This is a genomic window from Pedobacter polaris (assembly GCF_005116505.1).
In the GTDB taxonomy this organism is placed as follows: Bacteria; Bacteroidota; Bacteroidia; order Sphingobacteriales; family Sphingobacteriaceae; genus Pedobacter; species Pedobacter polaris.
Window position 1 is genome coordinate 1 of sequence record NZ_SWBR01000007.1, and the last position, 57671, is coordinate 57671.

At 32.8% G+C, this 57671-nt stretch carries 54 protein-coding genes and 1 rRNA gene (1 of these 55 running past the window's edge); 16 read left to right on the plus strand and 39 right to left on the minus strand.

The features are described from left to right. The first annotated feature begins 143 nt into the window (after positions 1–143). Positions 144–255 (plus strand): 5S ribosomal RNA (gene rrf, locus FA048_RS19130). A 158-nt stretch (positions 256–413) separates the two neighbouring features. After that, positions 414–1394 carry an acyl-ACP desaturase gene (locus tag FA048_RS19135; protein WP_136844184.1) on the plus strand — a complete coding sequence of 327 codons (981 nt, stop codon included), beginning with the start codon at positions 414–416 and terminating at the stop codon, positions 1392–1394. A 67-nt stretch (positions 1395–1461) separates the two neighbouring features. On the opposite strand, the gene FA048_RS19140 is transcribed toward FA048_RS19135, so the two are convergent. From FA048_RS19140 to FA048_RS19190, 11 genes are all read right to left on the minus strand, one after another. Beyond that, positions 1462–4827 (minus strand): methylmalonyl-CoA mutase family protein, encoded by a 3366-nt coding sequence (locus FA048_RS19140; RefSeq protein WP_136844186.1) that lies wholly within the window; start codon positions 4825–4827, stop codon positions 1462–1464. 216 nt (positions 4828–5043) lie between these two features. Next, on the minus strand, positions 5044–6717 hold the full coding sequence (pafA, locus tag FA048_RS19145) for an alkaline phosphatase PafA (protein WP_136844188.1): 1674 nt from the start codon (positions 6715–6717) through the stop codon (positions 5044–5046). Between the two features lie 59 nt (positions 6718–6776). Continuing rightward, positions 6777–8063: a bifunctional folylpolyglutamate synthase/dihydrofolate synthase gene (locus tag FA048_RS19150; protein ID WP_136844190.1), complete on the minus strand. Its 1287-nt coding sequence runs from the start codon at positions 8061–8063 to the stop codon at positions 6777–6779. Positions 8064–8095: 32 nt separating this feature from the next. Next, positions 8096–8599 carry a hypothetical protein gene (locus FA048_RS19155; protein WP_136844193.1) on the minus strand — a complete coding sequence of 168 codons (504 nt, stop codon included), beginning with the start codon at positions 8597–8599 and terminating at the stop codon, positions 8096–8098. After that, complete coding sequence (locus tag FA048_RS19160; protein ID WP_136844195.1) at positions 8599–9186, minus strand: class I SAM-dependent methyltransferase; 588 nt, start codon at positions 9184–9186, stop codon at positions 8599–8601. Before FA048_RS19160 ends, FA048_RS19155 begins: the two co-directional genes overlap by 1 nt. A 25-nt stretch (positions 9187–9211) precedes the next feature. Further along, positions 9212–10024 (minus strand): energy transducer TonB family protein, encoded by an 813-nt coding sequence (locus FA048_RS19165; protein ID WP_136844197.1) that lies wholly within the window; start codon positions 10022–10024, stop codon positions 9212–9214. Next, positions 10024–10428, minus strand: a complete 405-nt coding sequence (locus FA048_RS19170; RefSeq protein ID WP_136844199.1) for an ExbD/TolR family protein — start codon at positions 10426–10428, stop codon at positions 10024–10026. The genes FA048_RS19165 and FA048_RS19170 overlap by 1 nt, the downstream gene beginning before the upstream one ends. Then, positions 10428–11138: a MotA/TolQ/ExbB proton channel family protein gene (locus FA048_RS19175; RefSeq protein WP_136844201.1), complete on the minus strand. Its 711-nt coding sequence runs from the start codon at positions 11136–11138 to the stop codon at positions 10428–10430. Before FA048_RS19175 ends, FA048_RS19170 begins: the two co-directional genes overlap by 1 nt. A 2-nt stretch (positions 11139–11140) precedes the next feature. Continuing rightward, positions 11141–12376, minus strand: a complete 1236-nt coding sequence (locus FA048_RS19180; protein WP_136844203.1) for an SPOR domain-containing protein — start codon at positions 12374–12376, stop codon at positions 11141–11143. Between the two features lie 54 nt (positions 12377–12430). Continuing rightward, positions 12431–14128, minus strand: a complete 1698-nt coding sequence (locus tag FA048_RS19185; protein WP_136844205.1) for a TonB-dependent receptor — start codon at positions 14126–14128, stop codon at positions 12431–12433. Between the two features lie 6 nt (positions 14129–14134). Beyond that, positions 14135–17152 (minus strand): tetratricopeptide repeat protein, encoded by a 3018-nt coding sequence (locus FA048_RS19190; RefSeq protein ID WP_136844207.1) that lies wholly within the window; start codon positions 17150–17152, stop codon positions 14135–14137. Positions 17153–17463: 311 nt separating this feature from the next. Between FA048_RS19190 and FA048_RS19195 the strand changes: the two genes are divergently transcribed. Beyond that, complete coding sequence (locus tag FA048_RS19195; RefSeq protein ID WP_136844209.1) at positions 17464–18174, plus strand: hypothetical protein; 711 nt, start codon at positions 17464–17466, stop codon at positions 18172–18174. A 108-nt stretch (positions 18175–18282) separates the two neighbouring features. Here FA048_RS19195 and FA048_RS19200 read toward each other — a convergent pair whose 3' ends face one another. Together FA048_RS19200 and pyrR are read right to left on the minus strand one after the other, a co-directional pair. Then, positions 18283–19215 carry an aspartate carbamoyltransferase catalytic subunit gene (locus FA048_RS19200; protein WP_131554514.1) on the minus strand — a complete coding sequence of 311 codons (933 nt, stop codon included), beginning with the start codon at positions 19213–19215 and terminating at the stop codon, positions 18283–18285. Positions 19216–19287: 72 nt separating this feature from the next. Continuing rightward, complete coding sequence (gene pyrR / locus FA048_RS19205) at positions 19288–19842, minus strand: bifunctional pyr operon transcriptional regulator/uracil phosphoribosyltransferase PyrR (RefSeq protein ID WP_136844211.1); 555 nt, start codon at positions 19840–19842, stop codon at positions 19288–19290. Between the two features lie 263 nt (positions 19843–20105). Between pyrR and FA048_RS19210 the strand changes: the two genes are divergently transcribed. Then, positions 20106–20501 carry a thiol-disulfide oxidoreductase DCC family protein gene (locus FA048_RS19210; protein WP_136844213.1) on the plus strand — a complete coding sequence of 132 codons (396 nt, stop codon included), beginning with the start codon at positions 20106–20108 and terminating at the stop codon, positions 20499–20501. 4 nt (positions 20502–20505) lie between these two features. Here the strand turns inward: FA048_RS19210 and FA048_RS19215 are convergent, their stop codons facing one another. From FA048_RS19215 to cmk, 13 genes are all read right to left on the minus strand, one after another. Next, positions 20506–21156 carry a class I SAM-dependent methyltransferase gene (locus FA048_RS19215; protein WP_136844215.1) on the minus strand — a complete coding sequence of 217 codons (651 nt, stop codon included), beginning with the start codon at positions 21154–21156 and terminating at the stop codon, positions 20506–20508. A gap of 4 nt (positions 21157–21160) precedes the next feature. After that, the gene (locus FA048_RS19220) at positions 21161–21364 is read right to left on the minus strand and encodes a hypothetical protein (protein WP_136844216.1); all 204 of its coding nucleotides are present in this window, start codon (positions 21362–21364) and stop codon (positions 21161–21163) included. A gap of 14 nt (positions 21365–21378) precedes the next feature. Next, positions 21379–22146 (minus strand): CPBP family intramembrane glutamic endopeptidase, encoded by a 768-nt coding sequence (locus FA048_RS19225; RefSeq protein WP_136844218.1) that lies wholly within the window; start codon positions 22144–22146, stop codon positions 21379–21381. Beyond that, positions 22147–22671 (minus strand): hypothetical protein, encoded by a 525-nt coding sequence (locus FA048_RS19230; RefSeq protein WP_136844220.1) that lies wholly within the window; start codon positions 22669–22671, stop codon positions 22147–22149. A gap of 68 nt (positions 22672–22739) precedes the next feature. Beyond that, positions 22740–23357 (minus strand): hypothetical protein, encoded by a 618-nt coding sequence (locus tag FA048_RS19235; RefSeq protein WP_136844222.1) that lies wholly within the window; start codon positions 23355–23357, stop codon positions 22740–22742. Beyond that, a complete protein-coding gene (locus FA048_RS19240) occupies positions 23347–23823 on the minus strand; it encodes an RNA polymerase sigma factor (RefSeq protein WP_136844224.1) in 477 nt (158 codons plus the stop codon). Before FA048_RS19240 ends, FA048_RS19235 begins: the two co-directional genes overlap by 11 nt. After that, the gene (locus FA048_RS19245; protein ID WP_136844226.1) at positions 23823–24008 is read right to left on the minus strand and encodes a hypothetical protein; all 186 of its coding nucleotides are present in this window, start codon (positions 24006–24008) and stop codon (positions 23823–23825) included. The genes FA048_RS19240 and FA048_RS19245 overlap by 1 nt, the downstream gene beginning before the upstream one ends. 125 nt (positions 24009–24133) lie before the next feature. Next, complete coding sequence (locus FA048_RS19250; RefSeq protein WP_136844228.1) at positions 24134–25807, minus strand: beta-N-acetylhexosaminidase; 1674 nt, start codon at positions 25805–25807, stop codon at positions 24134–24136. A 344-nt stretch (positions 25808–26151) separates the two neighbouring features. Further along, entirely contained in the window at positions 26152–28083 is a 1932-nt protein-coding gene (gene rpsA, locus FA048_RS19255) for a 30S ribosomal protein S1 (RefSeq protein ID WP_136844230.1), read from the minus strand. Positions 28084–28447: 364 nt separating this feature from the next. After that, on the minus strand, positions 28448–29164 hold the full coding sequence (locus FA048_RS19260; RefSeq protein ID WP_136844231.1) for an SH3 domain-containing protein: 717 nt from the start codon (positions 29162–29164) through the stop codon (positions 28448–28450). Between the two features lie 143 nt (positions 29165–29307). Continuing rightward, entirely contained in the window at positions 29308–30870 is a 1563-nt protein-coding gene (locus FA048_RS19265) for a TPM domain-containing protein (protein WP_136844233.1), read from the minus strand. A 53-nt stretch (positions 30871–30923) separates the two neighbouring features. Next, positions 30924–31760: a 3-keto-disaccharide hydrolase gene (locus FA048_RS19270; protein WP_136844235.1), complete on the minus strand. Its 837-nt coding sequence runs from the start codon at positions 31758–31760 to the stop codon at positions 30924–30926. 51 nt (positions 31761–31811) lie between these two features. Further along, positions 31812–32495 (minus strand): (d)CMP kinase, encoded by a 684-nt coding sequence (gene cmk / locus FA048_RS19275; RefSeq protein WP_136844237.1) that lies wholly within the window; start codon positions 32493–32495, stop codon positions 31812–31814. A gap of 131 nt (positions 32496–32626) precedes the next feature. On the opposite strand from cmk, the gene FA048_RS19280 reads away from it, so the two are divergent. Together FA048_RS19280 and arfB are read left to right on the plus strand one after the other, a co-directional pair. Continuing rightward, a complete protein-coding gene (locus FA048_RS19280) occupies positions 32627–33157 on the plus strand; it encodes a ferritin (RefSeq protein WP_136844239.1) in 531 nt (176 codons plus the stop codon). 34 nt (positions 33158–33191) lie between these two features. Then, complete coding sequence (arfB, locus tag FA048_RS19285) at positions 33192–33605, plus strand: alternative ribosome rescue aminoacyl-tRNA hydrolase ArfB (RefSeq protein WP_317130528.1); 414 nt, start codon at positions 33192–33194, stop codon at positions 33603–33605. A gap of 25 nt (positions 33606–33630) precedes the next feature. Here the strand turns inward: arfB and FA048_RS19290 are convergent, their stop codons facing one another. Both FA048_RS19290 and lon read right to left on the minus strand, forming a co-directional pair. Beyond that, the gene (locus FA048_RS19290; protein WP_136844240.1) at positions 33631–34581 is read right to left on the minus strand and encodes a lipid A deacylase LpxR family protein; all 951 of its coding nucleotides are present in this window, start codon (positions 34579–34581) and stop codon (positions 33631–33633) included. A gap of 1 nt (position 34582) precedes the next feature. Further along, complete coding sequence (gene lon / locus FA048_RS19295; RefSeq protein ID WP_136844242.1) at positions 34583–37057, minus strand: endopeptidase La; 2475 nt, start codon at positions 37055–37057, stop codon at positions 34583–34585. A gap of 290 nt (positions 37058–37347) precedes the next feature. On the opposite strand from lon, the gene FA048_RS19300 reads away from it, so the two are divergent. Further along, positions 37348–37971 (plus strand): tetratricopeptide repeat protein, encoded by a 624-nt coding sequence (locus FA048_RS19300; RefSeq protein WP_136844244.1) that lies wholly within the window; start codon positions 37348–37350, stop codon positions 37969–37971. 52 nt (positions 37972–38023) lie between these two features. On the opposite strand, the gene FA048_RS19305 is transcribed toward FA048_RS19300, so the two are convergent. Next, the gene (locus FA048_RS19305) at positions 38024–38518 is read right to left on the minus strand and encodes a hypothetical protein (protein WP_136844246.1); all 495 of its coding nucleotides are present in this window, start codon (positions 38516–38518) and stop codon (positions 38024–38026) included. Between the two features lie 26 nt (positions 38519–38544). Continuing rightward, positions 38545–40065, minus strand: coding sequence for a 2,3-bisphosphoglycerate-independent phosphoglycerate mutase (gene gpmI / locus FA048_RS19310; RefSeq protein WP_136844248.1), 1521 nt, complete (start codon positions 40063–40065; stop codon positions 38545–38547). Positions 40066–40199: 134 nt separating this feature from the next. On the opposite strand from gpmI, the gene FA048_RS19315 reads away from it, so the two are divergent. The 4 genes from FA048_RS19315 to FA048_RS19330 all read left to right on the plus strand — a co-directional run bounded on the left by FA048_RS19315 (position 40200) and on the right by FA048_RS19330 (position 43097). Beyond that, positions 40200–40604, plus strand: coding sequence for a DUF4783 domain-containing protein (locus tag FA048_RS19315; RefSeq protein ID WP_225872584.1), 405 nt, complete (start codon positions 40200–40202; stop codon positions 40602–40604). A gap of 44 nt (positions 40605–40648) precedes the next feature. Continuing rightward, a complete protein-coding gene (gene nadC / locus FA048_RS19320) occupies positions 40649–41491 on the plus strand; it encodes a carboxylating nicotinate-nucleotide diphosphorylase (RefSeq protein ID WP_136844250.1) in 843 nt (280 codons plus the stop codon). Positions 41492–41544: 53 nt separating this feature from the next. Then, entirely contained in the window at positions 41545–42192 is a 648-nt protein-coding gene (plsY, locus tag FA048_RS19325) for a glycerol-3-phosphate 1-O-acyltransferase PlsY (protein WP_136844252.1), read from the plus strand. A 74-nt stretch (positions 42193–42266) separates the two neighbouring features. Beyond that, positions 42267–43097 carry a M48 family metallopeptidase gene (locus tag FA048_RS19330; RefSeq protein ID WP_136844254.1) on the plus strand — a complete coding sequence of 277 codons (831 nt, stop codon included), beginning with the start codon at positions 42267–42269 and terminating at the stop codon, positions 43095–43097. A gap of 50 nt (positions 43098–43147) precedes the next feature. Here FA048_RS19330 and FA048_RS19335 read toward each other — a convergent pair whose 3' ends face one another. The 5 genes from FA048_RS19335 to FA048_RS19355 form a co-directional block, all read right to left on the minus strand. Next, entirely contained in the window at positions 43148–44401 is a 1254-nt protein-coding gene (locus FA048_RS19335) for an anthranilate synthase component I family protein (RefSeq protein ID WP_136844256.1), read from the minus strand. Positions 44402–44513: 112 nt separating this feature from the next. Beyond that, the gene (locus tag FA048_RS19340) at positions 44514–46523 is read right to left on the minus strand and encodes a response regulator (RefSeq protein WP_169306910.1); all 2010 of its coding nucleotides are present in this window, start codon (positions 46521–46523) and stop codon (positions 44514–44516) included. 199 nt (positions 46524–46722) lie between these two features. Then, positions 46723–48000, minus strand: a complete 1278-nt coding sequence (locus FA048_RS19345) for an adenylosuccinate synthase (protein ID WP_136844260.1) — start codon at positions 47998–48000, stop codon at positions 46723–46725. A gap of 37 nt (positions 48001–48037) precedes the next feature. Continuing rightward, positions 48038–48532 carry a Fur family transcriptional regulator gene (locus FA048_RS19350; protein ID WP_136844262.1) on the minus strand — a complete coding sequence of 165 codons (495 nt, stop codon included), beginning with the start codon at positions 48530–48532 and terminating at the stop codon, positions 48038–48040. A gap of 159 nt (positions 48533–48691) precedes the next feature. Next, positions 48692–50905 (minus strand): RelA/SpoT family protein, encoded by a 2214-nt coding sequence (locus FA048_RS19355; RefSeq protein ID WP_136844264.1) that lies wholly within the window; start codon positions 50903–50905, stop codon positions 48692–48694. Positions 50906–51014: 109 nt separating this feature from the next. Between FA048_RS19355 and FA048_RS19360 the strand changes: the two genes are divergently transcribed. From FA048_RS19360 to bshB1, 3 genes are all read left to right on the plus strand, one after another. Further along, positions 51015–51632, plus strand: a complete 618-nt coding sequence (locus FA048_RS19360) for a DUF4294 domain-containing protein (RefSeq protein WP_136844266.1) — start codon at positions 51015–51017, stop codon at positions 51630–51632. Positions 51633–51639: 7 nt separating this feature from the next. Continuing rightward, entirely contained in the window at positions 51640–52146 is a 507-nt protein-coding gene (locus FA048_RS19365) for a glutathione peroxidase (protein ID WP_136844268.1), read from the plus strand. A 75-nt stretch (positions 52147–52221) separates the two neighbouring features. Further along, positions 52222–52938 (plus strand): bacillithiol biosynthesis deacetylase BshB1, encoded by a 717-nt coding sequence (bshB1, locus tag FA048_RS19370; RefSeq protein ID WP_136844270.1) that lies wholly within the window; start codon positions 52222–52224, stop codon positions 52936–52938. 170 nt (positions 52939–53108) lie between these two features. Here bshB1 and FA048_RS19375 read toward each other — a convergent pair whose 3' ends face one another. Together FA048_RS19375 and lat are read right to left on the minus strand one after the other, a co-directional pair. Then, entirely contained in the window at positions 53109–53513 is a 405-nt protein-coding gene (locus FA048_RS19375; protein ID WP_136844272.1) for a hypothetical protein, read from the minus strand. A 135-nt stretch (positions 53514–53648) separates the two neighbouring features. Further along, positions 53649–54980, minus strand: a complete 1332-nt coding sequence (gene lat / locus FA048_RS19380) for an L-lysine 6-transaminase (protein ID WP_136844274.1) — start codon at positions 54978–54980, stop codon at positions 53649–53651. Between the two features lie 258 nt (positions 54981–55238). Between lat and FA048_RS19385 the strand changes: the two genes are divergently transcribed. Continuing rightward, entirely contained in the window at positions 55239–55430 is a 192-nt protein-coding gene (locus FA048_RS19385) for a cold-shock protein (RefSeq protein WP_136844276.1), read from the plus strand. 14 nt (positions 55431–55444) lie between these two features. Here the strand turns inward: FA048_RS19385 and FA048_RS19390 are convergent, their stop codons facing one another. Both FA048_RS19390 and FA048_RS19395 read right to left on the minus strand, forming a co-directional pair. Next, a complete protein-coding gene (locus FA048_RS19390; RefSeq protein WP_136844278.1) occupies positions 55445–56161 on the minus strand; it encodes a LytR/AlgR family response regulator transcription factor in 717 nt (238 codons plus the stop codon). Beyond that, positions 56154–57197, minus strand: a complete 1044-nt coding sequence (locus FA048_RS19395; RefSeq protein ID WP_136844280.1) for a sensor histidine kinase — start codon at positions 57195–57197, stop codon at positions 56154–56156. Before FA048_RS19395 ends, FA048_RS19390 begins: the two co-directional genes overlap by 8 nt. A gap of 189 nt (positions 57198–57386) precedes the next feature. Here FA048_RS19395 and FA048_RS19400 point away from each other — a divergent pair, with 189 nt between their 5' ends. Beyond that, positions 57387–57671, plus strand: partial view of a S41 family peptidase gene (locus FA048_RS19400; RefSeq protein WP_136844282.1) — the 5' end (the start) only. 1512 nt of this gene lie beyond the right edge of the window; 285 of the gene's 1797 nt are visible here — the first part of the coding sequence; its start codon is at positions 57387–57389; the stop codon falls past the right edge of the window.

A 57671-nucleotide genomic window follows, 5' to 3' on the forward strand; every position in this document is an offset into this window, starting at 1 on the left:
TTTCAAGAGCAATAGACTGTTGTTTGTTCTTCAATATAACTTCTTTCAATAATATGTCATTTAGCAACTAGTGCCCAGTACCCGGTAGTCGGACCAATGTGTCCATGTACCATACACCGAACACTATATGCTATTAAAAATATTCAGGTGCCTATATCGGCGGTGTCCACCTCTTCCCATTCCGAACAGAGAAGTTAAGCCCGCCAGAGCCGATGGTACTGCAGTAACATGTGGGAGAGTAGGTCGGTGCCAGATCTTAAAAGAAGCCGTACAGCGAAACCTGTACGGCTTTCTTGTTTATGAGAAAAAAATCTAGTATATATAAACTATTCTCCTATTTCGTTGTTTTAATTACAAATAAACTAAGGTTAAATTATGCATTATGCTTATCTTTGTGCCTTAATTAATAAACGATGAATATCAATTTTGGATCAAGAAAGGAAGTATTATTACATGTTGAAAAATACATGCTTAAAATGATGCCTACCTATTTGAAACCTATAGATACTAACTGGCAACCATCTGACTTCTTGCCCGACTCTACTAGCGATTCTTTTTATCAAGATATTAAGATTCTAAGAGAGAATGCTAAAGATTTATCTTATGACTTAGTTGCAGTATTAATTGGTGATACAATAACAGAAGAGGCATTACCTACTTATGAATCATGGTTAACTATGGTTGATGATATTTCAAAAGACGAAGAAGGTGGTTGGATGAGATGGGTTCGTCATTGGACTGGAGAAGAAAATCGCCATGGTGATGTTTTGAACAAATACTTATATCTTTCTGGACGTGTTGATATGCGTCAGATGGAAATCTCTACTCAATATTTAATTGCTGATGGTTTCGATATAGGTACAGGTCATGATCCTTATCGCAATTTTATATATACAAGTTTCCAAGAATTGGCTACAAACATTTCACATAGAAGAGTAGCGTCTCTGGCAAAGAGAGATGGAGATACTTTGTTATCTAAAATGTGTGGCGTAATTGCTTCTGATGAAGCCCGTCATGCTAAAGCATATAAAGATTTCATGTCTAAAATCTTTGAGGTTGATCCAAGTGAAGCCATGATAGCTTTTGAAGATATGATGCGTAAAAAAATTGTAATGCCAGCTCATTTTTTACGTGAGATGGGATTGAAAATTGGACAAACTTTTGGGCACTTTACTGATGCAGCGCAACGATTAGGAGTGTATACTGCAGTTGATTATGTTGAAATTATGCAACAGTTAATTGAAGAATGGAAAATTGATAGCATGCAAGAATTAAATGAGGCTGGAGAAAAGGCAAGAGATTATGTAATGAATTTACCAGATAGATTATTACGTGTAGCTGATAGAATGAAAAACCCTACAATGGATTATAAGTTTAGCTGGATCAATGCTTAACTCTTTATAAAAGTATAATAAAAAAGGCTGAATTTAATTCAGCCTTTTTTATTATACCATATTTTGACTACATATTTCTACGGTATTGCCCACCGACTTGATAAAGTGCATTACTGATTTGACCTAAAGAACAGAATTTACATACTTCCATTAATTGCTCAAAAATATTATCTCCAGCAACTGCTGATTTTTGAAGTTCTTTTAAAGCATGCGCAGTTTTTTCTGAATTTCTGTCCTGAAAAGCTTTTAGTGCAGTTATCTGATATTGTTTTTCTTCTTCAGTGGCCCGAATTATTTCTCCCGGAACAATTGTAGGAGATCCATTTTTGTTTAAAAATGTATTTACGCCAACAATAGGGTATTCACCAGTATGTTTAAGAGTTTCATAATACAAACTTTCTTCTTGTATTTTTCCGCGTTGGTACATGGTTTCCATAGCTCCTAAAACACCACCACGATCATTAATTCGTTTAAACTCTGCTAACACTGCTTCTTCAACCAAATCTGTTAAATCTTCGATGATAAAGGCACCTTGTAAAGGATTTTCGTTCTTGGCCAACCCTAATTCTCTATTAATGATCAATTGGATAGCCATGGCTCTACGAACAGATTCTTCTGTGGGAGTTGTTATGGCTTCATCATAAGCATTGGTATGTAGAGAATTGCAATTATCATAAATTGCATAAAGTGCTTGTAAAGTGGTTCTGATATCGTTAAAATCAATCTCTTGAGCATGGAGAGATCGCCCAGAAGTTTGAATATGGTATTTTAATTTTTGGGAGCGATCGTTCCCTTTATATTTGTTTTTAATGGCTTTTGCCCAAATTCTTCTCGCAACACGGCCAATTACTGAATACTCCGGATCAATGCCATTGCTGAAAAAGAATGAAAGATTTGGAGCGAAATCATCTATATTCATTCCACGGCTTAAATAGTATTCTACAAAAGTGAAACCGTTACTTAAGGTAAATGATAATTGCGATATAGGGTTTGCACCAGCCTCTGCAATATGATAACCAGAGATAGAAACAGAATAGAAATTTCTAACCTTTTCATCAATAAAGTACTTTTGTATATCGCCCATCATTCTTAGTGCAAATTCTGTTGAGAAAATGCAAGTATTTTGCGCTTGATCTTCTTTCAAAATATCTGCTTGAACAGTACCACGTACAGAACTTATTGCATAGGCTCTAATTTTAGCATAAATATCAGCAGGTAAAACTTCATCGCCGGTTAAACCCAAAAGCATAAGTCCTAAACCACTATTGCCTTGTGGCAATTCTCCTTGATAGGTAGGACGTTCAATTCCTTTGGCTTTATATATATCTTTTATTTTTTCGTCTATTTCTTTTTCTAGACCATTTTCGATAATGTATTTCTCACATTGTTGATCTATAGCTGCATTCATGAAAAAACCCAATAACATTGGAGCAGGACCATTTATTGTCATCGAAACAGAAGTAGATGGTGCGCATAGATCAAAGCCTGAATATAACTTTTTTGCGTCATCAAGTGTAGCTATACTTACCCCAGAATTACCTATTTTACCGTAAATATCTGGACGAATATGCGGATCTTCTCCGTATAAAGTAACTGAATCAAAAGCTGTTGATAATCGGTGTGCAGGTTGCCCCAAAGAAACATAGTGAAAACGTTTATTGGTTCTTTCAGGTCCACCTTCGCCAGCAAACATACGAGTTGGATCTTCACCATCGCGTTTTAAAGGGAAAACTCCAGCTGCATAAGGAAACTCTCCAGGAACATTTTCTGTAAGTAACCAACGTAAAATATCGCCCCAATCTTCATACCTAGGTAGAGATACTTTTGGAATTTGAAGTTTCGAGAGAGATTCATAATATAAGGGTTGTTTAATCTCCTTATCGCGAACTTTATAGATAAAAAATTCTTCCTTATATTTTTGTTTAGTATCTGGCCATTGACGTAATAAACGCTTACATTCTCCATCAAGCTGCTCTTCTAAATAAGAATAAGCGTCTTTTAGTCCATCACCAAAATTTTCAAAATCATTTGAGAACTCGATTACTCCTTTAAGTTGATATAACTTTCTAGCAATTGTACATTGTTTATCTACCCATTCATTATAAGTTTCACTTGCTTCAGCTATTTCTGATAGGTACCTAATGCGATCTGGTGGAATAATATATATTTTTTCTGACTGACTTGGCGTCATTTCCATTTCAGATATGAAATCTACTTTGGTTTTATCTTTTATACCTTTTAGTAAAGCCACAAAAAGATTATTCATACCCGGATCATTAAATTGTGATGCCATAGTTCCATAAACCGGAATTTCATCATCTTTTGCATCGAAAAGATTATGATTACGTTTATACTGTTTACGAACATCACGAAGTGCATCTAAAGCTCCTCTTTTATCAAATTTATTAATAGCTACTAAGTCTGCAAAATCTAGCATGTCTATCTTTTCTAATTGTGTAGCGGCACCAAATTCTGGTGTCATTACATAAAGAGAAACGTCACAATGTTCTGTTATTTCTGTATCAGATTGACCAATGCCTGAAGTTTCCACGATAATTAAATCATAACCAGCTGCTTTGCAGATGTCTATGCTTTCTTGAACGTTTTTAGAAAGTGCTAAATTGGCCTGACGTGTTGCCAATGAACGCATATAAACTCTAGGGTTATTAATGGCATTCATACGTATTCTGTCGCCTAAAAGTGCACCCCCAGTTTTTCGTTTAGAAGGATCTACAGAAATGATGGCTAAAGTTTTGTCTTTTACTTCTACTAAAAATCTTCGTACCAACTCATCAACTAATGATGATTTACCCGAACCGCCGGTACCTGTAATACCCAAAACAGGAGCTTGGTTATTCAAGGTTAATTTTTTTAATTCATTAACAAATTTTTGAGCACCTTCTGGATCATTTTCTGCAACTGTGATTGCTGAAGCTATACTTTTAACTTCCTTTTTGGGAATATTCTCAAGCTCATTTGTAATGGCTTTTGTGGTAATAAAATCAGTTTGTTCTAACATGTTATTAATCATGCCTTGCAAACCCATTTTGCGACCATCGTCTGGAGAGTAAATTTTAGTAATCCCGTAAGCTTGTAATTCTTCTATTTCTGATGGCAGAATTACTCCACCTCCTCCTCCAAATATTTTGATGTGTTTTGCCCCTTTTTCTTGCAGCAAATCATACATATATTTAAAATATTCTATATGACCACCCTGGTAAGAGGTCATTGCAATGCCTTGGACATCTTCTTGAATGGCACAATTTACAACTTCATCTACAGAACGGTTATGACCTAAATGAATTACTTCTGCGCCTGATGACTGCAAAATTCTACGCATGATATTTATGGTAGCATCATGTCCATCAAAAAGGGCTGCAGCAGTTACAAAACGAATTTTATTTTGTGGTTTGTAAACTTGAATTTGTTCCATGTAGGTTTTTGTATTTGGTGTACAAAGTTAATAAAAACTAAGGACTGGCAATACTAATCACTTAATAGATACAATGCTATTTTGCTATCTGTAAAGTAAGTTAGTTAGTGTGTTTATATAAGCCTGATTGTGCGGATAGCCCACAATAAAGTAAACTATAAGCAAAAAGCAGGGCTAACAATAATGTTGCCCTGCTTTTGGTACTAAAAATATAATTTATTGGGTAAGTTCTATAATTGGAGAACCGATACAACCATTTGGCATTTGAATATGTAGCATTGCTGCTAAAGTTGCCGAAATATCTGTCATGTAATAGGTTTTATTTGTTTTACCTGGTTTTACATTCCATCCCATAAATACCAATGGAATATGAGAGTCGTAATTATACCATCCACCATGTCCAATGCCAGATGAAGAGCTAGAATTGTACCATGCCGCATTAGAAATAATTTGTATGTCTCCGCTTAGTTTAGGGTTGTAACCATTTGTTAACCTAGTCTTTAACTCGGTTGGTAAAGTTGTATTTTGTAGATTTCCTAGATCCACTGCATTGCTAATTCCTCTTTGTTTTCTTAAGTAATTAATGGTTACAGTTTTAACTGCATTGAAATCTATTTTATTATTTTCTATTACGTCACGATCAAAAATTACCTGATCATTCATGATATTAACAATTGCTTTTTTAAGTTGGAATTTTTGCGAAAGCAATGAATCTAAACCCTTAACCATTGCTCTGGTAGTATAGCGTTCTGCAGGAATATTATTTTTCTTTAAAAATTCTGGAGCATTAGCCACACCATGATCTGCAGAGATAAAAAACAAATAATTTCCTTTACCTACGGTCTTATCTAAATAATTAAACAACTCTTCTAAGTCTTTGTCTAATCTTAAGTAGGTATCCTCTATTTCAATAGAATTCGGACCATATTGATGACCAACATAATCTGTTGAGGAACAACTAATTGCCAAAAAATCTGTAATTGCATCTTTACCCAGGTTTTCATTTTGAACAGCTAATTTTGCGAAATCGATTGTCATTGTGTTCCCATAAGGCAAACTTTTAATCATTTCGTAGTTTTTGCCAATGTATTGTTTAGTTATGTGAGGGAAAGATGAGGAAGTCTCACCTTTAAATTTACCTTCATAACTTACATCATCAGAATCGCTATTAATGTAAGTGTTAGCTGGATAGAGTGTGTTCCAATCTTGTGCGAAAAATTGATCAGAAACTTTAAGGGCATTGTAATCATTTACCCAAGTAGGTAAATTTTGCATATAATGCGTGCTAGTTATCCAATTACCAGTTAAACCATCATGCCAATAAGCAGCATTAGCAGAGTGTCCGCCAGGTAAAATTGAACCACGATCTTTTAAGGAAATACTGACTACTTTACCTTGAAAATTTGTAGCAAGCCGAAGTTCATCAGTAATAGTGTTTACTTGCAGGTTTTTTGGAGACATTTGTCCGGCATTTGAAGTGCTACCAACTGTTTTTTCATCTTTATCTTCGGTACAATACATATCTCTTCCTATTGTAGGGTCATACCAAGAATTGGCTATTATACCATTTAATGCTGGAACAGAACCAGTATAAATTGATGAATGGCCGCAAGCTGTTTGGGTAGGAAGGTAAGGGATAAAAGTGTTTTCTACAGAGAAACCATCATTAATTAATCTTTTAAATCCTCCTTTTGAATAGCGATCATAAAAACGATATAAATAGTCCCAACGCATTTGATCTACAACAAAACCCACAACTAGTTTAGGTCTTTCTACTGATTTTGGATAAGATGTAGATGTATGAGTTGAATTTGATTTTACCCATTTTTGGGCTTGTAACTGAACGGATAACAACAGAAATAGTAATGATAAAAGTGTTCTTTGTTTCATTATTTTTGGTTTTGTAGCCTGTAAAAATAGTAATCTGATTGTGAAGTAATAGTGAATTATTATAATATTTCTGCTACGACAAAGGTGCTGCCACCAACAAAAATTAGGTCTTTTGGATTTGCATTTTCCTTTGAATGTTGAAAGGCTTCTTTAACACTTTTAAAAGTTTTTCCTTTTAAATTATGTTTTGCTGCTTTTTTTGCTAGTTCATTAGCAGGTAATGCTCTTTCTAGATTTGGTTGGCAGAAATAATAAGTTGCTTTTTTGGGAAGAAGGGCTAAAACACCATCAATATCTTTGTCTTTAACCATTCCTATTACAATATGCAAGTTTTGATATTTCGTGTTTTCAATATTTTTTAAAACCTCAATTATTCCTGCTTTATTATGACCCGTATCGCAAATAACAGTTGGATTTCTTGATAGTGTTTGCCATCTACCTTGTAAGCCTGTAATGGATTTTACATTTTTTAACCCCTTATAAATTGCTTCATCAGGAATAACAAAACCTAATTCCCTTAGTTTAAGAACAGATTGAATTACTGTAAGAATGTTTTTTTGTTGATACGTGCCAGATAAGTCTAAGGTAAGGTGGGGAAATAAGACTTTATCATTTTTATTAATGTCTAATACCAATGAAGAACCTTTTTTATTAGATTTTTTTACTTCTAATTCTTCTTCTGCAAAATAAATTGGAGCATTTTCAGCCTTCGCTTTGTCTTTAAAAACGTTTATAGTTTCTGCATGTTTTTCCCCGATGATCACAGGAATTTTCTTTTTAATTATCCCTGCTTTTTCAATCGCAATTTCTGGTAAAGTATCACCAAGTATGTTGGTATGATCTAAACTTATATTTGTGATTACCGAAAGTTCTGGTGTGATGATATTTGTAGAGTCTAATCTGCCGCCCAAGCCTACTTCAATTACAGCAATGTCTACTTTTTCTTTAGCAAAGTAATCAAAAGCCATTGCAACTGTAACTTCGAAAAATGAAGGTTCAATTGATGAAATGATAGCTTCTTGAGTTTTAACAAAATTCTTAACAAATGATTTAGAAACCATTTTACCATTGATTCGAATTCGTTCTCTAAAATCTTTTAAGTGAGGAGATGTATAAAGACCAGTTTTGTAACCCGCTTGTTGTAATATGGCTGCAAGCATGTGCGAAGTAGATCCTTTTCCATTTGTGCCGGCAACATGAATGCTCTTGAACTTGGTTTGTGGATTATCCAATACATTGCACATCTCAATTGTGTTATGCAAATCCTTTTTTAAAGCTACAGCACCAACACGAGTAAACATTGGTAGTTTGCTGTATAAAAAATCAAGTGTTTGTTGGTAAGTCATAATCTGCCTCAAATATAAGACGACTATTTCAGTTATTGCCAAACATGTGCTAAATAAACAATGGCATAACTTACTAGAAAAGCTATGCTTCTGTTATTAAATGACTTGAAAAAGTCTTGTTTTGAGAATTTGTAATCTATTACAAAGTAGGCGACGAACCAGAAAAATAAAGAAATAAGAACATCAAGTAAATCAAACCAACCATTGGTAATATGAAATAGTTGTAATAGTTCTAACCCAACTGAAAAGAGTAAGGGTAGAAAGGCCAGATCTATTTCCTTGTCTTTAAAAATGAAGTAGATATCATTAGAAGTTAATGTGATGCAAAAAACCCATAATCCTTCTGGTAAGGAAAAAATAATGTATTCATTTAAAGGTATTTTTTGAGTTATAAATTGTTTTAAAAAGATATAATTTTCTTTAGAGATAAGATTAATAAGTAAATCATTTACTACTGTTTTCTCTGTACGATAAAATAAATATATAAAAAGACTTATTAAAAGAGCTGGGAGTATATACAGGTAATGCTTTTTCACTATTTATTAAAAATTAATAGCTTAAAATACGAAAATCTTCCAAAACCAACTTCTTTAATCAAAGTAAATTTTTTGATAGCATTGAAAGATTCTATTTTAAATAAAGAATTGAAATGGAATAGGCCAGAAATTGAATTAAATGCGGTGTCGATATATCTTAACCAATTATTAGTGGTAAAGTGGTTTAGGATTAAAACTTTTCCATTAGGTTTTAAAACTCGATATACTTCTTCTAATAGTTTTTCTGGATTTGAAGCGACAGCTAAAACATGTGAAAGCACCACATAATCAAAATAATCATCTTCAAATTGTAGATCTTCTCCACTCATTTTAAGTAAAATGGTATCAGACTGTTTGTGTTTTTCTGCTTCATTTAGCATTGCTGAAGAAATATCTATTCCAGTAATTTGATGAGTTTGATACAAAGGTAGGTGAGTGCCACTACCAACGCCAACTTCTAACAGCTTTCCAGAAGCTAATGTGTTGATTTCTTCCATCAGTTTTACTTTCTGAGGTTTTAAGAAAACTTCAATTATTGGGTAGAAGAATGAAAAGCGGTTGTAGAAACTTGCTGCCTGATTACTCATTAATTATGAATTAGGCATGATTATATTAATTTAATCCGAAGTTAAAGACTACAATTCCTGTTTGATTATCTCCACCTTTCTCGTTGGCTTTCAAAGATGCGTTTCTAACTGCTTCTAGACATTTTTGCTGTAATACTTGATTGGTTGATGTAGAACCTTTTAGGTCTACTCTTGCATTTGTTATTTTGCCTGATTTATTAAAAAAAATTCTGATAGCAATTTTTCCACGTTCTTGACTATCATCAACTGGCTTTATCAAGTTGGTAAATTTATTTAATAAAATAGGTGTATTTCCATTACCAGAACCACCTTCACCATAATTTGGAGCTAAAGGATCTCCATTTATACTTCCTTGGTTCCCTGGTGTATTACCTGTTCCATCTCCTTGTCCAGAGCCATTGTTTTTCTTTCCCTTATAAAGTGCATTCTGATTTATAGTTTGCTCTGCAGGTTTAGTTTCTTTAGCACTAGTTGGTGGATTGTTGCTTTTTTTATCTTTTGTATTTATGCTAACAGCATCTTCATTATTCTGGGTTGCAATGTCCTTGTCACTCACTTGGGAAGAAACAGTTGGTGTAACTTGTTGTTCTGGAGTAATTTTGTCGGGCATTTTGTTATTGGCATTTTCATCTGTAGATGGCTCTTCAATGCTCGTATAATCTGTACCCATACCAGTTACAGAAGTTCCATAATTAACTACCATACCCCCCATACCAACATCTTCTGGCGGTTGAAAGGCACTAATTACCCAAATAAAACTCACAGCAATAAATAGGCCCATTAAGCCAACAGAAATTGCAATTGCTTTTGGATAATTATTTTCTTCTTGGGTTGTCATTATTTCTTTTTCTGTTCTACAGCTAAAACAACTTTTAATTTCAATTTGTTCGCTACATCAAAAACTTGCATTGTATTTTCGATAGATACACCTCTAGCAACATATAGAACTATGGTTACATCATTTGCAGCTTGTTGATATGTTTTTACCTTACCCTCAATTTCTTCTAAAGTTACTTTTTGTTTATCAACGAAATAATTTAAATTCTCGTCTATGGTAACTGTAACTGTTTTTTGAGAAGTAGATTGTTGTCCAGATTCTGATCTAGGCAATAAAAGTTTCACTACTTGAGGATTTACTACGGCAGATGCCAATAGGAAAAACAAAAGCAAGAAGAACATGATATCGTTTAATGCAGAAGTGTGAACTTCAACCGTACCTTTTTTTCTTTTGCGTAAATTCATTATTTGCCTGGCTCTTCTAGTAAATCTATAAATTCAATTGCATCAGTTTCCATTTTAAGGATGATTTTCTCTACCATCATATTTAAAATGTGATATAAAACATAAGCCACGATACCGATAATCAATCCTGTTGCAGATGTAATCATTTTGGTATATAAACCACCTGAAATAGTTCCAATCTCAATAGCTCCTTTTATAGATACATCATGGAAGATGGTAATTACACCGATAATTGTACCCACGAAACCAAGCATTGGTGCAATACCTGCAATAATTCCTAAAATGCCAATGTTTTTTTCCAATTTAGAAACCTCTAATTTACCAGTATTCTCAATTGCACCTTCAATATCCTTAATTGGTCTTCCAATTCTCTTAAGTCCTTTCTCTAACATTCTTCCCAAAGGTGATTTTGTGTTTTTGCATAAAGCAATTGCATTATCTAACCTTCCATCATGTATATTTTGTTTAATTTGGAACATTAAGTTTGATTCGTCTTTTGATGATTTGCGAATGGTTAAATAACGTTCGATAAAGATGACCAAACCTAAAAATGCCAATAGAGCTAAGGGTACCATTACCCATCCACCTTTAAATAATAAATCTATAAAGTGTAATTCTGGTTGAGCTGGTATTGTTGATGTAACAACTTGATTTGCTGAATCTATAACGTTTTTTGCTGTGTCTCCAGCCGCCATTAACAATGTAATCATATTTATTTTTTGTGTGTTTTGGGTTTAATTGCTTGTACGTATATTTCAGGATTTTTTAAAATTATCCTCAAACTATCTTTTGTTTTGTCTGCCAAATCTTTATCTAAAAAAGTTGCTGCACTAATTTTCATTAATCTACCAGGCATATTTGCAACTTTGGCCTTTAACCCTTTTTTTGTAAGTCTAGCAATTGTTGCATCAGCCTTTGCTTTCGAGTTTTCTGCGCTAACAATAACTTCATAAATGGTCACTTTACTACTATCTATAGCAACGGCACCCGTATCAATGCTTAATTTTACCAAGTCATTGTTTTTTGCAACGCTGTCTACTTGTGAAGTGTCAACTTTATTATTTAACGAATCATTTGGTAAGGTTTGTACACCTGTCTCTTGTTTACCCGTAGAGTTTTTGTTGAAATAGTTATTGAAAAACTGGGGGTTAACGAAATAGACTATTGCTCCTAAAGCCACAAAAATTAAAAAAGCAATTAAGAATTTCATGAAAAATGGCATTCCATTTTTAGGCTCTTCTTCAATGTATTCATCTTCTTGGGCAATCCCTACTTCGTCTAATGGTTCTTCCTTTTCTTGCTCTTCAACGGCTTCAATTATAGGAGGTGAATCATTTAAATTGTGATATGTTTTTTCTTGATTTTGAACTTCGGCTATTTCTTCATAAACTTCTTGTTCATCGTTTATTAAAACGTTTTCTTCTAAATCTTCTTCCGTTTCTTGTCCTGGATTTTCTTCTTCGAGTCTGTTCTCTTCTTCAATTTCTTCTAAAAGGCTTTCTTCAGCATCACTTGAATTAATTTCAAGTGCTTCATCATTTTTTTGGATTTCATTTATTTCAGGTAATCCATAAAATTCAAAACCAATTCCACCTTCTTGCTCAGGAATAAAAGTGATTTGATCATTTACTAATTTTAGCTTCCCAAGCGATTCCAAATTAGATTCTTGTTGGTCAGCCAATTCACTTTGAATCCGCTCTGCGAACTCACTAATATAGTACTTAGCAGAATCTACAGTTATATTTCTTTTTTGACTGATGAAATTAGCGAGCTCTTCTTGCTCATTAACTTCCGTGGTAAAGGTTAAGTTGTAGCTTGGTGGAACAAAAGCGTGCTTTTCTGCATCATATTTGCCAGGTGATTTTTTTTTATACAGTGTGCCCAAACCTACAATGCCAACTGTTTTGCGGGTTTGTAATAGCTCTGTTAAGTATAATAATATATCCATTCTGGTAAAAATAAATTTTAATTCGGTACCAACCAATAATTAATTCTGTAACCTTTAAAATGAATAGCTTAAACCACCAAAAATATTGATGCCATTGGTACGGTAATAAAGGTATTTGCTGTATTTGGTGTTTAAAATGTTATTGGCTTTAGCAAAAACTGAAAATTTATTATTGATTTTATAATCTGCACCAATACCTAAGTCTGCAAATCCTTTAACAGTTACTAAAGTCTCTTTGGTTAAGTCAGGAATTGGAGGATACAAACCTAAAGTTTGAGGATCTGAACTATAAACCTTTGCCTTAGAATCACCTTGAATAACTACATTGGCATTGAAGCTTAACTTTTTATTATAAGTATAGGAGAAATTAGAACTGATACGCAATTGTGGTTTAAAATAGCTTTCTTGCTCTACAGCTGGTTTATAATCTTCCATATTCAATTTACCTGTCCACCTTAAGTCGTCGCTTACCTGAACAGAAATCTCTCCTTCTAATCCTAAAAGTTTCATGTTACCAAAATCATAAATCACATCAAACTTATTAAAGTTTGTAAAGTTGTTTACAAATAGGGGCATGTCGGTAATTCTTTTACTGTAAAACCTTGCTTTATAACCGAAGCCCGGGCCACCAGTACCTTTAATACCTCCACTAATACTTAACTTTTCTACTGTATTTTGAATGGCAATATTGGCATTTAAGAAAGGATTTTCATCTGTAAAGTTTTTTAAACTATTACGAGTTACATCTCCTTTAACCTCTCCGAATATTTGAAGGAAGTCTGGGATTACTGTAAAATCTGCTGTAACTGAAGGGAAAAATCTTGTGCTTGAAAATTCTCCGAATTCTTGAACAAAATTTACACCAGCAGTAATTTTAATACCATTTGCTTGTAATTTAATGTAAGGATTTAAACGAAATAAATGATTTGAAACACTCGTATTTATATCTTTTGTACTTCCTAATTCAAGTGAACTTGCTAAGCCTAAATTAAATTTGCTTATTCTTTTATTTAAATAGCCGGTTAAGGTAATGGCATTTTCTTTGGCAGAGAACTTATCACTTAATAGATAAGCATTAACCTTTGCAGCATAGCTTAGTGCGTTCTCATCTGCAGTAAATTTATTAATTGCTTCTCCTTCTATTTCAAAGAAATTGATGGCCTGTTTTTCTGGATTTGGATTTAATGTCGGGTTTAATTCATCTATTCCATAAAAATAAACGCCGTGTCTTTCGTAATTTAAGCGACCATTTAAAGTTGTTTTTGCGCCAATGCTCCGGCCAAATGCACTAAATTGTTGCATATTTTCATTTTGCTTGTTTAGCTTTCCTTCTTGGCTAAAATGTCTGAAAAATGCACCTGCTTGTAATGCTTCATCTTTTCCTGTACCCACATAAGCTTCTGCTAGCATTGTAGACAAAGAGCCAATACCACCTTTTACATAATTATTGATCAATATAGCCGCCTTTTCATCCGCTAATTGCTGGGCCTGTAGTTTTTGAATATCAGAGTTAAGCTCTAATTTACGATCAGTAATAACGTAATTGAATTTAGCTTTATAAGTAGCAACATTATTTAAATCAGGGCTCCTTCTCAATTTTACAGCTTCAGCTAATACTGGCTTATAGGGCCTAATTACTTCAATTTCTTCGCTAACAGTTTTTTCTGGTGGTTTAACATCCTGTGCTTTTAGTGTAAAAGTTCCGGCTGCTAAAAAAAATATTGTACTATATATAATTTTGGTAAATCTCATTTTCGTCTAGTTAATTTTAGCTAATTTCTCTTTGGCAGTTGCAACAATTTCATCCTTGCCCTCATAATTGTCTATGATACTTAATAAAGTACTTTTTGCATTTAATTTATCCTTTAATGCTAAGTAATTGTCAGATAATAGAATTACTGATTTTGCAACCCAATAATCATAAGATGGCATATTATTCATCAAATCAAAGCAAGTCTTTTGAGAAGTTTTATAATCGCCTTTGGCATATTGTACAGCGGCTAAATTGTATTTTGCTTCAGCAGCAGCTAAAGTTTTTGTTTTAGCCACCACATTGTTAAATGATTTAACTGCTTGTGTTGTATCTGCTTTTAGCAAATAAGCCTTTCCAATGTACAAATCAGAGCTGTTTTTTTCCTCTTCAGATGCTTTGTCTGATGTTTTAATGATTTCTGCATATTTCATCATATCATCTGCCATGCCTAAAGCATTATAAGCTTTTAACAAGTTGTTAATGGCATATGTATAATGTACTTTATAATCTGCAGTAGTTTCTAATCTTTTTAAGTAAACGATAGCTTCATTGTATTTCTTTTCGTCCATTAGAACTTTAGAAACACTGATTAATGAACGTTCTGTATAATCACTGGTCCAATCATTAAGGATATAGTCATAATCTGCTATTGCTTCTGGCGATCGGCCTAATTTAACCAAAGACTCTGCTCTAATAAATTTGGCTTCCTTATCATGTATAGCTTTCGGGAATTTCTCAAAATATGCATTTATTGCTTCGTAAGCACCTTTGGCATCACCTTGTAAATATCTATTGTTTGCTGCCTGAAATACAATGTTATCTTGCTCACTCATAGAATAATTACCAAGCGGTGTTGTAGCCGCATAGCTAATGAAACCATTCGCATCACCACGATCTACATAGATGTTTTTAATAGATTCTAATGCTTGTTTTGCCTCTGGTGAACTTGCATAATCTCTAATTACTTTTTTAAACGATTCTAATGCCGCATCATCTTGGTCCTGGTTGTATTGAACCAAGCCTATGGTTACCAAAGCACGGGGTACATAACTACTACGAGGATATTTTGCTACTAAATCAACTAAATCTGATTTTGCTTTATCAAACTCCCCTTTGTTAAAATAGGTATAGGCAGTTTCAAAACCGGCATCATCTGCATAATTTGACGTTGGGAATCTGCTTAATAAACTCTGCATTGTGGTAATTTTACTATCATCTTGTTTTTGCAGTCCCTGAATCATTCCACGCTGAAACAATGCATAATCTTCACCAGTTAGTTTACCATTGATGATTTTATTGTAGTTGGTCATTGCATCTCCATAGTTTTTATTCACAAAGTATGAATCTGCCAAACGGATAGTTGCATCAGTTACTGTTTTTGCATCTTTATCATCTCCGTTTAAAAATTTCTCGAAGTAATTGGCGGCTTTAGTATATTTTTCATCTTCAAAAGCAGCATAACCCAAAGCATAGTTTGCAAAATTATAAACATCTGTTTTTTGAGCAGCTGGTATGGTTAAAAACTTTTCGAAGGTTCTAACAGCTTCTCCAAATTTGCGCAACTCATACATTGATTCTGCCATCCAATAAATGCTCAATGCATTGATCTCTTTATCTTCTGGGAAATTACCTGAACGTAAAAACATAGAAAGTGCATTTGGAAAAGCTCTTTCATTATAATACTCTAAACCTCTAAAATAAGTTGCTTTTTGATAGGCTTCTTTAGCTTCAGGTGTTTTGTTTTGTAGGGGTTCTAAAATATCAATTGCTGTTTGATAGTTTTTGCTGGTCAACAAAATCTCACCTTGTAAAACTCTAGCTTCGTTGATTTTTTTAGAACTAGGAAATTGTTTGATAAAAGCCTGAATAGATTCTAAAGCTTGTGCATTAAAGTCTAGTTCATAGCTCAACCTAGCATAACTTAACCATGCTTCTTCTTGTATAGCTTTATCGAAATCTAATCTTGATGCTCTAAAAAATGCACTACGGGCTTTTTCTTTGTTATTTAGTTTTAATGATGCTTTACCTAAGGTATACATACCATTTTGCAAGTAAACATCATCAGTATTTAATCTTTCTAAAACAGGAATAGATTCTTTAATCTTTCCATTTTGAAATAAAGAATAGCCATATTGATAGATGAAAAGATTGTTTTTGGTCTGACTTTTATCTTTAGCATAAAATTCTTCAAAATACTTTTCAGCATTTTTAAATTCAGATTTTGCAAAATATGATGCAGCAACCAAGCTTAACATTTCTGGTTCATATTGTTGCTTGGTTTTAGCCATTGCAGGAATAGCATAATCAATTACATCATCATAACGTTCATCCAAATAATACATTGAAGTAATGTAATAAGGATAACTAGCTTCGTAAGTAGGGGAGCCCTTTAGTTTTTCGAAATTTGATAATGCAGTTTTATATTCTTTATTGAGGTAATTTATGTAGGCAAAATAATAAGTTGCACTTTCTTTAAATTGAGATTCTTCTTTTTTAACAGCTTCAAAAAGAGGTTCTGCTTTTTCATAATCTTTTAATTGGAAGTAGGCATAACCTTGTTTAAATTGGTATTCAACTCTTTGTTTTTGAGAAAGTGAACTTGGCTCTGTCTTTTCAAACCACTCCAGTGCTTTTGTGTAGTTTTTCTGTCCGAAATAAGATTTACCTACATGGAAGTAAGCTAGTTTAGTATTTGGATTGAGGGGGTATTCTCTTATAAATTCGAGAAATAGGGCTTCGGCATCTTCATTTCCTAATTCTAAAGCGCAAACAGCAGCATAAAATTTAGCGTTTTCTTTAATTAAAGAAAGTTCAGTATTACTTTCCTGTTGTTTACCTGTTTTATTTCTGAGCTGTTCTACTATTTTAAACTGCTGTGAAGCCGCAACATATTTTTCATTGCGAAGTAATTCTAAACCAGTTTGATAATTTTTATTGAGGGTTATTAATGGGCTTATCTGGGCGTAAATGTTATTAAATGAGCCCGCTACAAATAGAGGAACTAGAAGATATTTTTTCTGCATAGGTTTCAAATATGGTTGGTACTAAATTATAAATAGTATCAAAGCTTATCAACATAAGTAACTAACATCTGTTGATAACACAGTTTTAACGAAGAGATTTTGAAATTGGTATAAAGAAAATTAAAAGAGGTTGATGGTTGATAGGAAATAGTCAATAGTTATTTGCTTTTGGACAACTTCACAAAGCTTGGCAATATTGAGTTTATATAAGCTGTTTGAATAGAGAGTTTTTTTTAAGATTATTAATTTTTTTACAAATTGGTGTTTTGCAAATCTTAAAATGTAGATTAGACTCATAAAGCGCTCACTCTATGTTACAAAAATCAATTTTCATAGCATCTAAAGTTGGTACATCCAGTGCTGATTCGGTAAAGAATCATTTAAAATATCTAGAAGTAAAAGTAGATAGTTTAAATAAAATCGTAAATGAAACAAGAATTGGAACTGGGTTCTTTTCAGATGTTATTTCGCAAGATTTGTATATGTTTAGCACTATAATAGTAATTGTAGGTTTAATTAGCTGGGCATTTATTGTTGGTGCTTTAAGCATTCATAAAAGGCAAATTGTTAAAACAATTAATCTTTATGTGAAAAGTGAAATTAATTTTATAAAAGATTTATTAGTAGAAAAAGAAAAAGTTATTAGTAAAACAAATTTTGATGTTAAAAGAGCACTTTGCCTAATTTGTCATTCACGAGATTTATATTCTGCAGCAGTTTTACATGGTATTGGGGCATTGAGAGTTTTTATTAATATTGAAAAAACACCAACTAATATTGGAATGGATTTAAACATGTTATCATTAATAGATTCCGATTTAAACTTAGTAAAAGTTGGGGATGAAGGCATAAAAAAACACATAGAAATACTGGTAGAAGAGCTGAATTACATTAAAGAGAAAAGTGATGTTTCTTTACATGATAAAATAAAAAAAATAACTGATAAGTGTTTACATTTAGCATATACTCAAGATCTGCCACCAGAAGATTTAATGAAAGATAAAGATGAAAAGGTTAAATAGGAAGCTAAAAACTAATAATATTAAATCAACAAAATTTTTATTGATGGCTTTCATTGAAGGTTGGAAGCAAAGATAATGTTGATGCTATATACTTACCATCTTTTTAATTTAGTCATTTTGACTAGCCAATAAATAAAGCACGGCCATTCTTACGGCTACCCCATTTTCTACTTGCTCTAAAATAATAGATTGTTTGCTGTCGGCAACATCACTTGTAATCTCTACACCTCTGTTAATAGGCCCCGGGTGCATTACAATTATTTCTTTATCAAGGTTGTCAAGAATTTGTTTGTTTAAGCCATACATCATGGCATATTCTCTTTGAGAGGGGAAATATTTAATATCTTGTCTTTCTAACTGAATACGCAACATGTTTGCAACATCACACCAGTTTAAAGCTTTTTTTAAATCGTGTTCTACTTTTACACCTAAAGATGCGATGTGTTTTGGGATTAGAGTTGTTGGTCCGCAAACCATTACCTCAGCGCCAAGCATTTGCAGACAAAGTATATTTGATATAGCAACTCTTGAATGCAGAATATCACCTACAATTACTACTTTTTTGCCTCTTACATCACCTAGTTTTTGACGAATAGAATATGCATCTAGTAAAGCTTGTGTTGGGTGCTCATGGGCGCCGTCTCCCGCATTTACAATTTGTGCTTTAATATGTTTGCTTAAAAACACACCTGCGCCTGCATAAGGATGTCGCATCACCACCATATCAACTTTCATTGCTAATATGTTGTTCACGGTATCAATTAGTGTTTCACCCTTACTAACTGATGAAGAAGATGCAGCGAAATTCACTACGTCGGCAGAAAGTCTTTTCTCGGCTAGTTCAAAAGAAAGTTTAGTGCGTGTAGAGTTTTCGAAAAATATGTTTGCAATGGTAATGTCCCTCAGTGAAGGAACCTTTTTAATTGGTCTATTGATTACATCTTTGAAATTATCAGCAGTTTCGAAAATCAATTCAATATCATTCAGGTTAATATCTTTAATGCCTAAAAGATGTCTTGTTGATAATTTTTCTGCTGCCATTTCTGTTATTGCTTTTTATCTGTTTATTATTTGGTTTTCAATTGTCAGATAGAGCTAACTATGTTAAAATAATTATTTTAATATAGACGGTTCTGATAATAAAACCACTTTGTCTTCACCTTCTTGCTCTTTCCAGCTTACTTTAACTTTTTGAGAATCAACACAGTCAACTTGCTGCCCTATGTAGTTAGGCTCTATAGGTAAATGTCTAGAGAACCTTCTGTCAATCAATACCATTAACTCAACCCTTTCAGGTCTTCCATAAGCCAATAAAGCATCCATTGCAGAACGTATTGTTCTTCCAGTCCACAAAACGTCATCAATTAAGATAACTTGCTTGCCCTCTATAATAAAGTTGATGGTGTTGCTGCTTGCTGTAACTAAACCGTCCTTTCTCCTAAAGTCATCTCTAAAAAAAGTAATGTCTAAATGTCCCTTTTTAATAGATGTTGTTTTTAAAATTTCAGAAAGTTCCTGGTGTACACGGTCTGCGAAATAAGTTCCTCTTGGTTGGATGCCAATTAATACAGTATTATTAAAATCGGTGTGGTTCTCAATTAATTGATGACAAAGTCTCTTAATTGTGATTTGAAATTTTTTACCGTCTAGCAGGGTTCTCTTTTGCATTGAACAAGGATTGGGCAAATATAGGCAAAAAGTAGAAAGTAAAAAGTAGAAAGTGAAAAAGTTATCTAACTGATTGTTGAATTGTTTGATTGTTAAATTGTTGTGATTTGAATTTGAAAAGCAGGTTTCAGTTTACATAGGAAAGGGTAGCCCTGTTGTTCATTTTACTTCGCTACGCTTCGTGCTCATTACCATCAGGTTTAAATTACATAAGTCTGTGTTTTATAGTTAAATAAACTCCCATCAAAACTTTATATTTGTATATGCAAGCAGTAATCTTTTTCGATGGCCTTTGTAATCTCTGTAATGGGGCAGTGCAATTTACTATCCAAAGAGATAAAAAGAATATTTTTCGCTTTGCCTCTCTACAAAGTGAGTATGCGGACGAAAAGATTGCTCCATTTAATATTGCTCCAGAAAATCTAGATAGTTTTATCTTGTTAGAAGATGATAAAATTTATTTGCGTTCTACAGCTGCCTTAAAGGTTGCTAGGAAATTAAATGGACTTTGGCCTTTGCTCTATGGGTTTATCATTGTTCCACCTTTTATTAGAGATGCGGTTTATAATTACATTGCTAAAAACCGTTATAAATGGTTTGGTAAACAGGAAAGTTGCTGGGTGCCAACTCCAGAGTTGAAAAGTAAGTTTTTGAACTAGTTTTTTAAATTGCTTTTTGAAGAGTTGCAACAGTATAAGCTCTATCGATCATTTCATCAGCTTTGCTTTTTACTTTTTCTGTGTGTTGAGTAAGGGAAATCAGTTTAAATGGAGTTTTATTTACCAGCTCTTTAAATTTAACATCATCATATAAATTAAAACCATGTTGCGTAAAGGGTAACATCTTCATAAATTCTTTTTGTGCAAAGCCAATGCAGAAAATACCTTCAGGTTTTAAAACGTTATAGATCTCGTTTAATAAATCAACAGGATTTTTCCAAAAGTAAATGGTATTCACTGTCATTGCTTTATGGAAAGTGTTTTCTACAAAAGGGATTTTTTCTCCATCATAAAGATAAAATGAAGTATTATTTAAATCTTGCGATGCGGCTTCCTTTTTCATCAATTCTGCTATTTCCAGGCCAAAATAAGAAACATTTAATGCTTGGTTTAAAATTGATTTTATGTGCTTTCCATTGCCATGGCCAAGTTCTAAAATTTGATCATTATCTGCAATCTTTAAAGCATTAGCGGTACTCATTGTCATGCCGATATTGCTATCGTGCATCATGTTACCTACATTAATACCTTGCTCTCCATTTGGCTTACTCAATTGTGAAGCTAATTCTTTGAGTTGTTCTTCAGTTAATGACATTGGATTAAGATTCTTCTGGATTATTATTTTTTGGTTTCCATAGCCAAAGCGAAAGTACAATTAGAGGAATAATTATACTTAATGCAATTACAATAAGTATTGGTCTTTGGCTGATAATGTCTTTATCGCTTGAAGTGAAGATATGATATCCTTCTTTAATGGCGAAGATTGTGATAATGGATGATATAATTGCAAAAACTTTACGCATATTATTTAATTCTGTTAAAAACCAAGATTTGAAAAGTCGTAGATTTCGACAAAGCAAGCGGTTAAGTTAAAAAAGAAATGCATAATTACCCCATACCATAGTGTATTTGTTTTAATTCTTACATAGGCCAGCAATAAACCGAAAGGTAACATCCAAAAAAAGGAAATCATGCTGAAATGTATGAAGAAAAATAAGATTGAAGTTATATATATTGCTTCTTTTTCATCTACAATATTTAATAGTCGTTGCATTAGAAAACCTCTGTAGGCAAGTTCCTCAAACAAAGCTGGAAGCAAAGCAACAGATAGTACCATAATATAGTTGCCATATTTATGGAATGCGTAGGTAAAATAAAAGGAATAATCTTCGTTAAAAATAAAACGATTTAAATGACCAACTAAAAATTGAACAATGTAAGAGACTATAACTGTTACTACAACTAAACCAACTACTTTCTTAATTGAAAAATTTGGCCATTTTAAAATAAATTTATTTTCTGACCAATTATTACAGAAAAACAGGATTGCTGTTATTGCCATTACAAAATCAAAAAATAGCGATATCGCAATGGTATGATTTTCAATTAGTAAAGCAGAAATACAAACTATTATTTCAATAGCAAAGAATAGAGCTATTTGCTGTAAATTTTGCTTCTTATTGGCATGAAAACTAACTTCTTTTAGATTCTGTGCCTGACCACAAACCCTACAAAAGTTGTTGTTTACCAATATTTCGCTTTGACAATTTTCGCAAAAAGTAGCGTCGATATGCTGTTTTTCCAATTATTTGATGTTTAGCTCTTTTTTAATCTTTTCAGCCTCTAAAACAGCCATTACACCCTTAATCAAATATACAATAATGATAATCTTAAAAATTATTCCCCTTATTATTGATGATGGATCGGCAATCAAATTTAATAATTGGATTATTACATATAATGAGAGGCCAGATATGAGTGCTGTGGTTGGTTTGGTTTTGCTCCAAACGGCTAGTGCCAAAAAGGCGCCAACCATAATTACTGTTGTAATTAGAAATATCAATACATCATCTTCGTCAGTTAAGGTAAAATAACCTATAATAGATGAAACACCAATTATTCCTGCTATCCAATACAATGAATTACAGGCCGTTTCAACTTTCTTATTTAAATCAATTAGGTCGATTTCTTTTACTGCTCGGTTAGCAATATGATTTTCTTGCTGTTCATTTGTTCCTTGTAGAGGGTATCCACAGCTAATGCAATAGCTATCATTCTGTGCAAATGTATTAGCACAGCAAGCGCATAAATTGAGTTGTTGGTTTTCCATGTTGAGAGCGTTATCTGCAATAAATATATAATTGTAAATAATAACCTCAAAATTTATTAACTAAAAACTTAATATTTATCCGATAAGTCTCTAATCTTATTACTTAAATCTCTAATTGGTTCTTTAAAAATACTGTTGTTCATTTTCTGAGCTAGAAATATAAACGGAATGCCAATTAAAGCACATAAAACTATTTGTAAAGTTAAATTAGGTAAGCTAAAAACAATTGCAAACTTTTGATGAACATATAATTTATAAGCAATTAATCCTATCGGACCACTCAATGGCAAAAATATATAACCAAAAGTATTTTCCATTCTTAATATTCTTCTGATAGCTTTTAGGTTATTTTCTAGTACTTGTTTTGTATTGGAATTAAAGTCGATAGCTATTTTAATCTTTTTTAGTTCAACTAGACCAAGAATTCTACATAATTCGTAGGTAACAAAAAATGCAATTAGCAAAAACTGTAAGTCACTTTTTATAAAAAATGCGGCAATAAGCATTGGTAAACTAATAATTCTAATCCACCTTAATTTCCATTTTAGCTTGAATAGTAACGAGCCAATTAAACTATGTGAATGATTATCAAGTTTATATGTTGCAATTGCTAGTGTAATATCCTTTTCTGTAAATTCGGCATTCATATTTTGCCATTCTTGATGTAAGTCTATGCTATTTTCCATTTATAATAGTTGTAAGTTGCTGTTTAATTCTGTGAAGCTTAACACTCGTGTTGCTCTTTGAAAGCCCTGTAATTTCACTTATTTCTAAGTTGTCGAAGCCATCGAGATGTAGTATTATTATACTTCGGTCTATTTCTGCTAATTGTTTAATTGCTCGGTACAAAAAATCTGATCGTTCTGATAATTCTTGAGGTTCAAAAGATATATCCTGATTCGTGTTTTCCTTAATTTTTGCAGCTTTTTTGCTTTTACTTAAAAAAGTTAGGGCAACATTTAAGCTAATTCTATAGAGCCAGGTAGAAAACTTAGCATTCCCTTCAAACCTTGCATAAGCGCCCCAACTCTGAAGAACAATTTCTTGATACAAATCTTTTCTGTCTTCCAAGCAATCGGCATAAAGGTTTACAACCTTAAGGATAATTCCCTTATGCTCTTCAATTTTTTGGAGGTAAGATTTCTCTGTCATTATTTTTTAGCTTTTGAAGATAATCTTGTCGATTTATTCTCTTCATAAAGTTGAACCATTGTAATGATAAAAGAAATAGTTGCTACGAAAAGCATAATATATTTAAGTACCGGATGCATTTCTGTGGTCGATAGAATTAAAATTAGAAATGCTGTTATTCCTATTTTTGAATTTTTGTTTTCCATTTTGCTCATATTAAAACTGTTTAAAATATGTACAGTTAGTAAGAGATGGTTTCAAAAAATTACAACAATTGAAAATTAATTTTTAATAACTCAACTTAAATATGCAACTGGATTGGAAAGCCCCTTTAGGGGTTTGGGGTCAAATACCTTTTACTGTAGGTTATGCCCATTAAATCATATCGTTTAAATTGTGTTTTTAAACGTTTTAAGAAATCTGAAAAGTTTTTACTTTCTTTTGGACTCCACAGGGTTTCACTTAATGCATCTAACCTTGGGAAAATCATATATTCGATTTTTTTAGGGTTAGCAATATATTCTGACCATAAATTCCCTTGTGCACCCCAAACGTATTTTGACTGTTCAGCGTTTAGTTCTGTAGGAATAGGTTCATAATTGTAAACTGTTTCTAATGGCAAGTGTTTTGAAGCAGCTAAACTATCTTCATTAAGAAACTGTTTATGGTTAAAATACATCATGTTTTCGGGTGTCATGATTACTTTTTGCTTAACTTTTGCTGCTGCTATACCACCTTTTTCTCCACGCCAGCTCATTACAATTGCATTAGGAGCTAAACCACCATCTAAAATTTCATCCCAACCAATAATGGTCTTGCCTTTGCTATTTACAAATTTTTCTATGCGATGAATGAAATAACTTTGCAAGGCGCTTTCGTCTTTTAAGTTGTTGTCTTTCATTATTTGTTGGGTAGCCGGAGATTGTTTCCACCAAACTTTAGAAGCCTCATCTCCACCAATATGTATGTACTGCGACGGAAATAATGCTATCACTTCTGATAAAACATCTTCTAAGAACTTAAATGTTTTTTCGGTGGGAGCAAAAACATTATTATACTTATTCATCATTCCCCAGGTTTGCGCCACTTCATATTTTTTATTAGGCTCTGTTCCTAATTCAGGATAGGCAGCTAATGCAGCCATGCTATGCGCAGGCATTTCTATTTCAGGAATAATGGTAACGTATCTTTTAGCAGCGTAAGCTATCACATCTTTAATTTCTTCTTGGGTATAATAGCCACCATGTTTAATACCATCTGTTTTAATGATTGCATCTTTTGGTGTAATTTTTACTTCATTTGGTAAAACTTGATATTTGATGCTTTCATTTCCTTTTCCTGGCCAAAGCCCAATAATACTTCCATTGCGCCAAGCACCAACTTCCGTTAGTTTAGGATATTTTTTAATCTCAATTCTCCAACCATGGTCATCTGTTAAATGCCAGTGGAAATAATTCATTTTATGCAGAGCGAGATAATCGATGTATTTTTTCACTGTAGCAACATCGAAAAAATGTCTACTTACATCTAGGTGCATACCTCGGTATTCGAATTGTGGAAAATCTTGAATGTTAACTGCAGGGATTTGAATTATTGCTTTTACTTCTGTAGGTAAAAGCTGTAAAAGTGTTTGTATACCATAAAAAACTGCATTTTCACTCTGACCTTCAATTAAAATTTCATTTTCATTAACTGTTATTTCATAGCAGTTGTTGAATTCTCCAACATTGGGGTTGATTGCAAGCTTTATAGTCTTTGCTTTTGGTAAGGTTTTAACTGTTTCAAGTTTTAATAGATAATATTTATCGAAATAATCGATTAGATAATCTGAAGAATTTTTAACGCTATCGTTACTAATATAGATTTGTGTACTGCTATCAAGTTTGAAAGTTTTTTTTGATTTGCCAAATTCAATGCTCACAGGTTGTGGAATGATATTTATCTCTTGAGCAAAAAGATTAAAGCTGAAAGCAAAAATAAAAAAGCAAAAAATAAATTTCTTCATTATATATAGTTTTGATTTTCAAAAATAGAAAATCTGAGCGGTTTTAATATGTTTGAACGGAAATGTTGCCAAGAACCACTCAATTAAATTATAAACCCGATTAGATGGATGTCAAGGCAGGAAGGAAAGCAGGGCAGGAGTGAGCGATGAGTATTTTGCATCCTTTTCCTAATATTTACCATATAAGATATTTAAGGAATTATAAGGCATGAGCTCATATTTCTTATATGGTTTAAAATTCCCTATGAGATTGCTTTGCTGTGCTCGCAATGACGACTTCTAAAAACAAAAAATCCCGATAACCATTGGCTATCGGGATTAAATTTATTTAGCGTTTAAAAAGCTTATTTTTTCTTTTTGCTTTCTTCGCCTTCCATTTGCTCTTTTAATTGAGCAAGAACGCTAAGATCACCTAAAGTAGATTTCTCTACAGAATCTTTCACTTTTTTAACTGCACTTACAGAAGCTTTAGCTTCCTTCTTTTTAGTAGCTCTTTCTTCAGCAGCAACTTCAGCTTTAGCCTCTTCCCAAATACGGGCGTGAGATACAACGATACGTTTAGCATCTTTGTTAAACTCAATGATTTTGAAGTCATTAGTTTCTTCAGCTTTGATTACTGAACCGTCTTCTTTAGCCATGTGTTTAGTTGGTACGAAACCTTCTACACCGTATGGTAAAGCAATAACAGCACCTTTATCAGTTACTTTAACTACTGTACCTGTATGAACTGAATCAAGGGTAAAGATAGTTTCGAAAGTATCCCAAGGGTTTTCTTCTAATTGTTTGTGACCTAAGCTTAATTTGCGGTTTTCAACATCAAGTTCTAAAACTACAACATCTAAGGTATCACCAACTTTAGTAAACTCATTAGGGTGGTTAACTTTTTTGCTCCAAGAAAGGTCAGAAATGTGGATTAATCCGTCAATTCCTTCTTCAATTTCAACAAATACACCGAAGTTAGTCATGTTTTTAACAACAGCTTTGTGTTTGCTTCCAATTGGATATCTTTCAGCAACATTACCCCAAGGATCTTGAGTTAATTGTTTAATACCTAAGCTCATTTTGCGCTCATCTCTATCTAAAGTTAAAACTTCAGCTTCGATTTCATCGCTAACTTTCAAGAATTCTTGAGGTGAACGTAAGTTTTGTGACCAGCTCATTTCTGAAACGTGGATCAAACCTTCAACACCTGGAATGATTTCTAAGAAAGCACCGTAATCAGCTACAGTAACAATTTTACCTTTTACTTTAGAACCAACAGCTAAGTTAGCATCTAAATTTTCCCAAGGGTGAGGAGTTAATTGTTTTAAGCCTAAAGCAATACGTTTTTTCTCATCATCAAAGTCTAAAACAACAACGTTGATTTTCTCATCTAATGATAATACTTCTTTTGGATGCTCTATGCGGCCCCAAGAAATGTCAGTAATGTGAAGTAAACCATCAACACCACCTAAATCGATGAACACACCGAAATCAGTAATGTTTTTAACAGTACCTTCTAATACTTGACCTTTTTCTAATTTAGAAACGATTTCAACTTTTTGGCTTTCTAAATCGTCTTCAATTAAGATTTTGTGTGAAACTACAACGTTTTTAAATTCGTGGTTGATTTTTACAACTTTGAATTCCATTGTTTTACCAACGTAAACATCGTAATCACGGATAGGTTTAATGTCGATTTGAGATCCTGGTAAGAATGCTTCTACACCCATGATGTCAACAATTAAACCACCTTTAGTACGGCTTTTCACGAAACCATTAATAATGGTGTCATTGTCAAGCGCAGCGTTGATGGTTTCCCAAGAACGTTGTGTTTTTGCTCTCTTGCGAGATAAAATCAACTGACCATTCGCATCTTCTGGAGCTTCTACGAAAACATCCACTGAATCGCCAATTTTCAAATCAGGTGTATCACGGAACTCTGAAGTAGAAACTAAACCGTCAGATTTAAATCCAACATTTAATACTACGTCTTTGTTGTTGATTGATACAACGATACCACTAATGATTTCGCCTTGAGTGATTTGGTTGAAAGTATCTGTGTACATATCTTCAAACTTTTTACGGTCTGCGTCACTGTAATTACCAAATACTTTATCATCTGCATCCCAATCAAAATCTTGATCTGGTGTTGCTAATGATGATTTGATTTGTTCGATAGAAACCGAATCAGCTTCTGACTCAATTGTTTCTTTCTCGGTTAGACGAGCGTCTGCACCTTGTAGTTCGGCTGTTTTAGCCTCTAGTTCTTTTTCTGCTACTTGTTTTTTAGCCATTAATTAATAATCTCCTTTGTTCCCTATTTAGGGACTGCAAAGGTAGAAATATTATTTTTAAAAGAAAAGAATTTTTTTGATTAATGTTGCTGATAATTAGGGATATAGTTAAAATAGTATAGCGTATTGCGAATTGCATATAGCAAATAAGTCAATTAAGCTTTCTGCTTCTCAGCTTTTACCTTTCTGCTTTTTAGTTTGAAAAGCAAGTTCAGTAGTATTTTTTAATGTTAGTCCCGTTTTCCGCTCCAAGTCCTCGCTTCACTGTGGGCTTTCCGCTACAACTGGGTTTAAACAACTTAAACTGTGCTAGAAACAAGTTTGAACTACAATAGCTGTGCTCATCCTTTATCTGTGGTTAAGACTAATTCTTTTTAAAAGTACCTCTTGTAAATCCTTCTCCAATAAGTGTATTGTTGTCTCTAATTAGTAGCAAAACTGTGTTTTCTTGAAGTTTAAACTTAATCATGTCCCCTTCAATATTATAATGAGTAGAAATTAAAGAGTCTGTGTAATTATCTTGAATAACTACTGAGTTTTTAGATTTAAATTCTAGTGACTGATATTCTGCATCACCCGTACTAAGGTATTTTCCCGAAACAGATTTTTCCTTAATAAAAGTCAAATAACTTAAATAACCCACAGCCAAAACTATACAGGCAGATAAAACCATTAAAATCTTGTTGTTTATAAACTTGATAATAAAAAACAACAATGCAATCATAATGATAATTACAAATGCAATAAAAATGATTTTTGAATTGTTTTCATTGGTTTCTTGAGCGACAACAATTTTTGGAGATTGCGCCTGTTTAACAGGGGCAGGAGAGACTCTTGTTAAATATTCACTACTTACCCAACCTTCTCCATTCGTAACTTTTACTTTGAAATATTTCGCATTAGAAGAATCCAAAACCATTACATTTTCATTTTGGGGTACAAAACCAATCTTCTTACTTGTAGGGTCTTTTGTTTCCCTAACATTTAACTTATCTGCTGTAACTTTATACAGATCTTGGGCATCAGCGCTAAAAGAAAAAAGAATCAAAGAAAACAGCAGGATAAAAAATCTATTCATCATTATAAAATTATTGGCATCAGAAATTAAAAAATGCCCTTGGAATTAATTTGCAAACTTATAAAACCTATGTTAAAAGTTTCAATTAATTAATCAACATTTATGATAATGAAAGGTTTTAAGAAATCTTAATGATCGCGTTCCCTTTACCAACTTCCGCCGGCTCCACCACCGCTACTGCTCCCACCTCCAAAACTGCCACTACTTGATGAAGAGCTACTTCCGCCCGAAGAAGAGCTACTAGATGAGCTTGATTTTACAAGTTGTGCTAAGGTAACCCATCTTATAAATTCTACATGATCGCAAAAATTACATTCATTAGTTAGTTTAGCTGTGCCCGAACTGCTGTAAGTTGCTGCTTTTGTGGTTACTTGTTTGTTAAGTTGATATGTTCTAAACTTACATTCTGGGCATTCGACAAAGCTGTCGTATTCTTCTGCCGGATAAACTTTTATAATATGTTCCTTTTTATCCGTACTTTCCCAAATATCATAATCGTAGGCTTTGATGAGCTCTTCTTTTCTTTGTCCTTTGGTTAAATATGGTTCGCCTTCTAAATTGATATCCCTATCTAAACGAGACATTTCCATACTCCTACTATCGAAAATCGGTTTAAATCGTTCTACGGTTTTTACTTTTTTAAATGCATGAATAATCAATGCGATTATAATTAATGGCGAAAAAACAATAAGCCACCAATTTTTATAATGAAATTCCTTAACCGCCTCTAAAAAATTCTCATCGTCAAAATGTTTTCTTCTTAAATTCCCTATGTAAGCGTAATATCTGAAGAAAAGCCCTATAGCCAACAACACATATAAAATATACGGAATGTGACTAACCTCTAAACTTTCGAAAAGCCCGAATCCACTAACAAATATTAAAATGAAAACAGAAATAAATATAAGAATGAAAATACAAGCACAACCTTTTATGTAGACCGCTTCATAGCCATTTTTATCTTTTATGATTGATTTTATATCATCTTTAGGGTTTGTGGTTTTTGGCCCCTTATTGTTAGCTGTGCTACTTGTACTTGAATTGGATTGCTTATCCAAATCGTTATTTTTTTTAGCTTGTTTATTAACTAACCTAAACACGAAATAGAATATCAGAATTAATGATATTGAACCGCCCAATGCAAACTTCCAGTCGAAATCTTGTTGTTTCTCTTGGTTTATAAGGCTTTGTACTTCTGCTCTGCTTTGCGGATTTGTAAGCTTATCATTTATTTCATTAATTGCATTTGTTACGCCATCATCATATAGTTGTTCTTTAAATGCAGGAACTAAATAGTTCTCTCCAATTTGCTTTAAAACAACATCTGGTAGTAGACCTTCAACGCCAGAGCCACTAATAAATCTATATTTTCTTCTATCGATTGAGATGAGTAAAAGCAAACCATTATTACTTCCAGCTTTTCCTATTTTCCACTTGTCGAATATGGCTTTGGCAAATTCAAAATCCTCTTGGCTTTCATCAAAATCTCTTAAAACAACAACTGCAAATTCTATTTTGGTCTGTTGCTCAAGTTGAACAAGTAGTTGATTAATGGTTTCTACCTTACTTAAAATGCCATCTGGATTGCTTACAAAATAATCTTGTCCAGTAATTTTTGGATTTGGAATTTGGTCGACAGCATAAAATTTCTGAGCGACTGAAAATAAGCTAAACGCTAAAAATACAATCAGCAAACTGATTTTCTTCATAAAGAGTTTTAGATTCAAAATTAATCTCCAGGGAAGATTAATTTAAGGATTAACTACTCAGCTTTAACTTTCGCAATCATTTTTTCAAGCTTAATCTTATCCTTAGCATACGGAGCCAAATCAAATAATACTACTTTTCTAAATTCGATTGGATGACTTTCACTTTGTAAAGAAATGTATCCGCTTGTTAAACGTTTACCATCTTCTTTTACTTTAGGGTCGAAATTACTCACACTTCCACCACCAATTTGAGGTTTGGTGTAGGTTAATACCAATTCTTTATTTACGTAATGTTGAATAACCGAATCTCCTAATACCAAAAATTCTGCTGTAACCCATTGTTCGCCATGAAAGGTTTTCGAATTAGATTCTAAACAATGTGCAACTGTCAACTTATCATTCATATAAATAGTTGTACCAGGTGTACAAACGTTACTGGTATGACGCTCGTTTTTCCCATCTCCACCTAACAACTGCCCTTCAATAGAAATAGGGAAATCTTGGTTTTTTAACATGGTTTTAGGATCTTGTCCGTGTAACATTGCACCACTATTTCTTGTGGCCCAACCTTCACCTCCTTTTGCTTGCTCACCAACAAAACGATATTCAACTTTTAATAGATAGTAAGAAAATGGTTTGTTATAATGTATATGGCCATATTGCTTATCGAAATTTTCATACCCATCGTAGCTCACCTTCATCACTCCATTTTCTACCCTAAAAGTATTGGCATAATTTTCTCCAACTTCATGTTTAGCAATTTTAACGGTCCAATCTTTTAAATCCTTACCATTAAATAGGTTTATCCAACCTTTTTGGGCTTTACAAGCCGAAGCGTAAAATAAGAATGATGTTAAGATAAATAGTCTTAAATAAGGATGTAGTTTCATACGATTATATTTCGCACCAAAATACCAAATTATTTAATAAGATAAGTGTGATTAATTTTTTTCTAAGAAAGGGCTAACTTTTTCTATAGCAAAATCAAGTTGTTCTTCTTGAGTAAGTTCTGTATTGTCTAAAATAATAGCATCTTCGGCTCTAACTAGTGGACTCTCTTTTCTAGTAGTGTCTGCATAATCTCTATGCGCTAAATTTTCGAAAACCTCTTCTAAAGTAGTTACTTTATCACCTTTGGATAGTAATTCTTTATGCCTGCGTTCTGCTCTAATTTTAGGATCTGCAGTCATAAAAAATTTAACTTGGGCATCTTCAAAAACAGCAGTACCAATATCACGGCCATCCATTACAATGTTTTTAGATTTGCCCATTCTTTGTTGCTGTTTCACCATATCATGGCGAACTTGTTTGTTGGCAGAAACTTCACTTACGCTTTCAGAAACTGGCATTTGTCTAATTTCTTCAGAAACTTCTTCGCCATTTAAAAGAATATGAGATTCGTAATCTCTAGAATGAAAATTTAACTCAATGTGTTGTAGCGCATCATTTATCGCATCTTGGTTATTCATATCAACCTTATTGCGAATAAAATATAGTGTAACTGCCCTGTACATAGCGCCGCTATCAATGTAAATAAAACCTAATTTTTTAGCCAATGCTTTTGCCAAAGTACTTTTTCCGCAAGAAGAATAGCCATCTATCGCTACAACTAGATTTTTTCTCATGTATTACAAAAGTAGTATTTTGAAATTAGTTTTTTAGAAAGTATTTACTACTGATTAAAAAGATTCGATGATATTATTTAGAACTTTTAATGAGTTCGATTTGTTGTAACAAACAAATTAAAATAAACGCAATGTTATTATCAGAAAGAATGTTAAATGCTTTAAACGAGCAAGTTAAAATAGAAGCGGAGTCTTCTCAAGTTTATTTGGCAGTTGCTTCTTGGTTAGAAACTCAACCAGGCTTAGAGGGTTATACAGAGTTTTTTTACAAACAAAGTGATGAAGAACGCCATCATATGTTAAAATTTATGCATTATATAAATGATAGGGATGGACATGCTATTATACCTGCATTGGCAATGCCGCAGAATAACTACCAGCAAGTGATTGATGTATTTAGGGATTTCCTTAAAAACGAATTGGAGGTTTCTCAATCTATTAACAATTTGGTTGAATTGGCTTTGAATGAAAAGGATTACCTAACATTTAAGTTCTTACAATGGTATTTAGATGAACAATTGGAAGAAGAGAAAATGGCTAAAACTATGCTTGAGAAATTAGAATTAGTAGGTAGTGATAGAGGAGGGGTTTACCAATTAGATAAAGATATTGTTGGTTTAAGGAAAAAAGTAAGCGATACAAAAGAAGAGGGTGAAGATTAATGTTTTCTAAATAGGATCATAAGGCTACATTTGCATGATGATACCGGCTAAAGAAGAATTAATTAAGGAAGTAACGTTTAAAACATCACGTAGTGGAGGTAAGGGTGGACAGAACGTAAATAAAGTTTCGAGTAAAGTTGAGCTTATTTTTAATCTTCAACAATCGTCATTTTTTACTGATGAAGAAAAGACGCTTTTGAATGAAAGACTAGCCAATCGCTTAGATATAGAAGGTAATTTACATATTGTTTCTCAAGAGGATAGGAGTCAACTTTTAAATAAACAGCGGACAATTTTAAAATTAACCAATCTATTAACTAAATCTCTACAGGTACAGAAAAAACGAAAGCCCACTAAAATTCCTAAGGGAGTTATTGAGAAAAGATTAAATAATAAATCAATCACTTCTTCAAAAAAAGAAAATAGAAAAAAGCCCGGATTAGATTAATAATCTGGGCTTTTAAATTTCATGATTAATTGAACCTATAAAACATAGAAATAGTTCCATATTGATGCGCTTTTGCTATGCTTTTAATTTCTTTTGATTTAAATAATACACCAAAATCGAACGTAAAGCGTGGTGTACTGTAATTAAAGCCTAACTGTTGGGCAAACACTATTCGTTTTGGTTTAAAAGTGATTGGGCTATCATCGTTAAACATGCTACCTTGAATTGTAGCATCATAAGCAACTACATTTAGTTGAGGTTTAGCATAGAAAAAGGCCTCACTTTTAACCAGTTTTTCGGTTTTGGCATTATTGCTAATTACAGCGTGGGTGTAACCTGAATTAAATAATTGATTAATGTTCCCTGCCCTAAATAATATACCAGCTCCTGCACCGCTAAAAGTAGTACCAATATTTGCATAACCTTCTAACGAGAAATCTAAATCTTTCTTGGTAGATCGATGTAACAATTGAGTGTATTGGGTAGACAGATTTATAGCCAATTCATTCTTAATTTGATATTGCCATCCGTCAATTTCATAAAAACCTACCATATCATGCAATAATTTTTGTCCATCTTCTCCCAAAGCGTCTGGGCCAACAGTTCCAATTTCTAATCCGGCTTTAAGAATTCTTTCATTTTTATAAAAAAGATTAACATTTCCTCCAGCATAAAGATAACCAGCAAATGGACGATCTTGTTTAGCAGGGTCAGGCACATTACCAGACATGGGATTATACATTTTTTGCCCTATAGATATATCATAAATTATTTTCTCCAACTTTTCTCCAAGTTTTTGTTGGTCTGTTGCATGGCGAAAATAAATGAATAAACCGTTTGTATAATAACGATCTTGACCATAGAAAAGGTAAGCATCATTATCACTTTTAAAGCCAAATTCGTTTTTATATGTTTGAGCAAAAGAACTAGAACATATAAATAGTATAATAATTAGAAATGAAAGTTTTAATCTCATTTTAGTCTTTTGAAAGTGGGTTAATTCTGATGGTTAAATCTTGCGCATTTTTTACCTTGTCCTTCATTAATGCCAAGTCTACTACTTCTTTCATTTCGGTAACATAATGAAATTTAAGATCTTTAATATAATCTTCTTTAATCTCTAAAATATCTTTTCTGTTAGATTTACAAAGAATGATTTCTTTAATATTTGCTCTTTTTGCAGCTAATATTTTTTCTTTGATGCCGCCTACTGGTAAAACTTTTCCACGAAGTGTAATCTCACCTGTCATGGCTAAATTAGATTTTACCTTACGTTGTGTAAATGCAGATGTTAAGGCAGTTAGCATAGTTATACCTGCAGATGGACCATCTTTAGGAGTTGCGCCAGCTGGAACATGAATATGGATGTCGAACTGATCAAATAAAGCATTGTCTATGCCGAATAAACTAGCATGTGCCCTAATATAAGCCAAAGCAATAATAGCAGATTCTTTCATTACATCACCAAGGTTACCAGTTAAAGTTAATTTTCCCTTACCTGGACTTAAACTTGCCTCAATAAATAAAATATCGCCACCAACAGAAGTCCAAGCTAAACCAGTTACAACACCTGCAACCTCATTGCCTTCATACGCGTCTTTATCGTAAATAGGAGCTCCTAAAATACGTTCAACATCGCTAATTTGTAAAGCCGATTCGTAGGTTTCTTCCATTGCAATCTTAGTTGCAATACCACGAACCAAAGAGCCAATTTTTTTCTCTAATCCACGTACACCGCTCTCACGCGTATAATCTTCGATTACTTTTTCAATTAAAGAATTTTTTAAAGTGATATCTTTATTTTGCAATCCGTGTTGCTCTTTTTGTTTAGGCAACAGATATTTTTTGGCAATTTCTATCTTCTCTTCAATTGTATAGCCATTTACTTCAATAATTTCCATACGGTCTAAAAGCGCAGGTTGTATGGAGCTTAAAGAGTTGGCTGTTGCTATAAATAATACGTTAGACAAATCGTAATCTGCTTCTACATAATGATCATTAAAAGCATTGTTTTGCTCTGGATCTAATACTTCTAGCAAAGCTGATGATGGATCGCCTCTAAAATCAGAGCCTACTTTATCAATTTCATCTAATACAAAAACAGGGTTTGCTGCGCCTGCTTTTTTAATAGATTGAATTATTCGGCCAGGCATTGCTCCAATATATGTTTTTCTGTGACCACGGATTTCGGCTTCATCTCTAATACCACCTAAAGCCATGCGTACATATTTGCGATTAATAGCCTTGGCAATAGATTTCCCTAATGATGTTTTTCCAACTCCTGGAGGGCCAACTAAGCATAAAATAGGTGCCTTCATGTCTTTTTTTAACTTCAAGACAGCTAGATATTCTATAATGCGTTGTTTAACTTTTTCAAGGCCAAAATGATCTTTATCTAAAATACGCTGAGCACGTTTTAAATCGAAATTATCTTTAGTAAAGTCGCCCCAAGGCAAATCAAGCAATAATTCCAAATAATTCATTTGTATTGAATAATCCGGTGCTTGGGGATTCATTCTGCCTAATTTTTCTAACTCTTTAGCAAAATGATCAGCAACTGGTTTTGCCCATTTTTTCTTTTTAGCACGAAGCAATAAGGCATCGTATTCTAAATCTGATGAATTGCCACCTAATTCTTCTTGAATAGTTTTAAGCTGCGCATTTAAGAAATAATCACGTTGTTGTTTATCTAGATCTGTGCGAACTTTACTTTGAATTTGGCTTTTAAGCTCTAACATCTGTAATTCAGTGGTTAAAAGCTCCATTACCATTTCAGCACGTTTACGCAAATTGCCCATTTCTAACATTTTCTGCTTATCTGAAACATCTGCATTCATGTTAGATGAGATGAAATTGATTAAGAAAGAAGTGCTTTCTATATTTTTTAAGGCAATACCAGCTTCACTTGGAATATTTGGGGAGAGTTGAATGATTTGTGATGACATCTCTTTAATTGATGCCACTAATGTTTTAAATTCTTTATCAACTTTATGCTTTGATTCTGCGAATTTTGCAATGATAACCTTGATGTAAGGCTCTGATTGCACTTCTTCTACCAATTGAAAACGTTGTTTACCTTGGATGATAACGGTTGTATTTCCATCGGGCATTTGTAGCATTTTAATAATTTGCGCTACAGTACCAACGCTATTTAGCTGTTCAAAAGTTGGATCTTCTATTGAAACATCACGTTGGGAAACAACGCCAATAATTTTATCACCTTTATATGCTTCTTTTATCAGTTTGATAGATTTATCTCTACCTACGGTAATAGGAATAACAACTCCAGGAAATAAAACTGTATTTCTAAGTGGTAAAATGGCAAGTATTTCTGGAGTTTCTTCACTGTTCATTTCATCTTCGTCTTGCTGAGACATTAAGGGAAAGAACTCTGTATCTTCATTTATAATTGGTAGTGCTTGACTAAAATCGAAGTGATCTTGTTTACTCATTAAGTAGGGCCTTTAAATATATAAAACGACAATGTGACAGCATTGCCAATAAAAAAGTATTAATTATGTATTAATTGCTATAATTTCAACTCCTGTGCCAAAAGTATAATTACATAGTTAGTATGTTAAAAAGTCAGCATTGAAAAAAATAATAGCTGATATCATATTTAACTTATTTTAACGTTAACCTTATAATTTACAAATGGTATGATAGTTGTATATTAGTGCCAACGTTACAGGTAAACTCTTAATTCAATTAACATTTGTAATTTTAATTAAAAAAACGCTTAATGAGTTATTTTAAAAAGTCATTTTTATTACTATTTGTCACTTCTATTACTGCAACATCTTATGCTCAAGGAAATTTTGAAAAGATGGGTACGCAAGCTTTTATGAAAAGTGATTATAAAGGTGCTGTTGTACAGTTAGAAAAGGCAGATGCTGGTCAGGCCAATGCTACTGTGTTGAAAATGTTAGGGTATTCTTATTACCAATGTGGTGATTATGAGAACTCAATTTCTGCCTATAGTCGCTTAATTGCTTTAAAGCCTACAGATTATTCTGCATATTATTATAGAGGAAAGGCTAGATTAAATGTTGCAAATGCGCCTAAAGAATCTTTAAATCAAATGAGAGAAAGTTTTTATACTTCAGCCCTTAAAGATTTCACCAAAGCTATTGAGATTAATGGTGAAGAAGACATTCAAATACTACAGAATAGAGGTATTGCTTATAAAGATTACGCAATTTTTAAATCTTATAAAATCAAAAAAGCTACTGAAAAGGCTTTGTGTGTAACCATCTTCAATAATTCAATTTCAGATTTCCAGAAAGTATTAACTGTGCAACCTGGAAGAAAAGATATACTTTCTTTGATTGACTATGTTAAAGCACAAATAACAAGTCTTAAATAGACATTCATAATAGTAATAAAAAAGGTCTCGATTGATGAAATCGAGACCTTTTTTATTTAAATTTTCCAATGACTTGGTATTGTTTTCCATCCATCAATTTTATTTTTTGAGTTTTCTTTATCTCATATAAACTATCTGGATAATAAGTTAGGCTATCTTTTGAAGTGTACAGATCATTTGTATTTACAATGAAAACCCTAATTGACTTAACTTTTTCATTTACGTAAGCAATCTCTATTTTTTTTACAGGTATTTTTTTGCTATTAGATGTGTAGATTTCTAATTGATCTGATTTTGTGAAAATAAAAGAGCCCTTCCATGATGCTTTATTAATGTCAGCATCTATAAAAGAATTAAATTCTTGTTCCCAGTTATTAATGATTAATTTCTTTTGCTCCGCTTTTCCGTTAATTATAACCGTTTTATCGATTGGTTGATTCTTTTTCGCTAACCGTACTGCTTCCTGTTTAAAATAGGTTTCGAGATCGAAATAAACAGGATGTTCCTTAATATGATCGCCGTAATTACAAGCGGAAATAAAAATCATCAATAAGAAAATCAATCCAATTCTCATTATACCAAACAATTTCCCGTCATTATTTCCGGAATTTCAATTCCCATGATCTTTAAAATAGTTGGCGCAACATCACCTAATTTTCCATCAGTGATGTGCTTAAAATCTTCATCAATTAAAATACAAGGAACTAAATTAGTGGTATGAGCTGTATTTGCAGAACCATCATTGTTAAGCATAAACTCAGAGTTACCGTGATCCGCCAAAATGATAAAAGAATAACCATTTGCGATGCCAGTAGTTACTACTTTCTCTGCGCAAAAATCAGCAGTTTCTACAGCTTTTACAACAGCATCAAAAACTCCTGTATGACCAACCATATCCGGATTTGCAAAGTTTAAACATACAAAATCTGGCCAACCAGCTGCTAATTCTTTAGTAATTGCTTCTGTAATTCCAGCGGCACTCATTTCAGGTTGCAAATCGTAAGTAGCAACTTTTGGAGAAGGCACTAAAATCCTTTTTTCATTTTCAAATTCTTTTTCCCTTCCTCCAGAGAAGAAGAAAGTTACGTGAGGATACTTTTCTGTCTCTGCAATGCGAATTTGATTTTTATGGTTAGCCTCTAAAACTTCTCCTAATGTGTTAGATAAATCATCTTTTGTAAAAACAACCTGAACATTAGCAAAACTTTCATCGTATGTAGTCATTGTTACATAATATAAAGGCAGTTTTCTCATTCCAAAATCTGGATGATCAACTTGGCTTAAGGCTGCGGTTATTTCTCTTCCTCTATCAGTTCTATAGTTGAAACAAATAACTACATCATCAGCTTTAATTGTTGCTATAGGCTCATTAATTTCATTGGTAATTACAAAAGGTTTTGTAAATTCATCGGTAATACCTTCGCTGTATGATTTTCTAATAGCATCTTCAGTATTATTAGCTTTTTCACCAATACCATTTACCATTACATCATAAGCCAATTTTACACGTTCCCAACGGTTATCTCTATCCATTGCGTAGTAACGCCCAATTAAACTTGCAATTTTGCCAGTTGAAGTTTTTAGATAATGATTTAAATCAGAAATAAACCCTAATCCAGAATTAGGATCTGTATCTCTTCCGTCTAAAAATGCATGTATAAATACATCTTTTAATCCTTTTTCATTTGCAGCATCGCATAAGGCTTTCAAGTGTTCTATATGTGCATGAACACCACCATTAGAAACTAATCCAATAAAATGAACCGCTTTATTGTTTGCTTTTGCATAATTAAAGGCATTTACTAAAATCTCATTATTGTGCAAAGTCCTATCTGTAATGGCTTTATTAATTCTTCCAAGCTCTTGGTAAACAACTCTTCCAGCACCTAGATTCATGTGTCCAACTTCAGAATTACCCATTTGACCTGCTGGTAATCCTACCGCTTCTCCAGATGCCTCTAGTTTAGAATTGGGATATTTTTTTAACATCGAATCGAAAAAGGGTGTGTTAGCAGCGTAAGCAGCATCAGATTTATCCTTTTTTCCGTAGCCCCAGCCATCAAGAATTAGCAATACAAGTTTTTTAGCTTTCATTAAATTTATATGGTATGATGAAGTGATTTTCTAATGCAAATATAAACCAATTAGTGTTTTAAAGGAAGGTTTTTAAACTTAATGATTTATAAATGGCATAATTTTCGCTTGAAAAAGGTAGTTTTATAATACACATGATGAAACCGTTACTTGCGTTATTGCTCTTGCTGCTGCATTTTCCTTCGAATAACGCCTTACAGGCCGATATAATCGACGATTTATCTGTGCAATTTAGAACTGGAAACTCGAAAGAAATAGCTAAAAATTTTGCTGCGTCTGTAGAACTAATCATTATTGATCAAGAAGATGTATACAGTAAAGCACAATCTGAACAAATTTTAAAAGATTTTTTTGTAAAAAATCCTCCAAATAAATCAACAATTATCCATCGCCTAAGTAATAGCCCTAACTATAGATTGGGCATCCTTTCTTTAAATACAAAAAATGGAAAATTCAGGGTAACCATTACTTTGAAATTAACAAAGCCAAGTAACAATTTCTTAATCAGTGAATTAAGAATAGAACAAGATAAGGAATAGTATTTTAAGCCATAATTTGCTAGTTTTGAAATAAAATTACTGTTTTGGATAAAAAATTAGTCGACCTATTCATTAAAAATGCCATTGCTGAAGATGTTGGCGATGGGGATCATACCTCACTTTCTACCATACCTGCAAATACCCAAGGTAAAGCTAAATTAATTGTTAAAGAAGATGGCATCTTAGCAGGTGTAGAACTTGCTCTAGAAATCTTCAATCAGATAGATTCTGGTTTAGTAATAAATGTAATCTTAAAAGATGGTGACTCGGTTAAGTATGGAGATATTGCCTTTACAGTAGAAGGGAGTACCCATGCAATTTTACTTGCTGAGCGATTGGTGCTTAATTGTATGCAAAGGATGAGTGGTATCGCCACAAAAACAAATCGCATTGTTGAGCTTTTAAAGCCTTATAAAACTAAAGTTTTAGATACACGCAAAACTACTCCAGGGCTAAGATATTTAGAAAAATGGGCTGTTAAAATAGGTGGTGGAGTTAATCATAGGATTGGATTGTACGATATGATTTTAATTAAAGATAATCATGTTGATTATGCAGGCGGTATTTCAAATGCCATTACAGCTGCTAACAATTACTTGAAAGAAAAAGGAAAGAATCTTGCCATAGAAATTGAAGTAAGAAATTTAGATGAATTAAATCAAGTTTTGGTTCAAGGAAACGTAGATAGAATTATGCTAGACAATTTTGAATTGCCGCTACTTAAGCAAGCAGTTGAATTAATAAATGGAAAATTCATAACTGAAGCATCTGGAGGAATTGTAGAAGAAAATGTAACTGAATATGCTAAGTGTGGAGTTGATTACATATCTATGGGTGCATTAACGCATTCTGTAAAAAGTTTAGATTTAAGTTTAAAAGCTTTCTAATGCCTGAAAATTCTACCTTCTCGAATCTGATTTTTTTAGTATTATTGTAGGTCATGATTTCGATCTATTCCATTTCAGCTTTAATTGCTGCATATCTTTTCGGTTCTATTCCAACTGCGGTTTGGCTAGGCCAAGCATTTTATGGCGTAGACGTAAGAGAATATGGTAGCGGCAATGCTGGGGCCACTAATACATTTAGAGTTTTAGGTAAAAAACCTGGAATTGCTGTAATGTTAATTGATATTTTTAAAGGATATACCGCATGTAATCTGGCCTACTTTATCGGTCTATCTGTAACAGGCCCACAAAATTCAACACAATTTGTTAACTACCAATTGGCACTGGGAGTGATAGCAGTAATGGGACATTTGTTTCCTGTTTTTGCTGGCTTTCGAGGGGGAAAAGGTGTAGCTACTCTTTTTGGAATGATTTTAGCAGTTAACTACCAAGCAGCTATTATTTGTGTTCTGGTTTTTGTGGTAGTTTTATTGGTTACAAAATATGTTTCTCTTAGCTCAATATGTGCTGGTTTTGCATTCCCAATAGGAACAGTATTTATATTACAAACTTCTGTAAAATCAGAAGTATTATATGGAATATGTGTTTGTTTATTGATATTGGTAACCCATCAAAAGAATTTAGAAAGACTACTCAAAGGCAAAGAATCTAAAGTTTACCTGTTTAAGAAAAAACAAAACTAAAATCTAAACCTGCAAACTATCTATCAATATGTTTGTTATGATTTAGATTAACGATGGTAAAAAACAAAACTCTAATGAAAAAAATGATGATTTTAGGAATTGCAACAAGTATGTTGGCAATATCCTCGTGTTCTACTTCTACTGTACCTTTAACAGGGCGAAAATATTCTACGTTTGGGGTAAGTGCAGCGCAATTAGAACAACAAGCAGCAATTGGGTATTCTCAATTATTAAGTAGCCCAAGTACAAAAGTAGTTTCTAATAGTTCTGCTAATACTCAAATGATAAAAAGAGTTGGAGCAAAAATTTCGGCTGCTGTAAATCAGTATATGAACCAAAATGGTTATGGAGAACAAATAAAAGGTTATAAATGGGAATTTAATTTAATTGAAAGTCCTGAAATAAATGCTTGGTGTATGCCTGGCGGAAAAGTTGCAGTTTATACTGGTATTTTACCTATCACTAAAGATGAAGCTGGCTTAGCTACGGTTATGGGACATGAGATTGCACATGCAATTGCTCAACACTCTTTAGAAAGAGCATCAAAATCTAATTTAGCTCAATTAGGTAGTGTTGCAGTTGCAGTAGGAGCAGGCGCAAGTGGTGCTTCAGAAAATTCACAAGCTACAATTAATCAATTATTTGGGTTAGGTGCTCAAGCAGGTTATATTTTGCCTAATTCTAGACAACAAGAATTAGAGGCAGATAAAATGGGTTTATCTTTTATGGCAATGGCAGGGTACAATCCAACTAGTGCAATATCATTTTGGCAGAGAATGGCGCAAGCAAGTTCAGGAAGTGCTAAACCACCAGTATTCTTAAGCACTCACCCTACAGATCAATCTAGAATTGCACAAATTCAAAAGGATTTACCAGCAGCTATGAAATACTATAAAGGTAGATAAGCTTAATAAATCGAAATTATACTGAAAAGGAGAAAGCAATTTCTCCTTTTTTATTGCCCTAAAACTCTCATAATCGCAGATGCTTTTAATAAGCATTCTTCATACTCTTCTTCTGCATTTGCAGCATATGTTATTGCTCCACCAACCTGAAATGATAAATACTTTTGAGTTTCATTATATAGTATAGTTCTTATAATTACATTAAAATCGAAATCTCCATTAGGAGAAATACAACCAAATGACCCAGAAAAAGCACCTCTTTTGCTTTTCTCATAAGTATCAATAAGTTTCATTGCCTTTATTTTTGGCGCCCCCGTCATAGATCCCATTGGGAAAGTATTTTTTATTGCATCGATGAAGTGAACAGTGGGGTCTAATTCACAGCTGATGGTAGATATCATTTGATGTACCTGTGGAAAGGTATAAATTCCAAATAATTCATCAACTTTTACAGATCCTTTTACGGCACTTTTCGTTAAATCATTTCTTACCAAGTCTACAATCATTACATTTTCTGCTTGTTCTTTAATGCTAGATTTTAGGTTGATTTTAATTTGTTCATCTTCAACTTTGTTGGCACTTCTTTTTGCCGTGCCTTTAATTGGTTGAGAAATTAATCTATTGTCTCGTTTACATAAAAACCTTTCAGGTGTAGCTGATAATATATATTTATCTTGGATTTTAAAGAAACCTGCAAATGGCGTTGGAGATAAAGAATTTAGTTCCTGATATACCGCTAATGGATTTATTATAGCATTTTCTGCAAAGAATTCTTGGCAAAAATTAACTTCATAAATGTTGCCGCGTTTAATATGGGTTTGCAAGTTTTCTACTGTTTCGATATATGATTTTTTATCAAAACGACTTTGAACTTTTACCTCTAACTCTACAAATTTGCTGTCTAAATTAACCTTTTTAATTTCTTCAATTATAGAAGAATCCCCTTTTAAAATATGGATATTGTCATTTTGGAGTGCGATTATATATTCAGGGATAAAGAAATATAAATCTGGAAAATCTAGTTTATCTGAATGATTTGTAATTAAATCTTCTAATTCATTTTTAAGTTCATAGCTCAATAACCCAAACATCCAATCTTTATGGTCTTCATAGAATGATTTAAGATCGGCAAAAGCATTTCCGTAATTTGTAGTAAGCTCTTGTTTTGCGCCAATAGCTACTAAACAGTCGTAATTACTGTAAATGTCTTTGTAATTATTAGAATCTAAACAGCAATACACATCAAAATTTGATGCCCATTGCAAAGTTTTTTGTTTTAAGATGTCAATTGGAGTGCAGTTCATTTACTACGGCAAAGGTAAGTAAATGTGTTTTAGCAAAGCTTTAAATGTTTATTTTTATGCTTATTTGTTATTCTTAGTTTACTGGATAAATCTGAACCAATCAATAGTTTGGTTAGTTAGCCATAAAAAGACCATTTAACAGGTCAAAAATCTGATCTTTATTTAATGGTTTGGAAACATAATTGGTAAAGCCTGCCTTATTAATTTTTTCCTTATCTTCTATGGATGAGTAAGCTGTATTTGCAATTATTGGTATATGTTGGTTAAATGCTCTAATCAATCTAAAAGCTTCAAAACCATCCATTATTGGCATTTTAATGTCCATAAATATCAAGTCAATATTCTTATTGGCTTCACAGATTTCTACCGCTTCTTTTCCATTTACTGCCCTTAATATTTTGTAATTTTTTAATTGTAATATTCTTTGCAAAAGCATGAAATTAATATCGTCATCTTCAGCAATTAAAATGGATTGGTTACCTGAGATATTAATTTTTGAAGTGTTTTCGATTGCGCAAAAATCAACCTCACTTTCATCATATTTTAGAGGGATTGTAAATGAAAATTTAGAGCCTACTCCTGGTGTCGATTTTACATCGATTGTTCCGTCAAGCAATTCAACATAAGCTTTTGTAATTGATAAGCCTAATCCTAATCCACTTGTTTGAATAGAAAATTCATCTTCAACTCTTCTGAAACGTTCAAAAATAATTTTTAAATTATCATTATCTATACCTAAACCTGAATCTTCTACCCATAATTGTAAGGTGGCATTAGGTTCATCTATATTATAGCCAACCGTTACATAACCCTTTTTTGTGAATTTTAAAGCATTTGTAATCAAGTTGGTTAGAATTTGTTTTAGCTTTATTTCATCTGTTAGTATTTTTTTCTTTGGCTTTATTAAATCCTCTTGAATAGAGAAATTTATATTATTATGTTGTGTAATTTTTATTGTTTTGTACAATTCAGAAACACATTTATCTAAATCTACAGGTTTATAATTGGGTGTAATTTGGGTTGAATCGATTTTAGACATTTCAAGTAAATCTTCTATGATAGAAGTTAAATTCTTGCCGCTATTTCTTATAATTTTCAGATAATCTGATTTATCTTTTTGATTTAGATTAGGATCCAGTAATAGGTCGCTAAAACCCATAATTGCATTCATTGGGGTTCTAATTTCATGAGATAGGTTAGCTAAAAATGATGATTTTAATTTGTCACCTTCTTCAGCTTTTCTCTTTGCAATTTCAAGTTCTTTTCGCTGGTTATTATTTTCTTCGAAAAGATTACTAATGTGGGTAAACTCTCCTCTAATGCTCCCTAAGCTAACCATTGATTTTTCATCTCTGGTCTCTAAAATATTAGTAATTAGATTAATAGGTTTATAAACCCATCTTCTATAATAATATAGATAAATGATTAGGTTAATTATTGTCGCAATAATGATAATTGCCAATATTTTTTTTGTGGTTACAGAATTTAGATGAAACGACCTCTCAAATACAATATTAGAAACTAACTTGTCCTGTAAGTCATTTAAATTTAAGCTAACATAAATTGCTTTTTTTTCATCTTCATTATATTGAAAATTATCAGTTACACTAATTTTGGAACTTGTTATTTTTTCTAAATCTTCAACGAATTTTTTATCTAAAATCCTCGACATAAAAAAATACCCTGATGGTTTTGTCTTATCCTTATGAAGATCATCAGAAGGATGTATAGTTGCGCCAAAAACCTCCAATACTCCTTCAGGTACTTTTTGGTAATACCTAACTAGCTTATCCTTGTATAGCTTATCTAGTACATATTGAGGGATTTCTCCAATACTATTTAAATTGACTGATGTAGTTTTTGCAATTAGCTTATTTTTTAAATCATAAATCCCAATATAATCAGCTTCATATGTAGAAAATTGGCTTTCAATATATTCTTTATACCATTTCTGATTTTTGGTTTTAACAAAAGTTACAAGCTCATCCCAAAAAGTTACATCTACAATTACGGCCGTATGTGTTTTAGAATTTAATGTGAAAATTGAATTTACCTCATTTTCATATTCCTTAGATGCTGTAGCATAAACCTGTTTTTCTTGCCTTAATATATAAAAATACAAGCAAAAATAGAGTATAAAAAATAGGCCAGTGGTGCCTAAAATTAATAGCAGCAGCCGATAATAAGTATTTAGACTTGAGAGAATTCGCATTAATTAAGGATACTTTAGGGGGATAAATATAATAGATAAAACAATAGGTTTCTGCCTAAGTTAAACTATTTAAAAAGAAATCCCCTTGATTTTAATCAAGGGGATTTCTTTATTTTAAAGTTAATGTTTGCATCCTATCGGGGCCAACAGATAAATATTTTATTGGCACTTCTAACTCTTTTTCTAAAAATGCGATATAATCAGCCAATTGGCTAGGAATTTGGTCCTTCTTTGTGATTTTCGTTAAATCTGTTTTCCAACCTTCAATAGCTTTTAAAATTGGTTTTGGTTGTATAGAGATAATATCATATGGCATATAATCAATAGTTTCACCATTATATTCATAATGAGTACAAGCATAAATGGTATCAAATCCATCTAATACGTCAGCTTTCATCATAATTAATTCGGTTACGCCATTTAGCATAATTGCATACTTTAATGCAGGTAGATCTATCCAGCCACAACGACGAGCTCTACCTGTTGTTGCGCCAAACTCATGACCAACTTGACGAAGATTTTCGCCTACTTCATTGTCAAGCTCAGTAGGGAAAGGTCCACCACCAACACGTGTACAATAAGCTTTAAAAATTCCAAAAACATCACCAACTTTATTAGGTGCAATCCCTAAACCAGTACAAGCGCCTGCAGTTGTGGTATTAGATGAGGTAACAAAAGGGTAAGATCCAAAATCTACATCTAGCAAAGTTCCTTGCGCACCTTCTGCTAAAACCTTTTTACCTTCTTTTAAATAACTGTTTACAAAATGTTCACTATCTACATGAGGAATGTTTTTAATGAATTCAATTGCCTCGAAAAAAGAAGCTTCTTTTTCGGCTAAATCGTATTCAAATTCGTAGTGAGATAGAATTTCTTTGTGCTTTTCTACTAGTTTAGCATAACGAGCTTTAAAATCTGGTAAAGTTGTATCGCCCACACGTAAACCATTACGGCCAGTTTTGTCCATGTAAGTTGGACCTATACCTTTTAATGTCGATCCAATTTTACCTGCGCCCATTTTTTGCTCATTTGCAGCATCTAACAGTTGGTGAGTTGGTAAAATTAAGTGAGCCTTACGGGCAATTACCAATTTGCCAGTAGCAACAGGATCATGACCAGCTTTTTTTAAATTATCTAGTTCTCTTTTTAAAATAATTGGATCAATTACTACACCATTACCAATTAAGTTCATGATGCCTTCATTAAAAATGCCTGAAGGAATTGTGTTTAAAACAAATTTTTTGCCGTCGAACTCTAAAGTGTGACCAGCATTAGGGCCGCCTTGAAAGCGAGCAATCATATCATATTGTGGACTTAAAACGTCAACAATTTTACCTTTACCTTCGTCGCCCCATTGCAGGCCTAGTAGTACGTCTACTTGCGTCATTATTTTAATTTAAAGAATAGAAATTATTAAGATTGAATTAGTTTTTTGCATTTTGTTTTTGTGAAGCGACATTTTTAATTGTAGCAGCAGCACTGCAATCAAAACAAACTCCATACATATTTAAAGAGTGGTGTTTAATGTCAAATTTTAGTAAATCGCCAACCATACTTTGGATTTGATGGATCCGAGGGTCGCAAAATTCTACTACTTTACCACAATCAATACAAATTACGTGGTCATGTTGATGATAACCATAAGATTTTTCGAATTGAGCCATGTTTTTGCCAAACTGATGTTTGGTTACTAAATCACATGAAACTAAAAGCTCTAACGTATTATAAACCGTAGCCCTACTTACACGGTATTTTTGGTTTTTCATGTGGATGTAAAGTGTTTCTACATCGAAATGATCATTTCTAGAATAAATTTCTTCTAAAATGGCAAAACGCTCAGGGGTTTTTCTTAAGTTTTTGTTTTCGAGATAGGCTTCAAATATTTTTCTAACCAACTCACTAGTATTCTGTTCAGACATAGTTTTAAACTCCTCCCAAAGGTATATAAATGATTACACAGATTAAAGTGATATCACAGATTAATAATTAACAAATTGTAAAGATGTTGAATACGCTATGTTGTTTGATGTTTTATTTGTTAAATTGTTAGTTGTAAACTAATATAGTCAACTAGAATTTTACGTATCAAATCGGGTAACGCCTGTAACACCTTTAACCTCTAACAAATTTTTAATTAAGTTGTCTAAATGGTCTTTGTCATTAACGAAGATTTTAATAGAGCCATCAAATATTCCATCATTTGTATCAACGGTTATAGAGCGCATGTTTACCTTAAAATCGTTTGAAATTACTTTTGTGATGTTATTAATTAAACCTACATCATCAATTCCAACAATGTGCAACCCTGTTAAGAAAGTTAATTCTTGTTGTCTATTCCATTTCGCTTTTACAATTCTATAACCATAATTTGCCATTAGTTGGGCAGCGTTAGGGCAATTTGTGCGATGAATTTTAATTCCTTCACCTACGGTTACAAAACCAAAAACATCATCTCCTGGTATCGGATTGCAGCAAGCGGCAAGTTTATAATCAATTTTTTGTAAGTCTTCGCCAATTAATAAAATATCAGATTCTGGCCCCTTAACTTTATTTAATAATGCTTCAATATGTTGCCCTTCTCCAGGTGCATGGAATGTGCCTCTATTTTCTACTTCTTTTTCACTGGCTACGTATTCTTTTAAATCTTTTAATTCTAACTTGCCATTAGCTACCGCGATGAACAAATCTTGTGTAGATTGTAGTTTAAAGAAATAAGTTAGCTTATTTAAATTATCAGTATTATAGGTTATTTTTAGAGATTTTAATTTTCTTTCTAAAGTCTCTTTGCCATTTTCAGCGACTTTTCTTTTCTCTTCTTTTAAGGATGATTTAATTTTTGACTTCGCCTTTGCAGTAACTACAATATTTAGCCAGTCTTCTTTTGGTGCTTGCTTACCAGAAGTGATAATTTCTACCTGGTCGCCGTTTTGTAACTTGTAAGAAAGTGGAACTAGTTTGTGGTTAACTTTTGCGCCAATACATTTTGCCCCAACGTCTGTATGTATTTCAAATGCAAAATCTAATGCAGTTGCACCTAATGGAAGTTGAAGTAAGGCTCCTTTTGGGGTAAAAATGAAAATCTCATCAGAGAAAAGGTTCATTTTAAAATCATCCAAGAAATCAAGCGCATTAGCTTCTGGATTGCTTAGCATTTCTCTAACTTTTTGTATCCATTGGTCTAAACCATTATCATTGCTAGATTCTTTATATTTCCAATGTGCTGCGAAACCTTTCTCGGCAATCTCATTCATTCGTTGCGTACGGATCTGAACCTCAACCCATTGTCCTTTAGGGCCCATTACAGTGGTATGTAGCGATTCATAACCGTTCCCTTTTGGTGATGATACCCAATCGCGTAAGCGGTCAGGATTGGGGCGATACAAATCAGTAACAATAGAATAGGCTTTCCAACAATCGGCTTTCTCATGCTCAGGTAGGCTATCTAAAATAATTCTAATGGCAAAAAGATCATATACCTCCTCAAAAGGGATATTTTTCTTTTTCATTTTATTCCATATCGAATGGATAGATTTCGGCCGGCCGAAAACATTAGCCATAAGGCCTTGTTCAGCTAGAATTTCATTGATAGGCTCAACAAAAGTTTTAATGAATGAGTTTCGTTCTGCTTTTTTCTCGTTTAATTGAGTAGCAATATATTTATAAGTATCAGGTTCTAGATACTTCATTGATAAATCTTCCAACTCAGATTTAATCGCATATAAACCTAATCTATGTGCAAGAGGAGCGTATAAATAAATAGTTTCTGAGGCAATTTTTAACTGCTTTTGCCTAGGCATAAAATCCATTGTTCGCATGTTGTGCAAACGATCAGCAAGTTTGATTAAAATTACCCTAACATCATCTGCTAGGGTTAAAAGCATTTTTCTAAAATTCTCAGCCTGTAGTGAACTATTATAATCAAATACTCCCGATATTTTGGTTAAACCATCTATGATTTTAGCGGTTTTTTTACCAAATTCACGTTCAATATCCTCTAAGGTAATGTCTGTATCTTCAACAACATCATGTAATAAAGCACAAACAATTGATGTTGTACCTAAACCAATTTCTTCGGCAGCAATTTGGGCAACGGCAATTGGGTGATAAATATAAGGTTCGCCAGATTTTCTTCGCATATCTTTATGGCTTTCTAATGCCATTTCAAATGCTTTTCTGATTTCTTTTTTATCTCCCTTTTGTAATGTAGACTTTGAAGCTCTTAAAAGCGCTCGATATCTTTTTAAAATTTCTTGCTTTTCTGCCTCAATATCAATCACTAAAGTGTTCTTCATTTGTTTTTTCTAGGTAAAATTGTAGTATTTTTAACTATAAAAGATTATATTCGATTGTAGATAAAACGAATATATAAAAATAGCTTTAACTTTGTATAGGCATAAATTTATGAAATATTCTTGTTTCTTTATTCTGTTAATTGTCATACTTGCTATTACTAAGGTAAATGCACAGGAAACTACCACGCCTGCAATCTACCCTGTATTAGGTAAAAATGATACAATTAGAGTTGCAGCTACTAATGACAATGGCTATATGATTCCTTGGATTGGACTTAATGAAGTTGTAATTAATGGCAATAGAATTTGGAAATCTCCACAAGAAAAAGCTTACTTTAATAGGCTTAGGTATAACGTTTTAAAAGTGATGCCCTATGCCTTATTTGCGAAAAGAAGGTATGAGCAATTAGAGCGTGAGTTATCAACAACTAATGATAAAAAAGAACAGAAAAAATTGGTTAAAGCATGTGATGCTGAAATCAAGCAGATGTTCAATACAGAAATTAAAGAACTGACCATTACTCAAGGTCAAATTTTAACTAAGTTGATAGATAGAGAGGTTGGAAGAACAACTTATGACATTGTTAAGCAAACTAAAGGTGGCTTTGCAGCGTTCTCTTATCAATTAGTAGCAAGAGTTGTTGGCCATAATCTAAAAACAACTTATAGTGCTACTGAAGACAGAGACATTGAATCGATCATTGTCAATTCTGGTTACTATCAATAAAAACAAAATGAATTCTAAACAAACAATATATCCGTTTAAGATTAAACTCTTAAATGGGAAGGAAAAAGTCTTATCTGATTTTAAGGGTAAAGTTTTACTAGTGGTAAATACAGCGTCTGGCTGCGGCTTTACGCCTCAATTAAAAGAACTTCAAGAATTAAGAGATGAATATGCAGCACAAGGCTTTGAAGTTTTAGGATTCCCATCAAATGATTTTGGAGGTCAAGAACCTTTAGATGATGCAGCAATTAATGAATTTTGTGAAGTTAATTTTGGCGTTCAGTTTCCGATGTTCGAAAAAACTATGGTTAGGGGAGATCATGCTCATCCACTTTTCAAATTTTTAAGTGAGAAGAAATTAAATGGACACTTCAATTCTACACCAAAATGGAATTTTCACAAATATTTAATTAATAAAGATGGCGAGGCGGTAGATTATTTCTATTCATTTACTAAGCCTGGGTCATCAAGAATTAAAAAGAAAATTCAGCGCCTGCTAAATGATAACAAATAAGCATGAACCTCATATGGTTAATTATCTTAATCATGGTAAGCTCCATTTAACAATGGAAAAGTAAAAAATTAACAGATGAAATTAGATATACTTGTTTTTGCAGTACATCCGGATGATGCAGAATTAGGCTGCTCTGGAACAATTTTAAAACACATTGCTTTAGGCAAAAAAGTTGGAATTATAGACTTTACAAGAGGAGAATTGGGTACACGTGGCACTGCTGAAACTCGTGATCAGGAAGCAGCAGATTCGGCAAGAATTTTAGGATTACATGCCCGAGAAAATTTAAGATTTAAAGATGGCTTCTTTAAAAATGATGAAACGCATCAATTAGAAGTGATTAAAATGATACGCAAGTATCAACCAGAGATTATATTAACCAATGCGTTGCATGACCGTCACCCAGATCACGGTAGAGCAGGAGATTTAGCAAATGATGCTATTTTCTTATCTGGGTTAATTAAAATAGAAACCCTAGTAAATGGTGTAACCCAGGAAGCTTGGCGACCTAGATTGGTTTTACAATATATTCAAGATAGGTACATTCAACCAGATATTATTATTGATATTACCGATTTTGTTGACAAAAAGGAACAGGCAATTAGGGCTTTTAAAACCCAATTCGATAGTCCTGATAGTTCAGAGCCACAAACCTATATCTCTTCTCCAGAGTTTTTAGATTCTGTTACAGGTAGGGCCAGAGAATTTGGGAAACAGATTGGTGTAAAGTATGGCGAAGGTTTTACGTCAAGGAAATTATTGGGAGTAGATAACCTTTTCAACCTACTTTAAATTGCCTTTGTTGGTTATGCTAATTATAGGATGACTAACGAAATATTATTGGAATACGATATGGCTAAGTTCGTTGCAGATGCAGAAGCGATTATTCTTATGAGGGAACAAAAGAAATAAATACGCTAATTGTTGGCAGAGCAATAACTGGTTTTTCTGCATTTTTTTAGCTATTTGAAAGGGTTTTTAACTAAACCGAAGTTACTCATTGCACTTTTTTCATACAGTGCAAAACATGATGAGTTGTATTTTGCATCGAAATTTATTTCGCCTGGCGAAAGCAAAGATGGAACACTTGCACCCTCAAGAAAATAGTAGACTTTTGTATTTCCATATTTATTATGAGGTTTTAGGTTACCATAATCTATCAACTGAGCATCTGCTGTATCTTTAACAGTAACTGCATAAATTCTTTGAACCGGCCCAGTATTGTTCTCATTGCGATAAGAAGCAACCTCTTTAAAACCACCTTTTAAATCTTCAATACCACCTTGTGATAAAGTGTCTTTTAACATCCAACCAATAATTAATACTACAATTACAATGATGAATATGCTTTGCTTTCTATTGCGCATGAGCTGGTTTTTATTTTATTAGAAATGCTATAGCTGTTCGAAACAATTTTTTTAACCACATAGACACATAGATTTGATTATAACACGCTATTTCTGCTATGCGCCGATGTGGTTAATATTTACCTATTAGCTAAATTATAAAGTAGGTAAAATCTTTTCCATTACTTCCATACCTAAATCTATGTGCTGTTTTTCTATGCAAAGGGCAGGGCGGAAACGAATGGTCTGATTGCCACAACCTAAAAACATAACATTGTGTTCCATTCCTTTTTGTACAAATGCATTACGCATTTCTTTTGTTGGAAAATCGAAAGCAGTTAATAAGCCACGACCACGCACATTGCTCATTTTATCATGTTTTTTTGCAAGTTCTGCTAAGTTTTGTTGCAGATAAGTACCAACTTCTGCTGCGTTTTGACAAAGTTTATCTTCGTGAACAATGTTTAGTATTTGCGTAGAACGAACCATATCTACCAAGTTACCACCCCATGTAGAATTGATACGAGAAGGAACATTAAATACATTCGTTTCAATTTCATCTACCTTTTTGCCGACTAAGATCCCACAGATTTGCATCTTTTTGCCAAAGGCAACAATATCTGGGCGAGCCGCTTCACTAAAATGCTCATGACACCAAAACTTACCAGTTAAACCAACGCCAGTTTGAACTTCATCAAAAATTAAAAAAGCTTCATTTTCATCCGCGAGTTGACGAAGTTGAATTAAAAACTCCTCACGTAAATGATTGTCACCTCCTTCAGATTGGATTGGCTCTATGATAATTGCGCAAATCTCGTCTTTATTAGCTGCGAAAGCTTGTTTAACCTGAGCAATTGATAGTTCTTCAGTTTCTTCCGCCGTTTTTAAATTTTCATCAACTAAGGGAAATTTTACTTGCGGGATAGAAACCCTTGGCCAATCGAATTTTGCAAACCATTTAGTTTTATCTGGTAATGTATTTGTTAAACTTAAAGTATAGCCACTACGACCATGAAAAGCTCTATCGAAATGTAAAACCTTAAATCCTTTTTCTTCCTTATAGCCTTTTGCGAAGTTTTTCTGTACTTTCCAATCCATTGCTACTTTAATAGCATTTTCTACAGCTAAAGCACCACCTGCAATAAAAAAAGCATGAGGCAAATAAGACGGAATGCCAACTTTAGAAAACGTTTTTACAAATTCTGCATATTGTTGGGTATAAACATCAGAATTTGATGGGTTTGCCATTGCTGCCAATAATAAGTTATGTTTGAAAGCTTCATCACTTACCATTTTTGGATGGTTATAACCCAATGGCACTGAAGCAAAACAAGTAAAAAAGTCTAACAGTTTGCGGTTGTATTTCGAGTCGTAAATATAAGCGCCATTGCTTTTTTCCATATCATAGGTAAGATCAAATCCATCTGCTAAAATATGTTGTTGTAAAGTTTGGTTTACTTGGTCTGGCGCTACACTAAGTTGATACATAATTTATATTATTGATGTCTTCAAATGTAGTTAAATGTGCCAAATTATCAAATTTAAGCACTATTTGAACTTTAAGAGCAAAAAGTAGGTTTAAATGAACTAAAGTATGATTCCATTAAAAAACCGATATGTTATTGTGGAATGTGGAAAAATAAAATGACAAATTTCTGCTTGAAATCTTCATTTGCTCTCCAAAAATTTAAATCAGTTCAGCCGAATTTATAATGACTACCTTACTTAACATTTAAGAAAATATTTATGAAATACGGAGTAGTAATCAGTTTCAATGCAGCTAAGCAAATCGGTAACATTAAAGACAATACGACTAATATAGAATATGGATTTTTAAAAGCCGATTGTCCGCATGAAGTAGAGATGCTTGATGAGGTAAAATTTGATGTTGTTTTTGAGAAGAATAAAAATAAAGCAATTAACGTGATGTTAGCTTAGCTACAATCCTATCATTAATTGTTATTAATTGCACTATAAAATGCATCACGGTAGATTTCACCTATTGTAATATTTTGATCGCCGATTTGAACCCGATTGCGTTCAATGCTATCAATTTTATTAATTGCTACAATAAAAGATTTGTGAATTCTTAAAAATTGAGAAGAAGGCAATTGTTCTTCTGTTTTTTTCATTGTTTGTAAACTGATCACTTTTTCAGTAGCGGTATAAAATGTAACGTAGTTTTGCATACCCTCTACGTATAAAATGTTTTCTGTATTTATTCTTATCAACTTATATTCCGTTTTAACGAAAATATGATTGATCTCCTTTTCTTGTAAAGGTAAATTTTGATCATTTTTTTGTTCTTCCAATGCATTTAATAAAAATTGTGATTTTTCTACTGCTTTATAAAAACGTTCGAAAGAAACGGGTTTTAATAAATAATCAATGGCATTATTTTCAAATCCATCTAAAGCATATTCTGAATAAGCTGTTGTAAAAATAACTTGGCATCTTCCTTTTATAATTTTAATAAATTGTAGCCCACTTAATTCTGGCATTTGAATATCTAAAAAAACTAAATCAATACCCCCTTCAATTACCTTTTCTAAAGCTTCAAGAGGATTGGTTGTGCTAAGGCAGAGTTCTAGGAAGGGAACCTTTGCAACATAATTTTTTAATACATCGATGGCCAATGGCTTATCATCTACAATAATGCATTTAATCATAAAGAGCTATTTTTAGGTCGACAATAAATTCATTTTCTAGCTGATGAATTGTCAACTCATGTTTTTCGGGATAAATTAAAGATAGACGTCTTTTTACATTTACCAATCCAATTCCGCCAGTTTTATCTTTTTTTACGTGATTAATTTGATTAGAGATTTGAAAATGAAGCAATTGTTCATGAATAATAATTAATATGTTGATGGGATTATTCTTCTTATTAAATGTACCATGTTTAAACGCATTTTCGACAAAATTAATCAGAATTAAGGGAGCTATTTTTAGTTTATTAACTTCTCCAACCACTTCAAAATTTACAAAGGATAAACCTTTTTGCCCAATTTTTTGGAGTTCAATCACATTTTCCAAATAAATAATTTCTTTTGATAATGGTACAAATTGATCATCGCTTTCGCGTAGCATATATCTTAATAATTCTGAAAGTTTAAGTAAGGCATTTGGAGCCTCGGCAGATTGTTGCTGGGTGAGTGCATAAATATCATTAATGGTATTGAATAAGTAATGTGGGTTAACTTGTGACTTAAGAAAAGCAAGTTCTGTTTTGAATTGCTCTTTTTCTATAATCTCCTTTTGTATCCTCATTGTTCGCCAATCCATCAAGTAACTCAATAAAATGGCTAGAAATATATTAATGAAGTTTGAACTCAGTGTAATCATTACTGCAAACCAAAAATTAAGATCAGCGTCATAACTTTTCCATCCTATCATAGGATAAAGGCGCTGTTCTAAAAAATAATAAAGTGGTGTAAAGATTAACAGTGTAGCAATTAAGGAAGGTAAATACTTAATCACATTTCCCTTTTTTAAGAATACAGGAATTAGGAAGAGATAATTAATGTAGAAAAAAATAGCAGAAGAAAGAACTTGTAGAAATTTAACTGGTAATACGATTTGACTAAAAAGCCTCCAATCAAAGGTAGTGCCTAATACTCCTGTTCCTAATGAAACCAGTAAGGTTTGCACTAATACCAAAAGCCAATACCCCACATGTAAATAGTTTATTGTTGTTTTCTTCATGTGCTAAAATTAATTAAAAACAATATCGATTGATAAACTAATACACAAAGCCTCTGATTCTATTGACAAGAACCGTCATTTTATACACAAAAGCAGAATTCGGTTTCGTCAATAGATTAATGGCGTTCGTCAATCAATTTTCCTTATCGAAAACAGGTTTTAGACATTTGGATCATAAACAAAAAAGCGATGAGAAAATTTATTTTAAAAACAATTAGCTCTTTAATTATTATAAGTTATTTAGGATTACCTACTTGCTTAGCTAATGAAACACAACAAACATTAGCTCAAAATAAAAATATAGAGAGCTTTATTAAAGTATGGGGAATAGTAAAGTATCGTTCACCAATAAGTATTGCTGGAAAATTTGATGCAGATAAAGTTTTCTTAACGAATATTGAGCAAATTAAAAATGCAGATCAAAAAGAATTCAACCGATTAGTTTTACAAATATTAGTAAAAGCAGATTCTGGT

Coding starts and splice junctions, on each gene's coding strand:
- FA048_RS19135 (WP_136844184.1), top strand. CDS start 414: ATGAATATCAATTTTGGATCAAGAAAGGAAGTATTATTACATGTTGAA.
- FA048_RS19140 (WP_136844186.1), bottom strand. CDS start 4,827: ATGGAACAAATTCAAGTTTACAAACCACAAAATAAAATTCGTTTTGTA.
- pafA (WP_136844188.1), bottom strand. CDS start 6,717: ATGAAACAAAGAACACTTTTATCATTACTATTTCTGTTGTTATCCGTT.
- FA048_RS19150 (WP_136844190.1), bottom strand. CDS start 8,063: ATGACTTACCAACAAACACTTGATTTTTTATACAGCAAACTACCAATG.
- FA048_RS19160 (WP_136844195.1), bottom strand. CDS start 9,186: ATGAGTAATCAGGCAGCAAGTTTCTACAACCGCTTTTCATTCTTCTAC.
- FA048_RS19165 (WP_136844197.1), bottom strand. CDS start 10,024: ATGACAACCCAAGAAGAAAATAATTATCCAAAAGCAATTGCAATTTCT.
- FA048_RS19170 (WP_136844199.1), bottom strand. CDS start 10,428: ATGAATTTACGCAAAAGAAAAAAAGGTACGGTTGAAGTTCACACTTCT.
- FA048_RS19175 (WP_136844201.1), bottom strand. CDS start 11,138: ATGATTACATTGTTAATGGCGGCTGGAGACACAGCAAAAAACGTTATA.
- FA048_RS19180 (WP_136844203.1), bottom strand. CDS start 12,376: ATGGATATATTATTATACTTAACAGAGCTATTACAAACCCGCAAAACA.
- FA048_RS19185 (WP_136844205.1), bottom strand. CDS start 14,128: ATGAGATTTACCAAAATTATATATAGTACAATATTTTTTTTAGCAGCC.
- FA048_RS19190 (WP_136844207.1), bottom strand. CDS start 17,152: ATGCAGAAAAAATATCTTCTAGTTCCTCTATTTGTAGCGGGCTCATTT.
- FA048_RS19195 (WP_136844209.1), top strand. CDS start 17,464: ATGTTACAAAAATCAATTTTCATAGCATCTAAAGTTGGTACATCCAGT.
- FA048_RS19200 (WP_131554514.1), bottom strand. CDS start 19,215: ATGGCAGCAGAAAAATTATCAACAAGACATCTTTTAGGCATTAAAGAT.
- pyrR (WP_136844211.1), bottom strand. CDS start 19,842: ATGCAAAAGAGAACCCTGCTAGACGGTAAAAAATTTCAAATCACAATT.
- FA048_RS19210 (WP_136844213.1), top strand. CDS start 20,106: ATGCAAGCAGTAATCTTTTTCGATGGCCTTTGTAATCTCTGTAATGGG.
- FA048_RS19215 (WP_136844215.1), bottom strand. CDS start 21,156: ATGTCATTAACTGAAGAACAACTCAAAGAATTAGCTTCACAATTGAGT.
- FA048_RS19220 (WP_136844216.1), bottom strand. CDS start 21,364: ATGCGTAAAGTTTTTGCAATTATATCATCCATTATCACAATCTTCGCC.
- FA048_RS19230 (WP_136844220.1), bottom strand. CDS start 22,671: ATGGAAAACCAACAACTCAATTTATGCGCTTGCTGTGCTAATACATTT.
- FA048_RS19235 (WP_136844222.1), bottom strand. CDS start 23,357: ATGGAAAATAGCATAGACTTACATCAAGAATGGCAAAATATGAATGCC.
- FA048_RS19240 (WP_136844224.1), bottom strand. CDS start 23,823: ATGACAGAGAAATCTTACCTCCAAAAAATTGAAGAGCATAAGGGAATT.
- FA048_RS19245 (WP_136844226.1), bottom strand. CDS start 24,008: ATGGAAAACAAAAATTCAAAAATAGGAATAACAGCATTTCTAATTTTA.
- FA048_RS19250 (WP_136844228.1), bottom strand. CDS start 25,807: ATGAAGAAATTTATTTTTTGCTTTTTTATTTTTGCTTTCAGCTTTAAT.
- rpsA (WP_136844230.1), bottom strand. CDS start 28,083: ATGGCTAAAAAACAAGTAGCAGAAAAAGAACTAGAGGCTAAAACAGCC.
- FA048_RS19260 (WP_136844231.1), bottom strand. CDS start 29,164: ATGATGAATAGATTTTTTATCCTGCTGTTTTCTTTGATTCTTTTTTCT.
- FA048_RS19265 (WP_136844233.1), bottom strand. CDS start 30,870: ATGAAGAAAATCAGTTTGCTGATTGTATTTTTAGCGTTTAGCTTATTT.
- FA048_RS19270 (WP_136844235.1), bottom strand. CDS start 31,760: ATGAAACTACATCCTTATTTAAGACTATTTATCTTAACATCATTCTTA.
- cmk (WP_136844237.1), bottom strand. CDS start 32,495: ATGAGAAAAAATCTAGTTGTAGCGATAGATGGCTATTCTTCTTGCGGA.
- FA048_RS19280 (WP_136844239.1), top strand. CDS start 32,627: ATGTTATTATCAGAAAGAATGTTAAATGCTTTAAACGAGCAAGTTAAA.
- arfB (WP_317130528.1), top strand. CDS start 33,192: ATGATGATACCGGCTAAAGAAGAATTAATTAAGGAAGTAACGTTTAAA.
- FA048_RS19290 (WP_136844240.1), bottom strand. CDS start 34,581: ATGAGATTAAAACTTTCATTTCTAATTATTATACTATTTATATGTTCT.
- lon (WP_136844242.1), bottom strand. CDS start 37,057: ATGAGTAAACAAGATCACTTCGATTTTAGTCAAGCACTACCAATTATA.
- FA048_RS19300 (WP_136844244.1), top strand. CDS start 37,348: ATGAGTTATTTTAAAAAGTCATTTTTATTACTATTTGTCACTTCTATT.
- FA048_RS19305 (WP_136844246.1), bottom strand. CDS start 38,518: ATGATTTTTATTTCCGCTTGTAATTACGGCGATCATATTAAGGAACAT.
- gpmI (WP_136844248.1), bottom strand. CDS start 40,065: ATGAAAGCTAAAAAACTTGTATTGCTAATTCTTGATGGCTGGGGCTAC.
- FA048_RS19315 (WP_225872584.1), top strand. CDS start 40,200: ATGATGAAACCGTTACTTGCGTTATTGCTCTTGCTGCTGCATTTTCCT.
- plsY (WP_136844252.1), top strand. CDS start 41,545: ATGATTTCGATCTATTCCATTTCAGCTTTAATTGCTGCATATCTTTTC.
- FA048_RS19330 (WP_136844254.1), top strand. CDS start 42,267: ATGAAAAAAATGATGATTTTAGGAATTGCAACAAGTATGTTGGCAATA.
- FA048_RS19335 (WP_136844256.1), bottom strand. CDS start 44,401: ATGAACTGCACTCCAATTGACATCTTAAAACAAAAAACTTTGCAATGG.
- FA048_RS19345 (WP_136844260.1), bottom strand. CDS start 48,000: ATGACGCAAGTAGACGTACTACTAGGCCTGCAATGGGGCGACGAAGGT.
- FA048_RS19350 (WP_136844262.1), bottom strand. CDS start 48,532: ATGTCTGAACAGAATACTAGTGAGTTGGTTAGAAAAATATTTGAAGCC.
- FA048_RS19355 (WP_136844264.1), bottom strand. CDS start 50,905: ATGAAGAACACTTTAGTGATTGATATTGAGGCAGAAAAGCAAGAAATT.
- FA048_RS19360 (WP_136844266.1), top strand. CDS start 51,015: ATGAAATATTCTTGTTTCTTTATTCTGTTAATTGTCATACTTGCTATT.
- FA048_RS19365 (WP_136844268.1), top strand. CDS start 51,640: ATGAATTCTAAACAAACAATATATCCGTTTAAGATTAAACTCTTAAAT.
- bshB1 (WP_136844270.1), top strand. CDS start 52,222: ATGAAATTAGATATACTTGTTTTTGCAGTACATCCGGATGATGCAGAA.
- FA048_RS19375 (WP_136844272.1), bottom strand. CDS start 53,513: ATGCGCAATAGAAAGCAAAGCATATTCATCATTGTAATTGTAGTATTA.
- lat (WP_136844274.1), bottom strand. CDS start 54,980: ATGTATCAACTTAGTGTAGCGCCAGACCAAGTAAACCAAACTTTACAA.
- FA048_RS19385 (WP_136844276.1), top strand. CDS start 55,239: ATGAAATACGGAGTAGTAATCAGTTTCAATGCAGCTAAGCAAATCGGT.
- FA048_RS19390 (WP_136844278.1), bottom strand. CDS start 56,161: ATGATTAAATGCATTATTGTAGATGATAAGCCATTGGCCATCGATGTA.
- FA048_RS19395 (WP_136844280.1), bottom strand. CDS start 57,197: ATGAAGAAAACAACAATAAACTATTTACATGTGGGGTATTGGCTTTTG.